General features: G+C 68.4%; 40 protein-coding genes (1 of these 40 running past the window's edge). 33 read left to right on the top strand and 7 right to left on the bottom strand.

The genetic code is table 11. The features are described from left to right. From QCD68_RS00910 to QCD68_RS00850, 13 genes are all read left to right on the top strand, one after another. Positions 1 to 191 (top strand): hypothetical protein (locus QCD68_RS00910; protein ID WP_441005160.1); only part of this gene is annotated, 191 nt, incomplete at its 5' end. Further along, entirely contained in the window at positions 191 to 1,630 is a 1,440-nt protein-coding gene (locus tag QCD68_RS00905; RefSeq protein ID WP_301221681.1) for a hypothetical protein, read from the top strand. The genes QCD68_RS00910 and QCD68_RS00905, both read left to right, overlap by 1 nt. Positions 1,631 to 1,947: 317 nt before the next feature. Continuing rightward, the gene (locus tag QCD68_RS00900; protein WP_111075297.1) at positions 1,948 to 2,241 is read left to right on the top strand and encodes a WXG100 family type VII secretion target; all 294 of its coding nucleotides are present in this window, start codon (positions 1,948 to 1,950) and stop codon (positions 2,239 to 2,241) included. A 77-nt stretch (positions 2,242 to 2,318) separates the two neighbouring features. Then, a complete protein-coding gene (locus QCD68_RS00895) occupies positions 2,319 to 2,627 on the top strand; it encodes a hypothetical protein (protein WP_204606491.1) in 309 nt (102 codons plus the stop codon). After that, on the top strand, positions 2,627 to 4,276 hold the full coding sequence (locus QCD68_RS00890) for a hypothetical protein (RefSeq protein ID WP_301221680.1): 1,650 nt from the start codon (positions 2,627 to 2,629) through the stop codon (positions 4,274 to 4,276). Before QCD68_RS00895 ends, QCD68_RS00890 begins: the two co-directional genes overlap by 1 nt. A gap of 10 nt (positions 4,277 to 4,286) precedes the next feature. Then, positions 4,287 to 4,892, top strand: a complete 606-nt coding sequence (locus tag QCD68_RS00885; RefSeq protein WP_290157098.1) for a hypothetical protein — start codon at positions 4,287 to 4,289, stop codon at positions 4,890 to 4,892. Beyond that, on the top strand, positions 4,889 to 5,632 hold the full coding sequence (locus tag QCD68_RS00880) for a hypothetical protein (protein ID WP_301221679.1): 744 nt from the start codon (positions 4,889 to 4,891) through the stop codon (positions 5,630 to 5,632). Before QCD68_RS00885 ends, QCD68_RS00880 begins: the two co-directional genes overlap by 4 nt. Further along, complete coding sequence (locus tag QCD68_RS00875) at positions 5,629 to 6,567, top strand: hypothetical protein (RefSeq protein WP_301221678.1); 939 nt, start codon at positions 5,629 to 5,631, stop codon at positions 6,565 to 6,567. The genes QCD68_RS00880 and QCD68_RS00875 overlap by 4 nt, the downstream gene beginning before the upstream one ends. After that, on the top strand, positions 6,567 to 11,348 hold the full coding sequence (locus QCD68_RS00870; protein ID WP_301221677.1) for an FtsK/SpoIIIE domain-containing protein: 4,782 nt from the start codon (positions 6,567 to 6,569) through the stop codon (positions 11,346 to 11,348). Before QCD68_RS00875 ends, QCD68_RS00870 begins: the two co-directional genes overlap by 1 nt. A gap of 442 nt (positions 11,349 to 11,790) precedes the next feature. Next, entirely contained in the window at positions 11,791 to 13,155 is a 1,365-nt protein-coding gene (gene dnaB, locus QCD68_RS00865) for a replicative DNA helicase (protein ID WP_111075290.1), read from the top strand. Positions 13,156 to 13,822: 667 nt separating this feature from the next. After that, a complete protein-coding gene (locus QCD68_RS00860) occupies positions 13,823 to 14,185 on the top strand; it encodes a hypothetical protein (protein WP_301221676.1) in 363 nt (120 codons plus the stop codon). A gap of 124 nt (positions 14,186 to 14,309) precedes the next feature. Then, positions 14,310 to 14,894 (top strand): hypothetical protein, encoded by a 585-nt coding sequence (locus tag QCD68_RS00855; protein ID WP_301221675.1) that lies wholly within the window; start codon positions 14,310 to 14,312, stop codon positions 14,892 to 14,894. Positions 14,895 to 15,535: 641 nt separating this feature from the next. After that, on the top strand, positions 15,536 to 16,630 hold the full coding sequence (locus QCD68_RS00850) for a hypothetical protein (protein ID WP_301221674.1): 1,095 nt from the start codon (positions 15,536 to 15,538) through the stop codon (positions 16,628 to 16,630). A 1,124-nt stretch (positions 16,631 to 17,754) separates the two neighbouring features. Here the strand turns inward: QCD68_RS00850 and QCD68_RS00845 are convergent. Together QCD68_RS00845 and QCD68_RS00840 are read right to left on the bottom strand one after the other, a co-directional pair. Then, the gene (locus QCD68_RS00845) at positions 17,755 to 18,048 is read right to left on the bottom strand and encodes a hypothetical protein (protein ID WP_301221673.1); all 294 of its coding nucleotides are present in this window, start codon (positions 18,046 to 18,048) and stop codon (positions 17,755 to 17,757) included. A gap of 68 nt (positions 18,049 to 18,116) precedes the next feature. After that, complete coding sequence (locus QCD68_RS00840) at positions 18,117 to 18,668, bottom strand: hypothetical protein (RefSeq protein WP_301221672.1); 552 nt, start codon at positions 18,666 to 18,668, stop codon at positions 18,117 to 18,119. A gap of 441 nt (positions 18,669 to 19,109) precedes the next feature. On the opposite strand from QCD68_RS00840, the gene QCD68_RS00835 reads away from it, so the two are divergent. The 5 genes from QCD68_RS00835 to QCD68_RS00815 all read left to right on the top strand — a co-directional run bounded on the left by QCD68_RS00835 (position 19,110) and on the right by QCD68_RS00815 (position 22,614). After that, complete coding sequence (locus QCD68_RS00835) at positions 19,110 to 19,712, top strand: helix-turn-helix domain-containing protein (protein WP_301221671.1); 603 nt, start codon at positions 19,110 to 19,112, stop codon at positions 19,710 to 19,712. Continuing rightward, positions 19,709 to 21,103: an MFS transporter gene (locus tag QCD68_RS00830; RefSeq protein ID WP_301221670.1), complete on the top strand. Its 1,395-nt coding sequence runs from the start codon at positions 19,709 to 19,711 to the stop codon at positions 21,101 to 21,103. Before QCD68_RS00835 ends, QCD68_RS00830 begins: the two co-directional genes overlap by 4 nt. A 41-nt stretch (positions 21,104 to 21,144) precedes the next feature. Next, on the top strand, positions 21,145 to 21,516 hold the full coding sequence (locus QCD68_RS00825; RefSeq protein WP_301221669.1) for a hypothetical protein: 372 nt from the start codon (positions 21,145 to 21,147) through the stop codon (positions 21,514 to 21,516). A gap of 376 nt (positions 21,517 to 21,892) precedes the next feature. Next, positions 21,893 to 22,198, top strand: coding sequence for a hypothetical protein (locus QCD68_RS00820; RefSeq protein ID WP_301221668.1), 306 nt, complete (start codon positions 21,893 to 21,895; stop codon positions 22,196 to 22,198). Between the two features lie 107 nt (positions 22,199 to 22,305). Beyond that, a complete protein-coding gene (locus QCD68_RS00815; protein WP_301221667.1) occupies positions 22,306 to 22,614 on the top strand; it encodes a hypothetical protein in 309 nt (102 codons plus the stop codon). Positions 22,615 to 22,716: 102 nt separating this feature from the next. Here QCD68_RS00815 and QCD68_RS00810 read toward each other — a convergent pair whose 3' ends face one another. After that, the gene (locus QCD68_RS00810; protein WP_301221666.1) at positions 22,717 to 23,124 is read right to left on the bottom strand and encodes a hypothetical protein; all 408 of its coding nucleotides are present in this window, start codon (positions 23,122 to 23,124) and stop codon (positions 22,717 to 22,719) included. Between the two features lie 229 nt (positions 23,125 to 23,353). Here QCD68_RS00810 and QCD68_RS00805 point away from each other — a divergent pair, with 229 nt between their 5' ends. Continuing rightward, a complete protein-coding gene (locus QCD68_RS00805) occupies positions 23,354 to 23,548 on the top strand; it encodes a hypothetical protein (protein WP_301221665.1) in 195 nt (64 codons plus the stop codon). 103 nt (positions 23,549 to 23,651) lie between these two features. Here QCD68_RS00805 and QCD68_RS00800 read toward each other — a convergent pair whose 3' ends face one another. Continuing rightward, on the bottom strand, positions 23,652 to 24,638 hold the full coding sequence (locus tag QCD68_RS00800; protein ID WP_301221664.1) for a CobW family GTP-binding protein: 987 nt from the start codon (positions 24,636 to 24,638) through the stop codon (positions 23,652 to 23,654). A 48-nt stretch (positions 24,639 to 24,686) separates the two neighbouring features. Between QCD68_RS00800 and QCD68_RS00795 the strand changes: the two genes are divergently transcribed. Both QCD68_RS00795 and QCD68_RS00790 read left to right on the top strand, forming a co-directional pair. Beyond that, the gene (locus QCD68_RS00795; RefSeq protein ID WP_301221663.1) at positions 24,687 to 25,622 is read left to right on the top strand and encodes an ATP-binding protein; all 936 of its coding nucleotides are present in this window, start codon (positions 24,687 to 24,689) and stop codon (positions 25,620 to 25,622) included. Next, positions 25,619 to 27,406: a VWA domain-containing protein gene (locus QCD68_RS00790; RefSeq protein ID WP_301221662.1), complete on the top strand. Its 1,788-nt coding sequence runs from the start codon at positions 25,619 to 25,621 to the stop codon at positions 27,404 to 27,406. Before QCD68_RS00795 ends, QCD68_RS00790 begins: the two co-directional genes overlap by 4 nt. Before the next feature lie 45 nt (positions 27,407 to 27,451). Here QCD68_RS00790 and QCD68_RS00785 read toward each other — a convergent pair whose 3' ends face one another. Both QCD68_RS00785 and QCD68_RS00780 read right to left on the bottom strand, forming a co-directional pair. Next, positions 27,452 to 28,924 (bottom strand): glycoside hydrolase family 32 protein, encoded by a 1,473-nt coding sequence (locus QCD68_RS00785; protein ID WP_301221661.1) that lies wholly within the window; start codon positions 28,922 to 28,924, stop codon positions 27,452 to 27,454. Beyond that, positions 28,925 to 29,968 (bottom strand): LacI family DNA-binding transcriptional regulator, encoded by a 1,044-nt coding sequence (locus QCD68_RS00780; RefSeq protein ID WP_221849324.1) that lies wholly within the window; start codon positions 29,966 to 29,968, stop codon positions 28,925 to 28,927. A gap of 133 nt (positions 29,969 to 30,101) precedes the next feature. Here QCD68_RS00780 and QCD68_RS00775 point away from each other — a divergent pair, with 133 nt between their 5' ends. The 12 genes from QCD68_RS00775 (at position 30,102) to QCD68_RS00720 (ending at position 40,885) form a co-directional block, all read left to right on the top strand. Beyond that, entirely contained in the window at positions 30,102 to 31,511 is a 1,410-nt protein-coding gene (locus QCD68_RS00775; protein ID WP_290158270.1) for an ABC transporter substrate-binding protein, read from the top strand. Next, the gene (locus QCD68_RS00770) at positions 31,508 to 32,455 is read left to right on the top strand and encodes a carbohydrate ABC transporter permease (protein WP_221849322.1); all 948 of its coding nucleotides are present in this window, start codon (positions 31,508 to 31,510) and stop codon (positions 32,453 to 32,455) included. Before QCD68_RS00775 ends, QCD68_RS00770 begins: the two co-directional genes overlap by 4 nt. Then, positions 32,452 to 33,360 carry a carbohydrate ABC transporter permease gene (locus QCD68_RS00765; RefSeq protein ID WP_111076285.1) on the top strand — a complete coding sequence of 303 codons (909 nt, stop codon included), beginning with the start codon at positions 32,452 to 32,454 and terminating at the stop codon, positions 33,358 to 33,360. Before QCD68_RS00770 ends, QCD68_RS00765 begins: the two co-directional genes overlap by 4 nt. Continuing rightward, on the top strand, positions 33,357 to 34,748 hold the full coding sequence (locus QCD68_RS00760; protein WP_301221660.1) for a glycoside hydrolase family 32 protein: 1,392 nt from the start codon (positions 33,357 to 33,359) through the stop codon (positions 34,746 to 34,748). Before QCD68_RS00765 ends, QCD68_RS00760 begins: the two co-directional genes overlap by 4 nt. Continuing rightward, the gene (locus tag QCD68_RS00755) at positions 34,745 to 35,650 is read left to right on the top strand and encodes a carbohydrate kinase family protein (protein WP_301221659.1); all 906 of its coding nucleotides are present in this window, start codon (positions 34,745 to 34,747) and stop codon (positions 35,648 to 35,650) included. The genes QCD68_RS00760 and QCD68_RS00755 overlap by 4 nt, the downstream gene beginning before the upstream one ends. A 53-nt stretch (positions 35,651 to 35,703) precedes the next feature. Continuing rightward, positions 35,704 to 36,456, top strand: coding sequence for a twin-arginine translocase subunit TatC (gene tatC, locus QCD68_RS00750; protein WP_253465772.1), 753 nt, complete (start codon positions 35,704 to 35,706; stop codon positions 36,454 to 36,456). A 44-nt stretch (positions 36,457 to 36,500) separates the two neighbouring features. Continuing rightward, entirely contained in the window at positions 36,501 to 36,710 is a 210-nt protein-coding gene (locus QCD68_RS00745) for a twin-arginine translocase TatA/TatE family subunit (RefSeq protein WP_301221658.1), read from the top strand. Between the two features lie 32 nt (positions 36,711 to 36,742). Continuing rightward, positions 36,743 to 37,087 (top strand): hypothetical protein, encoded by a 345-nt coding sequence (locus tag QCD68_RS00740; RefSeq protein ID WP_301221657.1) that lies wholly within the window; start codon positions 36,743 to 36,745, stop codon positions 37,085 to 37,087. Then, positions 37,077 to 38,675, top strand: coding sequence for a glycoside hydrolase family 32 protein (locus tag QCD68_RS00735; protein ID WP_301221656.1), 1,599 nt, complete (start codon positions 37,077 to 37,079; stop codon positions 38,673 to 38,675). Before QCD68_RS00740 ends, QCD68_RS00735 begins: the two co-directional genes overlap by 11 nt. A 304-nt stretch (positions 38,676 to 38,979) precedes the next feature. Next, positions 38,980 to 39,627 (top strand): hypothetical protein, encoded by a 648-nt coding sequence (locus QCD68_RS00730; RefSeq protein ID WP_301221655.1) that lies wholly within the window; start codon positions 38,980 to 38,982, stop codon positions 39,625 to 39,627. A 223-nt stretch (positions 39,628 to 39,850) separates the two neighbouring features. Then, complete coding sequence (locus tag QCD68_RS00725) at positions 39,851 to 40,501, top strand: hypothetical protein (RefSeq protein ID WP_301221654.1); 651 nt, start codon at positions 39,851 to 39,853, stop codon at positions 40,499 to 40,501. Positions 40,502 to 40,528: 27 nt separating this feature from the next. Further along, positions 40,529 to 40,885: a hypothetical protein gene (locus QCD68_RS00720; RefSeq protein ID WP_301221653.1), complete on the top strand. Its 357-nt coding sequence runs from the start codon at positions 40,529 to 40,531 to the stop codon at positions 40,883 to 40,885. Between the two features lie 148 nt (positions 40,886 to 41,033). Here QCD68_RS00720 and QCD68_RS00715 read toward each other — a convergent pair whose 3' ends face one another. Then, positions 41,034 to 41,128, bottom strand: partial view of a hypothetical protein gene (locus QCD68_RS00715; protein ID WP_301221652.1) — the 3' portion only. The gene runs 394 nt beyond the window's last position; the window shows 95 of its 489 coding nt (coding positions 395–489); the start codon falls outside the window, past its right edge; it ends in the stop codon at positions 41,034 to 41,036.

Below are 41,128 nucleotides of genomic sequence, written 5' to 3'. Positions count from 1 at the left end.
AGCACGACGTGCAGAAGGCGATGCACGACTTCTCCGGCGACTGGAAGATCCACCGGAACAAGATGAAGGGCGCCGTGAAGGACCTGCACGAGAAGATGCAGAAGGCGACCGAGAACTTCACCGACCTCGAGCACGACCTGACCGAGAAGCTGACGACCGAGTCTCAGCCGACCGACGGCGGGGCCGCCTGATGCCCGCCCGTGGTGGCAACTGGGCCCTCGTCGGCGAAGCGTCGGACCCGATGGTGGCCGACGTCTCCGTCGTGCAGGAGCTCGTGACCTACTACTCGACCATGGCGCAGGAGATCACGTCCGAGGCCGCGGTCCTCAAGAGCATCGGCGACGGCGACGACAGCCAGTTCGAGGGCGCGACGGCCGACGCGGTCCGCAAGAAGAGCGGCGAGGTGGCCGGTTCCCTCACGAAGCTCTCCGGACGCTACGACGCGATCCGGGACGCGCTGAAGGGGTACCTGCCGGAACTCGAGCGGGGGCTCGCCGAGTCCGCGGCCGCGCTGCAGGACGCCGAGAACGCCCAGGCGTCCGGCAGCCGGGCTGGCTCGATGCCCGACCCGTCGCAGAACCGGGCCTCGGACGCACCGGCGATCACGAGCGACGAGCAGGGCCAGATCGACGCGAAGCACCGGGCGGTGGAGGGTGCGAAGGCCGACGCCGACGCCGCGACCGCTCGCCTGCGTCGCTCGGTCGACGCGCTGAACGGTGCCGGCAAGGCCGCTGCGACGACGATCCGCGCGGCCTGGGACGACGGGCTGCACGACACCCTCGGCGACAAGATCAAGGCGTTCTTCTCGAAGCTGCTGAAGATCCTGGTCAAGATCTTCACCTACATCGGCATCGCGCTGGCTGCCCTGGCGATCCTCATCCCGGGCGTCGGGATGTTCACGTTCATGGCGGCGGTGGCAGCGTCCGTGGTCCTGGTGGCGAACATCACCCTGGCCGGCATGGGTGAGGGCTCGTGGCTGGACGTCATCACCTCGGCCGTCGGACTCGTGCTCGTCGGTGCCGGTGGTGCGCTGACGAAGGCCGTGTCGACGATGAAGACCGCGGGCATCGCGAAGAGCTCGGTGGGCTTCCAGAAGAACGCGACCGCCTCGCTCGAGAAGCTCGGCACGGCTCGGTCGGCGGCGCTCGAGCGGGCGTTCAACCCGCGGTACGGCGCGAAGGGCTTCCCCGAGCGGCTGGCGTCACTGCGTGCGGTGCAGAAGGAGATCGCGGAGACCCAGAAGGCGCTGGGCAACGCGAAGAGCCTGACCAGCATCGGCAAGTTCCGCGAGAAGCCGAACTGGTGGCACCCGAACAAGACGCTCTGGGCCGAGGACAAGGTGAAGATCGCCGACGTGTTCAAGCGCGGCGACTGGCGTGCCGAGCGGCTGTTCAGCGTCGACCGTCACCACGAGATGACGGCCATGCAGAAGGAGATGTGGTCGAAGTACGGCGTCGAGATCGCGACGACGCCGGCCTGGCACAAGTGGGCCTCCGGCGGCCGGGTGGTCGCGAGCTGGGGCAACACGATCGTGTACGGCCAGGGCCTGAAGCCGACCGGCTTCGGCACCGACCAGCAGCGTCTGCCCGGGTACAACGAGGCGGCGAAGACCCTCACGCACGGGTTCTGAGCCGGGCGCGGGTCCTCCGTTGGGAGGACCCGTGCGCTTTTCGTACCGGGGCGACACGCCGAGGACGAGAAGATTGTTTGTCGGGTGACATGACAATTCTGCGCGACGGGCGTTGCGGACGCGCCCCCGATCCTCCAGGCCGGCCGGACCGGCATGCTGGAATGTGCACATCGGTGTGTAGCAGCCGATCGCACGGTGGTGCGGAAACGTACCCCGCCGGGTCGTACCGACCCGGAATAACCTCTCGGCAGTCCCTCATCCGGGGGGCGCACCCGACCGAGCGACACCGGGTGCGATGCGACTGACAGGAGCACGCAATGCCCAACTTGAACGTCACCTACGGCGAGATGCAGGATGCCGCGACCCGTCTGGTCAACGGCGAGCAGGACATCACCTCGAAGCTCCGTGAGCTGAAGTCCCTCGTGGACTCGCTCATCTCCGGCGGCTACGTGACCGACCAGTCCTCGGTCGCGTTCGGCAACTCGTACCAGGAGTTCAACGACGGTGCCACGAAGACCATCGAGGGTCTCGAGGGCATGTCCACGTACCTGAACAAGGCCGCCGAGGCCCTGCAGCAGACGGACTCCGAGCTGGCGAACGCGATCAAGTAGTCCGCTTCCGGACCGGGGCCCCGCCGTTCGGTGGGGCCCCGACCCGTTCACCTCCGGCACGACTGATCGGGAGCACCATGGCAGACCTCATCATCACCTCGGCCGTCCTCGAGGACTCGGCCACCAAGCTGCAGCACATCTCCGACGAACTCGAACACCAGAAGTCCGACGACCGGGCGCTCAGCGACGTCTACGGCCAGCACGACGTGCAGAAGGCGATGCACGACTTCTCCGGCGACTGGAAGATCCACCGCAACAAGATGAAGGGCGCCGTGAAGGACCTGCACGAGAAGATGCAGAAGGCGACCGAGCACTTCACCGACCTCGAACACGACCTCTCCGAGAAGCTCACCACGGAGTCCCACCCGACCGACGGTGGTGCCTGATGCCGGCCCGCGGCGGGAACTGGGCCCTGCTCGACCAGTCGTCCGACCCGGTCGTCGCCGACGTCCCCGTGGTGCAGGAACTGGTCACGTACTACAAGACCATCGCCGACGAGATCACCTCGGAAGCCGACGTGCTCCGGCGCATCGGTGACGGCGACGACGCGCAGTTCAAGGGCGCGACGGCCGACGCCGTGCGGAAGAAGAGCAAGGAGGTCGCCGCCTCGCTGACGAAGATGTCCGGCCGCTACGACGCCATCCGGGACGCCCTGACGGCGTACCTGCCCGAACTGCAGCACGCCCTCGACGAGAGTGCCGCTGCACTGCAGGACGCCGAGGAGGCCGACGCCGCCGGCACCCGCGCCGCGTCGATGTCCGACCCGTCGAAGGACCGCGCGCAGGACGCCCCGCCGATGACGACCGAGGAGCAGGACGCCGTCAGCGCCAAGGGCCGGGCATCGTCCGCCGCCCAGGGTGACGCCGACGCGGCGAAGGCCCGACTGCACCGGGCGCTCGACGGCATCACGGCCGCGGGCAAGGCGGCCGCCGCGACGATCCGGGCGTCGTGGCACGACGGACTGCACGACACGCTCGGCGACAAGATCAAGGCGTTCTTCTCGAAGCTGCTCAAGCTGATCGTCAAGATCTTCACCTACATCGGCATCGCCCTGGCGGCGCTGGCGATCCTGATCCCGGGCGTCGGCGTCCTGGCGATCATGGGTGCGGTCGCCGCCGGCGTGGGGCTGGTCGCCCAGCTCGGGCTCGTCGCATTGGGCGAGGGTAACGTCTTCGACCTGGTGATGGCCGTCGTCGGCGTCGCCACGCTGGGGATCGGGTCGGGCATCACGAAGGCCACGTCCGTCGCCGTGAAGAGCGGGCTCAAGGCCGGCAAGACCTCGATGACCGCCAAGCTCGGCGAGCGTCTGGCGCCCCTCAAGGAGTTCCGATCCGACGCGATCCAGCGGATCAACAGCCTGAAGACCCAGATCGGCGGCAAGACCGGAGCGGTGCAGCACGTCGACGGTGCGATGTCCGGCTTCACCCAGAACGCGCTCCGGGACGTCGGGACGAAGGGCCTCGGCGCGGCGAAGACCATCTCCGACCAGCTCCGGCGGAACCTCGAGCCCCTGGTCGAGCAGAAGGGTGCGCTGCAGGGCGGCATCAAGTCCGCCGAGACGCAGATCGCGAAGGAAGCGGGGCTCGTCCGCGGCGCCGATGACCTGATCGCCGCGAACATGAAGGACGTCGACCGGGCCATCGGGGCCTTCACGAGCAAGTTCCCGGACAACCCGAACTGGTGGAACCTGCGCCAGGTCGGCACCACCGCGAAGAACGACTGGAGCACCATCTCGAAACAGTTCGGTTCCGATCTGTTCACGAAGAGGGGCTTCGATGGGTGGGCGGAACGTCTGGCCGGCATCGACGGGCAGCTGAACCGCGCGGACATCGACAAGTGGCTGGGTGCGCGCGGCTTCGCCGGCGTCGGGTCATCGGCGCCGAAGTGGCACACCTGGGTCAACGGCGGCATGAGTGCGCAGGGCAAGGCGTGGTCGATCACCGGCCTCGTCATCAACCCCACCATGATCGGCAACGACCAGCAGCGCCCGTGGACCGAGTCCTACGGCGAGTTCAAGCACCCGATCACGATCTGAGAGCCAATCCATGAGCGCTGTACCCGTCCTGACCTCGACGATCGACGTCGACGCCCCGGAGTGGCTGGTGGTCCCCGGCGCCGACGAGCTGACGCCCGCCTGGCGGGCCGACGTGCTGGCGCTGTTCGACGCGGTCGCGGACATCGACCGGGAGGCGCAGGGTCCCGACCGGCTGTTCGCCGACGGTCCGTCGGTGGACCCGGAACACGCCGTCGACACCCTGCTGGAGTTCCGCGCCTCGCTCGACGGCGACGAGCGTCTGGTCGCGGCCCTGACCGTGCCGAACCGGTGGCCGCTGCCGGTGATCGTCTCGGTCGGGGTGGCGGACGAGTCCGGCCCGGACCTGCTCGAGCTGGCCGGCGCGACCGGTGGCGCTCCGTCGGATCCCCCGGCGGTCGACGAGCTGCCCGAGGACGTCGGCGGCGAGGGCCCGGTCGTGACGCGCTTCGACGTGGACGACGAGGGTGTGATCTGGGCCACGGTGTGCGCCGTCCGACGGCAGGACGGTGTGGACACCCGGGTGCTGTGGCGGACGCGGGAGCTCGACGTCGTGCCGGTCTTCGCTCCCGAGGTCGTCGCCCTGGTCGGCCGCGTCCGGAACGAGGTGTCCGCATGACCGCCCCGATCTCGTCGTTCCTGATGGTCGTCCCGCCGGGATGGGCCCGCCTGCCCGCACGTGAGGAGGACCGGCCGGTCCTCGCCGCCACGGTCCGCGAGGTCATCGCCCGCGCACTTCCGGACTCGCTGCCGCGCGACCGTGCCGAACCGCTCCGCCAGGAGATGCAGAAGCGCCTGATGTCGACCGTCGTCGAGGCGGGCGACAACGGCGCGACCGCGGTCTACCTGCCGGTGCAGCCCGTCGACGGGTTCACCCCGCCGGTGTCGATCATCGAGAGCGAGGTCGACGACGAGTCCGACCAGGCGCCGGAGGAGGTCATCGCCGAGCTGCTCGCCGACGCCCTGCCGGACCGGCACGACCAGCAGGACCCGGGCCTCCGCCAGGTCGACGGCGGCATCGCGGCCCGCACCGAGACGCAGCTCCGCCGGGCCGTGCCGGACGAGGTGGCGGGCGAGCTGCCCGCGGTCGACGACCGTCAGGTGGTCTACACGATCCCGGTGCCGCACCGTCCGGGCCGCTGGGTGGTGATGTCGTTCTCGGCGATCAGCGCCCCGGCGGACCAGGACGCGACCGGGCCCGGTGCCGAAACCCGGGACATCGGTACCGACGAGCGGATCACCGACGCCCTGGTGATGCTGTTCGACGCGATGATGACCACGTTCCGCTGGACCGACGTCCCCGACGCCGAGCCGACCCCGCTCGAGCTCCGTCTGGCCGAGATCGGTGGCACGGCATGACCTGGGACTTCCTGCACCCGGCGTCCCACCTGGTGCTCACCTGCGCGGCCCTGCTGTTCGTCGCGACCCTGGCCTTCGTGGTGCCGGTGATCGTCGCGCTCCGCCGCCGGACCGCGACGGACGCCATCGCCTGGGCCGACCGGGTCCGCCGTGACGACGCCACCGCGTGGGCGCTCGACCGCGTGCTCCGGAGCGTCGAGGCCTCGTGCCGGACGGCCGGCGTCGTGTTCCCCGGCTTCGTCCGGGCGTCGATCGGCCCGACCGTGCGGCTCGACCTGACCGCCCCCACCGTCGCCCCGCCGGAGCCGTGGGCCGCGACCCCGGACGGGCACTCGTGGTCGGCACCGATGCAGGCGCTCCAGGCCGTCGCGCTGACCGAGGACGCCTCGGTCCGGTTCGCGACGGTCGTCGGCCTCGGCACCGACCAGGACGGCAGCGTCCTGGTCGACCTGGCCGCGGTCGGCGGGGTCGTCGCCCTGGGCGGGGACCGTGCTGCCCGCACCGCGATCGCCCGCCGGGTCGTCGACCAGGTCCGCACCGACCCGTGGTCGCGCACGACCCCGGTGCTGACGGTCGGCGTCCGTGGCGACGAGTTCGGGACCGTGGCCTCCGTGTCGGTGGCCGAGGCGGTGGCGACCGTCGCGGCGGACGCGACCCCGGGCCTCCTGGTCGTCCAGAGTTTGCCGGGCGGTACGGACGGTCGTGAACTGGTGCGGCTGCTCGAGCGGCCGAGCGGCCGCTGGGCCGTCATCGCGCTGCAGCCGAGCCCGCTCGCCCGCTGGACCCTGGAGTGCCGTCGTGACGGTACCTCGACCTCGGCGGAACTCGGGTCGGTCCGGTGGATGGACCTGGGGCTGTCCGAGCCGGTCGTCGACGAGGCCGCCCCGACCGCAGCGCCGATCGAGACCGCTCCGGCACAGACGGCCGGCGCCTGATGCAGGTCGTCGTCACCGTCGTCGATGACGTCACGGGCGTGCGCTCGGACGTCCTCATCGACGCACCCGGATCCGCCACCATGCGCTCCGTCGTCGACGCGTTGTCGCGTCGGACCGGCGGGACACCCCTGCCCGCCGAGGCCGGTGACGCCGACGTACGCTTCGCCGACAGCGGCCTGGTAGACGGCGCTGTCCTGCACATCGGCGCCGATGCCGACACCGGTGCCGGACGGGGCCTGGTCGACCTGCTCGTCGCCGGTGGCGTCGGCGCGGGCCGGTGCGTCCGGGTCGGCGTCGGGACCGTGCGCCTGGCGTTCACCCCGGACAGCGAGACGCTCACCGGTTCCGAGACGGCGGGGCTGTCCGGCCTGGAGGCACGGATCGCCTTCGACGGGACCGTCACCGTCCGCCTCGCCCCGGCCTTCGTGGCCGAGTCGTCGCCGGACCCGGCGGTCGTCGGGGACACTCCGGAGGGTGCCGGCACGTCCGGGGACTCCGCTGTGGTGCCGCCCGGTGCGGTGCAGCCGGGTGCGGTGCCGCCCGCTGCCGTGCCGCCCGCTGGCCTGGCCCCGGCCGCCCTCGGGTCCCTGCCGCCGGGTGCGCTGCTGCCCGGGGCGCTCGACCCCGCCGCCGGCCACCCCGACACCGACCCGTCCGCGCTGCCCGAGGTCACCGTCGACGGCGAACACGTCGGCGACGAGTGGACCGCGTGGGAGCCGGGCGCGGTCCTCCGGGTCGCCGAGACGGCGCTGACCGTCCGCCCGGTGGCCGTGGTCGACCGGATGCTGCTGCGTCCGCCGGACTCCGGCCAGCTCGACTTCAACCGGCCGCCCCGCCTGCTGCCGCCACTGCGTCCGACGTCGTTCCGGATCCCGAAGCCGCCCGTGCCGCCGCAGCGGTCCGCACTGCCGTGGATCATGGTGTTCGTGCCGGCGATGTTCGGCATCGTGATGGCGACCGTCTTCCACTCGCCGTTCTACCTGCTGTTCGCGTTCATGACGCCGATCATGGTGATCGGGCAGACGATCACCGCACGGAAGACCGGCAAGAAGAGCCACCGCAAGGCCCTCGCCGACCACGCCGACCGAGTGCGGGCGATCGAGGACGCGGTGGCCGGAGCCGTCCTGGCCGAACGCGACCAGCGTCGGGAGGACTCGCTCGACGCGGCCGCACTGCGGATCACCGCGACGACCCCGACCCGCCGCCTGTGGGAGCGCCGACCGACGGACGCCGACCACCTGCACGTGCGGGTCGGCATCGGGGACCTGCCTTCCACCGTCACCGTCGAGGACGACCGCGACCAGGACCGCCTGGACCAGGAACCCCGCTGGACCCGGGGCGTGCCCGTCACGGTGCCGCTCGCCGAGGTCGGCGTCGTCGGCATCGCCGGACCCGGCACCTGGCCCCGCTCGATCGGCCGCTGGCTGCTCGGCCAGCTCGCCGTCACGCAGTCCCCGCGCGAGGTGCAGTTCGTCGTGCTGACCGCGCAGTCGGCCGTGCCGGACTGGGCGTGGACCGTGTGGCTCCCCCACGTGCGACCGACGGACGGGCAGGAGGCGTTGGCCCTGGTCGGGTCGGACGCCGAGACCATCGGCCGCCGCCTGGCCGAACTGACGCAGATCCTGGCCGAGCGTCGGGCCGAACGACAGAAGAACGTCAACAGCCGGCGTCGGTTCTCGCCCGAGATCGTCGTCGTGCTCGACGGTGCACGCCGACTCCGTGCGATGCCCGGCGTCGTCGGACTGCTCCGTGACGGACCGGCCCTGGGCATCCGGCTCATCTGCATCGACGAAGAAGAGTGGCAGCTCCCCGAGGAGTGCGTCGCCACCGTGCTGCACCGCTCGCCGACGCAGCTGGTCCTCCGCCGCCAGATGTCCGCGCCGGTCGACCTCGTGCTGGCCGACCGCATCGAGGACGACTGGTTCGACGAGGTCGCCCGCGCGCTCTCGCCGCTGCGCGACACCTCCGGCTCGGACGGCGACGGCCTGGTGCCGGACAGCGCCCGGCTGCTCGACGTGCTCGACCTGCCGCAGCCGAGCGGGTCCGTGATGGCCTCGCGCTGGCGGTCCGGCTCCCCCACCACCTCGGCCATCGTCGGGGTCGGCATCGACGGGCCGTTCGCGCTCGACCTGGTGCGGGACGGTCCCCACGGGCTCGTCGCCGGCACCACCGGGTCGGGCAAGTCCGAGTTCCTGCAGACCCTGGTGGCCTCGCTGGCGGCGGCGAACCGTCCGGACCGGATGACCTTCGTGCTCGTCGACTACAAGGGCGGTGCGGCCTTCAGTGTCGCGTCGGACCTGCCGCACACCGTCGGCCTGGTCACGGACCTGGACCAGCACCTGGTCGAGCGGGCCCTGCGGTCGCTCCGCGCCGAACTGACCCGGCGCGAGCACATCCTGGCGGCGTCCGGGGCGAAGGACATCGAGGACCACGAGGCACACCTGGCCCGCGGTGGCTCCGGCGAGCAGATGCCCCGACTGGTCCTGGTGATCGACGAGTTCGCGGCCATGGTCACCGAGCTGCCCGACTTCGTCGCCGGGCTGATCGGCATCGCCCAGCGCGGTCGGTCCCTCGGCGTGCACCTGATCCTGGCCACCCAGCGTCCCGGTGGCGTGGTCGGTCCGGACATCCGCGCGAACACGAACCTGCGCGTCGCCCTCCGCATGACGGACGGCGGCGAGAGCACCGACGTCATCGACGTGGCTGATGCGGCACGTATCCCGAAGAGCGTGCCCGGACGGGCATACGCCCGCCTGGGTCACTCGTCGGTCGTGCCGTTCCAGTCCGCCCGCGTCGGTGGTCGGTGGGCCGGTGAAGCGGACGCGAGTGCCGTCCTGCCGTTCGTCCGGGTCCTGGAGTGGCGGGACTTCGCGATGTCGCCGCCCGAGCGCCCGTCGAAGTCCGGTCCGGGTTCGGCAGCGACCGACCTGTCCGTCCTGGTCAGGGCGATGCGGGACGCCCGCGAGCAGATGGGCATCGGACCGCTGCACTCGCCGTGGCTGCCGCCGCTGCCCGAGCTGCTCCCCCTGTCCGCCGTGGCTTCCGCGAGCGTCGGCGGAGCCGCTACCGGCGTCGATGCCTCTGCTGACGTGACGGTGACCCCCGACGGGGGTTCGGGACTCAGCTTCGCCTGGGGTCTGGAGGACCTGCCCGACACCCAGCAGCAGCGTGCCGCGACCGTCGACCTCGAGCGCTTCGGCCACCTCTACGTCGTTGGCGCGCCGGGGTCCGGAAGGTCCCAGGCGCTCCGCACGCTCGCCGCCTCCGCGGCCGGGTCCATCGCCTCCAGCGACCTGCACCTCTACGTCGTCGACTGTGGCAACGGCGCCCTGGCGTCGTTGCAGTCCCTGCCCCACTGCGGGGCCGTCGCCCAGCGCACCCAGGTGGAGCGTGCCTCCAGGCTGATCGAACGCTTGACCCGTGAGATGGCGCGACGACACGACGTGATCGCCGCGGCCGGGGCCGCGAACATCACCGAGCAGCGGATGCTGGCCGCCGAGGCGGACCGCCTTCCGCACGTGCTGGTCCTGGTCGACCGGTGGGAGAACTTCACCACCACGCTCGGCGAGGTCGACGGCGGGTCCCTCACCGAGGCGATCCAGTCGTTGCTGCGCGACGGCACCGGTGCGGGCATCCACGTCGTCATCTCCGGCGACCGCACGCTGCTGACGTCGCGGATGTCGACACTGACCGACGACAAGATCGTGATGCGCCTGACCGACCGACTGGACTACTCGCTCGGCGGGATCAACCACCGACAGCTGCCGGCGACCATCCCACCGGGGCGCGGCTTCCGTGCCGACAGCGGGACCGAGCTGCAGTTCGCGACCCTGGGTGAGGACGTGTCGGGCCAGGGGCAGACGGCCGCCGTCCAGGCGCTCGCACGGCGGGTCCGGGCCGACGAGGAGACGCTCGGACTCCCCCGGATCCGGCCGTTCCGCGTCGATGCGCTGCCGAAGGACCTGGACCTCGACGGCGCGCTTGAGCTCGACGGAGCGCCCGCACCGGCGTCGATGGTCGCCGTCACCGGCATCGGTGGCGACGACATGTCGCTGCAGACCGTGGACCTGCGCGAGGGCGGCGGCACCTTCATCGTCGCCGGTCCCTCGCGGGCCGGGCGTTCGACGATGGTCGCCGCGATGGCGCGCTCGCTGCTGGCCGGCGGGACGCCGATCGTGGTGTTCGCACCCCGGCCGGGAGCCGTGCGCGACCTGGCCGGTCTGCCCGGCGTCCTGGCGACCGTCACGGGCGACGACGTCTCGGCGTCGGACGTCGAGGACCTGCTCGGCCGGCCCGGGGTCGTCCTGGTCGTCGACGACGGCGAGCTGCTCATCGACTGCTCCGCGAAGGCCGAGCTCCGCACCTTCGTGCGCGGGTTGGCCGACAACGGGCAGGGGCTGGTGCTCGGCGGGAACACGACCGGGCTGGCCGCCGGGTTCGGTGGGTGGCAGGTGGACGCGAAGAAGAACCGTCGTGGGGCGCTGCTGTCGCCGCAGGACACGCTCGCCGGTGACCTGGTGGGTGTGCGGATCTCGCGGTCGTCGATCTCGTCGCGGGTGCAGCCCGGCACGGCGCTCGTGCACCTGGGGACGGGCATCGCCTCGACCGTGCAGGTGCCGATGGTCACGGCGGCGACCCGGACCGGGTCGGTCGCCGTGCCGTCTGCCGCCGGACCGTCCGTCGCGGAGCCGTCCGTCACCGTGTCTTCTGCTGCCGTGCCTTCTGCGGATGACGGCGTGTCGGCGGGTGTCGGTGACGTCCTGGAGGCGCGTGCCGGCTGAGCAGGTCCGGCACCCGAAACACGGTTGGCTGGTTACGTCCGGCCCCGCTCTGCCCACCTGGGAGCCAGCCGAGTGGAACGGGACGCTGAGGGCGTTTGTCAAGTCGGTTCTGCACAGTGGAGGCTTCGAACGGGAACCTTCGACTCCCACTTGAAGCCGAGTTCTCCACACATGGTGTGGAACACGAAAGCCCTGGTCAACAGTCGAAAGTGTGTTCCCCAGGGGAGTTGTCCACAGCTGAGTGCACAACCCTCCACACAAGACCCCGGCGTGTTCCACGGTCTCTCCACAGAGTTGTCCACAGGGCCGTTTGCTGGGGATAACTCCGTACCCGTAGCTTGAGCCAGCGACTCGGGGATGTCGGTCGCCCGGGGTAGAACTGCTCGGTGGGGAGCGGTTCTCTGAGCCGTCCGCCAGCACCGCCAAACACTGAGGAGCACGTGTGTCGATCGCGCATCTGGACCCGGCCCCCCGGGAGTACGCCGAGCGGAACAACGACCGCACTCCCCCGCACGACATGCTGGCGGAGCAGTCGACCATCGGCGGCATGATGCTGTCGAAGGACGCCGTCGCCGACGTCATCGAGACCGCCCGCGGCGTCGACTTCTACATCCCCAAGCACGAGGTCATCTTCGACGCGATCCTGTCGCTGTACTCCCACGGTGAGCCGACCGACGTCATCGCCGTCACCGACGAGCTGACCAAGACGGGCCTGCTGTCCCGTGGTGGCGGTGCCGAGTACCTGCACAGCCTGACCAGCATGGTGCCCACCGCGGCGAACGCCGGCTACTACGCCGCCATCGTCGCCGAGAAGGCCGTCCTGCGCCGCCTGGTCGAAGCCGGCACCCGCATCGTCCAGATGGGCTACGCCAGCGAAGGCGAGGTCACCGACCTGGTCAACAGCGCACAGGCCGAGGTCTACAACGTCGCCGGCGGCGTGCAGACCGAGGACTACGTCCCCCTCACCGAAGCCATCGGCACCGCCATCGACGAGATCGAAGCCGCCAAGGGCCGGGACGGCCAGATGACCGGCGTCCCCACCGGCTTCGCCCAGATGGACGCCCTGACCAACGGCTTCCACCCCGGACAGCTGATCATCGTCGCCGCACGACCCGCACTGGGCAAGTCGACCCTGGCGCTCGACCTGTGCCGCTCGGCTGCGCTCAAGCACAACCAGACCGCCGCGTTCTTCTCGCTCGAGATGGGGCGCGCCGAGATCGCCATGCGTCTGCTGTCCGCCGAGTCCAGCGTCCCCCTGCAGAACATGCGCAAGGGCACCGTCGACGCCCGTGACTGGACCACCATCGCGCAGACCCGCGGGCGCATCAACGACGCCCCGTTCTTCATCGACGACTCCCCCAACATGACCCTGGTCGAGATCCGCGCCAAGTGCCGTCGACTCAAGCAGCAGCACAACCTGAAGCTCGTCGTCATCGACTACCTGCAGCTGATGACCTCGGGCAAGAAGGTCGAGAGCCGCCAGCAAGAGGTCTCGGAGTTCTCGCGTGCGCTCAAGCTCATGGCGAAGGAGCTGCAGGTGCCCGTCATCGCGCTGTCGCAGCTGAACCGTGGACCCGAGCAGCGTGCAGACAAGAAGCCGATGATCTCCGACCTGCGTGAGTCCGGGTCGATCGAGCAGGACGCGGACATGGTCATCCTGCTGCACCGTGAGTCGGCGTACGAGAAGGACAACCCGCGTCAGGGGGAGGCGGACCTGATCGTGGCGAAGCACCGCAACGGGCCGACGGACACGATCACCGTGGCGTTCCACGGGATGTTCTCGCGGTTCGTGGACATGCCGCAGTAGGGGAGTTGATGTCGTCCGCCAGCTGACTTGTCCGACTGCCACGCAACGTGTCTGAAATACGGAGATGGACACGTTGCTTGGCAGTTCGGTCGGGGTGCCTGTCGGGTCCCGCAGAATCTGACCGTCTACTTGCCGCGTACTCCGCCGTCGCCTACATGGCCGGTCTTCGTGCCGAATGCGAACGGCTCGGCAGCGAGGCGCTCACCTCGAAGACGATCGCGGAGCACATCCCCTGGGCGGTCAGCGAGAACGTCCACGAAGATGTGACAGACCCAGAAGCACCAGAGGCGAGAACTGCATCTCTGCACGAGTCACTGAGACGAGTCGGAGCGCTTTTCCCCGACTTCCCGTAGCCGCCCCGACGAGTCAAGCGTCTCGTCACCGCACGGAACGGATCAGCGCACCTCGGAGCTACTTCCGATGTGCGCTACGTGCTCCTTGATTGTGTCGCCGTCCGGGACTTCCTGCTCGACCAGCTACACGAGGATCGCGACGCCTTCTATGGCGCTGATCACGAGACTGTCGAAGCCCTCGCGATCCAGCACCAGGAATCGGTGGAAGCCGACATGCGGATGCGGATGGCGCGCGCCCGAACCAGTCTCGAACGCCGACGGGAGCAGGACGGGAGGAGTACTACACACTATTAGACGACCGCGAGGCCGCACGCTTGAACCTCGATACGGACGACGACACAGCCCTCGAGACCAGCACTGACGAGGAGTGCCCGACCTGCGCACGGACGGGACGACTGTTCGGCCTTGCTGACGCCGAGGCTGAGGTCGAGTGGGGTGTAGAACCTCTCGGAGGCGGACAGTATGAACACATCCCGCAGCGGTACTGGCAAGCGGTGTTCACACCGGCTGCGTTCCGTTGCACTGTCTGTGATCCGGAACTCAAAGGCCCCGAGGAGCTACGCCTTGCCGAGCTGCCGTACCAGCGGTTCGAATTGAGCTCCGACGCTCTCGATGAGCCAGGCTTTGACCTCCAGGCTTTGACCGACGCGAAGTCTGACTACGAGCCGCCCTGGTAGCGACGTCGGTTGGCAAACCTGTGTGCGCCCCGTGGGAGCTGCCTCCTCACCTCTGGTGGAGGCTGTGGCACCGCAGCATTTATGCTCTACGCATTCCGTACAGCACTGCGCGCTTCGCTGGCCCGTGAGGGGATTGACCGGGCGCGCTTCGCTGGCCCGTGAGGGGATTGACCGGGCGCGCTTCTCAGACCTCGGCGTAGCGGCGAGTTTCCTGGAGGAGCCAGACGGCGTCCATATCTCGTTCCTCATCTTCCCAACCGACTCGCTTGCCGACGTCGCGCGACTGTCCGGCGATGATAAACGAAGCGATCCACGGCGGTTTTTGATCCACGGCGGCGGTTTCGGCGGCGGAGCAGACGAGTTCCTGCAGCTTTGGGACGTCGCGACGGCACTTGGTTCCTACGCGCTAACCGCATCGGGCGTTGCTGGGCTGATGCTGCAGGCACTCGTCGCTGCACGTCCCATCCGCTTCCGAAAGTCCCGAGCCCTCGTCGTTGACTGGGGGCGCAGCGGTGAGATCCCGCAATTGCTGCTCGAGCGGGTGCGAGAGCATTCGTTTTGGACGGACGAGGAAGTTGCAGATGAGTTCAACGTCGATGCCCTGCGGTCGGGTGAGCTAATGCGCGCTGCGGGCTTCACGTGGCGTGTCTCTCCGCTGAGCGCCTTTGGGTATTGGGAGCGTGACGACGTTCCGCCACCTAATGCCTAGTCGAATTGGCTTAGGGTAACTCCCGTCATGGCGGGCCTTCCTGGTTTTCGGATCTGGTGTTCCACCGGGCGGTGACGTCGAGCTCGGTGCCGTATCTAATCAAGCTGATGCAGCGGTGCCGCTCGGAGGCGTCGATGCTCTTCGCTTCGTGCTCGAGGTCAAAGAGCTGTCGGATGGCTCCTCTCTCTTCCCAATACTCGTCCGCGGCGTACTGAAGGCGGCCGAGTTCGTCGATGGCGGTGTTGCACCACTCGGTCTGGAGACCCCAGTGCGGACCTGAATGCCGAAGAAGCGGGCACCTACGCGCGAGCAGCTGCTTTAGCCGTCTGGCGACCGATCGACCATCGGACGACGGCCGTCACACCTCCCGTCCCCTAGTTTCCACGGTGATGGAGCCACAGCACGGGCCCCGCGACAAGGCGGTAAGACCGACGATTGGGGCACGGCAGCGGTTGGCTCCTGTCCAGCCGCTGGCCTCCGTGGCGGTCGCTCATTTCAACCTTTCGTCGGAAGCTCCAGCACGCGATCGGATAACTACTTGCGGTGTTGGTATTGCTCCGTAACGAGCGGTTGACCGGGGAACACCAGAAAGTGCAACTGACTCAGGTGCAAAAACATGCGCGCCACGGAACGATGGATTCATGATCGCGGTTCCGGAAATTTTTTCGACGGCTTTGAGAGACGGTGGCTATGCTGTGAGAGTGACTGGACAGAACGACACCCCGGTATGGTCCGCGCGCTTCGCCAAGGTGGTGAATGAGAGCTTTGCATTCTTAACCGCTGAGGCTCAGCGCTCCAGAGAACGGGTCGCCGTACGAGCAGTGCCGGCGCGCGACGGCGATCACCGGGTCGTCTACCGCTGCGGCGTGAGAGGTGAACTTGTCCCACTCGATGTTGTAGAGGACTTGCGGGATATTCTCGCGCGCGGACGGTCGGTCCTCGATATCGCGATGTTCAGCGCAGCCACGGCGCAAGCGGCGCCTCCGCTTAGTGAGAAAGAGAAAAAGAATACCTACTTCCCGATTGCCGCCACCGAGCAGGCGTGGCGATCGATCGAGGGGCAGCCGCATATGCAGGCTCTCACCCAAAACCAGCGCGACAGCCTACGCAGGATACAACCTTTCGAAACGGGTGATTTCGCAATCAGCGAATTTGCCCGGATACACAACGAGGACAAGCACCAATTACCGCTGCAGCTAGTTGTCATTCCGGATCCTCAGTTCGTGATGATGTTCGAGAACATCGTCCCGCTGCCGATGCTGGCCGAAGAATATTGGCTAGAATGGGTTGAGCCCCTCCCTGCTGTAGCTAACCGGGTTGTCGTCTTCGAGTATCGAAGTTCGGATGCTATTCAAGATGCGGGTATTGAGGAACTGCCAGTAGCGCTCGCTGTCGAGGTAGGGGGCATGCGTCGCGACGTTGAGCACTTCCTCTGGGAGGTGATTAGTTTTATCTCGAGAGCAACGGCCATCCTGCATGACGGCGACACGAAACTTGCCGACTCATTTCGCGACTACTTCACCTCCCGTCGAGCTGAACTCGAGTATTTCCGCAAAATGTTGGTCGATGGTGATGCTGAAGCGGAAGTGGCCTGGTTGGCTATGCGAGGCCAGGAGCAGACGGGCAGAAGCGTCGAGGATGGGAAGTTGCATCCATTTGCAGCCCTTCCTGGCACTCCCTTGCACAGGAGGCGGGAACTGCCGCCGATTGAGGTTGCCCAATCAGGGTCACATTGAAGGGCAGCCCACGACACACACGTTCGGATGCATCGCAGACAGAGGGCTAGTCATAATGCGAAATATGTAAGTTGACTTGTGGCATCGATACGACTGGTTCTACGCGTCCGCTAGCTGCACGGTCTCTTCGACGAGACCGCACGAGTCTGAACGACGCCTCTAAAGAACGCGTTGGCGATGGGGGCGCTGATGGCAGCCGCGTTCGCACTCATGTTCTCCCCGTTGGAAAAGGTCCGACACCTCATCCGTCGGCTCACGTTCGCCGGCCATCTGAGCAGGGGCAGAGCGAACGCGGCCCCGGTAGCGCCACGTCCCTCCTCGGTTATTCGCCGTGCGTCGGTCCGCGCTTTCGAGGCCGCGTCCTCCGAGCCATCGATCAGGACCTCCCCGCGATGCAACGCCTCGTGACCGGGAGCGCGGTGCGAGCACAATTCGACGACCCAGCCGTCGCCGCCTACGTCGACTTCCTCATGCCACGCGACTCCCTACGCAATCCAGAGTGGACCGCGGACCACCTCGCACCACTGCTTTGGACGAGCTGGGCGGTACCGCTGAGCGTGGCCGACGGAGCCGACCCCGAAAGCCTCCAACGATCACTCGCCTGAGGACTTACCGCTGCTCTCGGCGGCACCGACCGAGACGCACCCGAACCGGAGGTCATCGGCGGCATCAGAAGAAGACTCCGACCAACCAAGCTCGGCGCACCCGCGCAGACCACCGCGATCCTGCGCCAACTCGGCGAGCTCGCCCGCTACCTCGCAGCGTCCGCGACGCACATCAACTACTCGACCCGCCGCCAACACGTGCCGTGGTGGCAACTCCTCGATCAGACGCACTGGAACATGATCTGTGCCAGCGTCAGCACCTTGACCGGCGGACCCCGACGGCTCCTCAACGCACGCCGATACCTCTACCTCCGAGCCACAGCACAGACCATCAGCGCCCTCCCCGCAACTTGAGCGGTCGTAGCGAACGGAGGAGATGCCGCGGAATATACCGACTTTCAGATCCGCATGACCGCACAACCGGTGGAAGTGCAGCGCCGCGCTCCGCGACGTGAAGAGCAAGGAACGCGTGTTCAGCCCGGAACGTTTCACCCGGGCAGGACTTCGAAGACTGCCCGCTCAGAACCACAGCTCGATCCGGATCGCGTACCGGTCGCCGAGCTGCTGCTCGAGCGCGTCACGGAGCGCGAACGCTTCGAGGTCGAACCAGCGCCGTTTCTCCTCGGACCCGAACAGCCCCGACTCGTCGTCCGCGTGCTCACGGAAGAAGCTCGCCCAGGCCTCAAGACGGGCTACGAGTTCTGGTTGCAGCAGTGTCGGCCAGTCCGGCCGATCGTCCCAGAAGATGTCGGAAAGTGGCCAGGACTGGCCGTAGTCGACCGACAGGATCAGCTCGGACTTCTTGGTGTCCATGCTTGCTCGCATTCGTGATCACCGCGAGGGGCGAGGAGCAACGCTACCTCACCCCCTGCGCTCGATGGTCAGTCGTCGTCACAGTTCGGAGCGGCCTTCGTGGGGAAGGACGTGATGACTAGTTTGCGGTTCTCCGAGACGATGACCGTGGGGTGGTAGGTGGACACCGTCTTCGTCTCCGGGTCGTGGATCACGATCGGAGCGGTGTAGCAGAGCTTGCCGCTGCCCTCTGACTTCGGGTAGCCGGCCGAGGGGTCGGAGACGATTTCACTGGTCGAAGCGACCATGAAGTCATCCCAGAGTGCCCCTCCACCGTGGGTCTTGTCGATCACGGCCTGCCAGTCCTTCTCATGCCGAGTGCGGATGTGGACGTACCCGGACCTGCTGTCCCCGCAGAAAAGGTCGATCTTGCCGACCTTGGCGGCGTCCATCCGCTGTACGCTGACGTCCCCGAGACCCGAGTTGCACGAGCCGATTGTGACGGGGTTGAGCAGCACTCGTGCTCCGCCGGACGAAGGCAGAGCGGCGGATTCTGACGTCGGCGCCGCGGACGCGACCTGCGGTGTCAGGATCATCGCGGTGATGACGGCCAGACCGATTCCCCAAAACTTCTTGCGCATGTTGGCTTCCCCTTGTCTCATGTCGACGTCCCTCGTCAACACGACCGTTGTACGTCCACGTCGCCGGTGCCCACATCACCCTTGCGATTGATGCCACGTGGCCGAGTGACTGGCAGTCCACCGCAGCTCGACCCTGAAGCTGGACTGCCGACGTTGTCGACCTGCCGACGGGGCAATGGCCGATGTGGAGTCGAGCGCAAGATCTGGCACAGCTGATCGTTGGCGAGACTGCTCTTTGACGGCTGGTCAACGATTGCGTCCGGTAGCCGATCGCTTTCCGGGCGCCCCCTGGCCGTCGGCCAGTCGTCTACTCGCGCTCGTCACAGAGGTGGTCCGGTTGCCATCTCCTGCGAAGGCGCCCCTTCTGGCGTGAGCCAGTAGTGAACCAGCGGTCCGACAATGGTCATTGCGCAATGACCATTGTGTAGGTACGTTCGGTCCATGGCACCCCACGACTCGTCCCGTTCGACCCTCACTGAAGCTGCTTCGATGCGGGTGTTGGCACACCCGACCCGCTTGCGCCTCCTCGGATTGCTCCGCGAGCGAGGTCCTCAGACTGCAGCGCAGCTCGGAGAGGTCGTCGACGAGGCTCCGGGCACTGTCAGCTACCACCTGTCCAAGCTGGCCGCGAGTGACCTCATCCAGGCGGCCGAGCCGCAGAGCGTCGACCGGCGAGAGCGCTGGTGGCAGGCAACGGCACCCCTCACCTCGTGGGAGCCGGCCGACGTGCTCGACGACCCCGCTCGCCTCAGTGCATCGACCGCCCTCGAGAAGTCGATCGTCCAGGCGAACGCGGCGCGCTACCTCCACTACGTCGATGCGAGGCCGGCCCTGCCGAGGGAGTGGGTAGCGGCGGAGGCTGGTGGTGACCGTGCGATCCGCCTCACCGTGACGGAGCTCGCCGCCCTGCGTGCCGAACTCGAGTCCGTCGTGGACCGCTGGGTGGAAATCGGCGCCGCGCACAGCGCGGACTCCGGCGATGGGGCTGCGACAGTCGTACTCGCTTACCACGCCTACCGGCACCCAGGAGGCGCGGGAGCGTGACCGAGGACTTTTCGGTCCCCGAGACGGTCGCTCCCGACGGTCGCGATCCCGACGGGCGCACTGACCGCGATGACATCGCGCAGAGCGATTCGCCCGCCGAGGGTGGTGACGGCGGCGCCGGTACGTCGACTCGCGCGGCTCGCACAGCTCTCTCCGCCCTCGTCGCCGCTCACGCGGTCTCGCAGACGGGCAATGTGGTCACGGCCTTCGCGGTCCCCTTCTACGTCCTCGCGCTCGGCGGTTCCGGCGTCGAGATCGGCGTCGCCGCCGCCTTCGCAACGGCACCTGTGATCATCGGTGGTCCGCTCGGCGGGGTCGTTGTCGACCGGGTCGGCCACCGTCGGGCCGCGATCGTGGCGGACGTCGTGAGCGGCGCCTCCGTCCTCGCGATGCCGGCGTTGGCGCTGACGGTCGGTCTGCCGTTCTGGGCGTTGCTGACCCTTGTGTTCGTGGGGGGCCTCCTCGACACCCCAGGCCAGACCGCCCGCCGCGTGATGCTGCCGGGCCTGACCGAGCGGGCGGGGGTGCGCATCGAGCGCAGTGTCGGTCTCCTCGACGGGTCGGAGCGCTTCGCGAAGCTCGTCGGCGCCTCCCTGGCGGGCCTCCTCGTGGCGGCCGTCGGCCCGATCGGGTCACTGTTCGTCAATGCTGCGACCTTCGCGGTGTCTGCGGTACTGACATGGGTGTTCGTCCCTCGCGACGCCAAGGCAGCAGAAGCAGAAGCGGGTGTCGAGGGTGCGCCGCGCGGGTCATTCTGGGCGGACCTCATCGAAGGAGCTCGCTTCGTCGTGCAGGATCCGCTGATGCGGCTGTTGGTCGGGTTGGTCCTGGTCACGAACCTGCTCGACGCCGCTCGTGGGTCGACCCTGCTGCCCCTCTACGCCAACGACCGCCTCGGAGGCGCGGCAGCGCTCGGGCTGCTCGTTGCGACCATGGGCGGCTGCGCCCTCCTCGGCAACGTCGCCTTCGGTTTCGTCGCCCACCGGGTGCCGCGGCGGGTGACGTTCGCGGTGTGCTTCACACTCGCCGGAGGTCCGTCCAGTCTGGCGTTCGCACTCGGGGCACCGCTGCCAGTGCTCGTCGCAGCGACCGCGCTGGCAGGGCTGGCGGCGGGATCGCTCAACCCGATCCTCGCGACAGTCGAACTCGAGCGGGTGCCCGAACACATGCGCGGCCGCGTCTTCGGCCTCATCAACGCAGGAGCCTGGGCTGGCGTCCCCTTCGGCGCCCTGCTCGGCGGACTCGCCGCCGACACGATCGGGCTCACTGTCGCCTTCGGCATCGTCGCGGCGGCTTACGTCGCGACGACCCTCACACCACTGACGGGCGGGTCGTGGCGATTGATGGAGCGGGGAGACTCAGTGGACCAAGTCAGAAATGATCGTTCCTGAATTGTCCGGTGACCGATCGGCGAACGATGCAAGCTGGTGCGGTGACTTCCAGTGCGACGATCCTGGCTCCAATCGCCGTGCGAGCTCTGGTCTCTGGCCTCATTGCGGTTGTGGCTTTTACTCGGGCAGTGCGGGCGGCGTACGTGCTGACTCCCGACACGCTCATCCTTCGAGACGTGTTGTCGACGCGCACGATCCCGAAGAGCGACATCGTCGGATTCCCCGCAGCCGCGATCGTTGGACGGCGAGACTCCTGGGGAAGCATGCCGCGCGAGGTCTTCCTGCTGTTCCGTGAGGACCGAGCACTCGGGGCAGACGAGCGGGCACTTGCCCTGGCAAGCCTCCGGCACTGGTTGCGGCCCGAACCAGAAGCCACGGCCAGCTTCCTGGTCGCCGATCGACTAACGGACTAGGACGATGTGTCTGTCCCAGACGGAGGCGACACCGGTCGAACGGCAACACGTCGGGAAGACCGCCGAACGGCCACGAGCCCAACGGTCGAACCCATCGCCAGAACAGCTGGCGTCAGGAACCAGGCGGCGACGATGAAGCTGATCCGACTTGCGGGCGCTTCAACCCCGAGAAGGAGCACCAACGCGAACGTGGCGGACGCGAGCGCGACGAGCCACAGAACGACAGTCGACACGGTGAGGGCCAGAACGGTTCCCCGACGGCCGCGCTGCGCATCAGGCGTTGTCATTCACCCATCGAACCAGTTGGCATCGGTGACGTCCCGACAGCCGATCCTCTTCCGGGCCACCGTGCTGGCGCCTGTGTGATCCTGTGGTCATGCGGTACCGGCTCATGAACGACTACAGCGCGGATTGGCCGATCTGGCGGGATGACGGTGGAGCGCCGGATGGGGAGCCTCAGGTACCGGCGTGGCTGGAGGCTGACATCCGCAAGTGGGCTGCGACATTCGAGTCGCTGTACTCCTACGAGACTGGCTGGCCGGATGCACGGACCGGCCAGGAGCAGCGGCTCAAGGGTGAGCGCCTGGCCGCGGCCATCGCTCAGGAGCTGAGTCTGGGCGATTCGATTGTGTTCGCGCGCTGGGAGACGAAGGTTGCAGGGCGGGAACCCAGCGAAGTTTGAGCAGCCGGCCGAGGCTCATCCAGGGTTTCTGCGGACGCCGGCAGTTGTCTCGGGAGGCCATCGACTACCGAGACGCGCCGCGACCAACGCGCCCGTAGTCTGAGGTAGTGCGAGACGCCCTGTTCCCGGTCACGAGTGTGGCGGTCCTCGTGCTCACCGCTGCAGGTATCGTCTGGCGAGCACGGAACAAGCGGTGGGTCCAAGACCTGCAGCTCGCACTCAACGCTCAACCTCGTCTCAGCGTGATCATGCCCGTCTTTCTCGTGCTCTGCGCTGTAGTCACTGTGAGCCTCGGAGTTTGGCCGCTCGAAGCCGGCTTCGCACCCGGATGGGGCTTCTTCCCCCTCGCGCTCGAGGCGCTCCTTCTCGTCGGTTTCACTGTGTGGATCGCACGTCGTCCATTCCCCACGGACTGACACGGCGCTCGTCTTGCTCCACCGCCGTCCGGTAGCCGCCGGCGTCCGTTCGCCGATCCTCTACCGGAACATCGAGCGATCGTTTCCTGAGGGGCGGGGCCCTTAGCGGCGGACCTTGAGCTCTCCTCTGCTGGTGATCTGGATCGTTCCGGTCGGGTAGGTGACGTCACCGCAAGCTGTCTTGTCCTGAGAAGCGAACAGCCGCGTCGACTTCCTCCCGATTTCCGCCTTGGTCGTGGTGTCCGCGGCGGTCAACATGAACTTGTGTCCGTTCGGCTCGGAAGACCGCGCGGTGACCGTGTTCTTCGTTGCCGCATCGGCACAAACGTCGTCGAGACAGACCGTGAGGACGTGTCCGGGGTGCGCATCGACCCACGCAGTGGCGTCGATCGCCACGCTGGCGGTCGATTGGCGGCTTCCGCTGCATCCTGTGACGGAGCATGCCGTCACGCTCCCCGCTAGGAACACGGCCAGTATGCCGCCCGCCATTGCACGCTTGCCCCACTCCATAGGTCGACCGTACGTCAAGAACTACTATTCGGAGCCCACCACGTGATACCTGTGCATTGTCGCATTTTCATCCCCTTGCGCACGGTGGTTTCGTCGAGTTGAGACTCATTCGAGGGGAGAGGCATCAGGTCCTCGTTACGTCACCTTCAGCGCGACTCAGAACGCGTTGTACTGGGGAATCTGCTCGCAGTCAGAGGAGAAATGGAAATGCATGTCAGGTGTGGAGGACATGACCGGGAAGGTCTCGACCATGGCGCAGCAAGGTGAATGGATCCTCGAGCGTCACGGTCACAACGGCGGAACCAGCATGCTGGAGCCTTTCGGCAAGATCCCGACGCTCGGAATCAATTTGGACTCGGTGTCAGCGCTCGGGTCCACTGGAAACTTCTCGTTCACGTTCAACGACACCGGGACGACTTGCTGAACACGTTCGCGATCAACCCGGTCATCGCCTCGATCGTGTACGGCGCCGTGAACTCCGACTTCGCGCAGCGGTCCGGTCAGAAGTAGGTGTTCGAGAACAGCTCTCACCGACTGAGCCGCAACAGCCTCCGAAGCCGCCGCACGCCCGCTGGCGTTGACGGCTCGTCCACGGCGACCGACTCGAAACGCGCCCGGACGACCTCGGCGTCGAACCCGTACCCGATGGCGACGAGTGCCCGGGCCGCGGTCCCGGTCCCGAGCGGTTCGACGTGCACCGTGCCGGTGACGACGTGCACCACGTACGGCCGGCTGGCGCTGCCGATCCGCACGTCGACGATGCCCTTGATCCGTGCGACGCCCGGGACGGGTGTGTCGAGCAGGTCGACGAGCGCGTCCGCGGACACCGGGGTGTGGAGTTCGCAGGTGACGGCCTCGGCGTGGTGGTGCACGTGCTCCGGTTCCGTCAGGCCCGAGAAGTCGAGCTCGTCCGACGCTGCCCGCTCCGCGACGTCGAACAGCACGGTGGCGTCGATCGCGCCCCGCACGGCCGGGACGACGACGGCCCGCGGGGCGACGGCCCCGAGCGCGCGGAGGACTCGGTCGGCGTCCGGCGTGCGGTCGGTCTTGTTCGCCACCACGAGCGATGCCGTCCGGTAGCGGGCGTCACCGAGGCGTTCCGCTTCGGTCGTCCGCGCGAACCAGGCGGCGTCGACGACCTCCACGAGTCCGCCCCACCGGGCGCGGGGCGCCGAGCTGAACCGGATGAGCCGCGAGAGCACCGCGGGATCGGCTGCACCGCTCGCTTCGACCAGGACGACGTCGAGGGCGAGTCGTGCGTCGGTCAGGCGTTCGAGGGCGTCGTCGAGTCCGCTGGTGTCGTCGAGGCAGCAGATGCACCCGCCGGAGATCGAGGCCGCCTCGTCGATCTGCCCGACCACCAGTCCGGCGTCGATGTTCACGGCGCCGAAGTCGTTCACCACGACGCCGATGCGGGCGCCCGGCGCGCGGAGCAGTGCATTGACCAGGCTCGTCTTGCCGACGCCGAGCGGTCCGGTGATCGCGACGACGGGCACGGTGGAGCGTGCGTTCACGGCTGACCTCCGTTCCGCCTCGTTGATGAGAACAGTTATCATCAAAGCATGTCGGATGTGGTCTTCCCGTTCAGCGCGGTCCTCGGTCAGGACGAGCTGAAGCGCTGCCTCGCGCTCTGCGCGGTCGATCCGGGCATCGCCGGTGTCCTGGCGATCGGTGACCGCGGCACCGCGAAGACGACGACCGTGCGGGGCCTCGGGGCGCTGCTCCGCACGGCGGGGGTACCGATGCCGATCGCGGAACTGCCGCTGGGCGCCAGCGAGGACCGGGTGCTCGGGTCGCTCGACGTCGACCGCGCCCTCCGCGGCGAGGTCGCCTTCGCGCCGGGCGTCCTCGGTGAGGCACACGGCGGCTTCCTCTACATCGACGAGGTGAACCTGCTCGACGACCTGCTGGTCGACGTGCTGCTCGACGTCGCCGCGTCCGGCCTGAACCGGGTGGAGCGCGACGGCATCAGCCACGTCCACCCGGCCCGGTTCGTGCTCGTCGGCAGCGGGAACCCCGAGGAGGGCGAGTTGCGCCCGCAGCTCGAGGACCGCTTCGGCCTGGCGACCGCGGTCACGACCATCACCGACGTCGACGTCCGCCTGGAGATCGTCCGCCGACGCCTGCGGTTCGACCGCGACCCGGCCGCGTTCGTCGCCGCCGCACGCGACGCGGAGCTCCGCCTGGGTGAACGCATCGTCCAGGCGCGGGAACTGCTCGACGAGGTCGAGGTGTCCGAGCGGATCCTGCGGCAGATCGTCGACGTCTGCGTGGAGTCCGGCGCGATCGGCCACCGAGCCGACCTCGTGATGACACGGACCGCGCTCGCCGGCGCGGCCTTCGCCGGCCGGACGGAGGTCACCGGCGCCGACGTCGCCATGGCAGCCGTGCCGGCGCTCCGACACCGGACCCCGCGCCAGCCGGCGGAACGTGCCGCAGCCCCTGCGGCGCGCGTCCGACTGGCGACGGCCCGGGTGCTCGGCCTGCGGGCCGCGTGACCGACGACCAGCACCGGGCGTTGCTCGACCGCTGGCTCGCCGGGGACCGGTTCGGGATCCTCTGCACGGGCGACGCTGAGATCGCCGAGCGGGCCTTCCGCGAGCTCGCCGATGCTGCTGATGCCCGCTTCGCGCACGCCGAGTCGGTCGACGCGGAACGGCTCGCAGCGGTCCGGGGCGAGCGTGTGCTCGCCCTGGCGTGGGACGCCCGCGACGTCGCGCCGCCGCTGCTCCGCCGCTGCACGGCGGTCCTCCGGTTCGCACATCCCCGCACCGTCACCTCTCCGAAACCACGCAGGGCACCGGCCTGGAGGCTCGACGAACTGCCCGGCGCGGTCGTCCGGCTCCTCGATGCGGCCGGTCTCCGAGACCACGGGCTCGACGTGGCGGCATCGCGTCTCGCCCTGGGGCTGGCAGACGGCGGACACCCGGACCCGCTCGCCGTCGTCGCGGAGGTCGTCGCGGGGCCTCGGCGCTCCGGGTCAGCCGTGCCGGAGGACCCGACCGGGGGAGCGGACGGCGAGGGTGGGGACGACGCGGCTGGCCCGTCGGTCGAGGACGAGACGGACGGCATCGGGAGCGCACCGACGACCGATGATCCAGCAGCGACCGCCGACGACGAGGACGGCGACGGAACGGCAGCAGGCGACCCGGACACCGGAGCCGGCGACGAGGACGGTACGGGCAGTGGGCGCTCTGACCGCGCGGACGCGACCGGCGAACCGGATGCGCGCGACTCCGACTCGACGGACGAGGGGCCCGGCGACGAGGCGGACGGGACCGACGAGGGCGACGCCAGCGCCGATGACCGGGCGACCAGCAGCGCGGACGTGACCCGCGGTGCGGAGGCGAGCACCGCCTCCAGGCCGGACCCGGACGTAACCTCCGGCGACGACCCGACCGGTACTGACGACGCGACCGGCGCGACGGCGACGGCGCAGGAGTGCCCGCTCGACGGTGACCCCACCGGCCTGGCGGTCACCATCGGGGCGACCGGCGTCACGACGGACCAGTCGATGCGCGTCCGCCCGGCGACGCGGAGCGACCGGCACCTGCGTGGGCGAGACGGGCCGTCGAGCCGATCGGACGACCGCGGGCGGATCGTGCGTGACGTGGCGCTCGACCGCGGTCGGGGTGGGATCGCCGTGGTGCCGAGCCTGCGACGCGCGGCGGTCCGGGTGGCGCTCCAGACCGCGATGGGCAGCCCCGATCCGGTCCCGCTCGTCCGCGACGACCTGCGTTCAGCGGTCCGGGCGAGACGAGGGGGGACCCACACGGTGGTGCTCGTCGACGGCTCGTCCTCGTTGGGGCGGGCGGGACTCGACCGGGCGGGTTCCGCCGCTGACCGCCTGGCCGCCGAGGTCTGCGCGCGACGCGGCACCGTGAGTGTCGTCGTGGCGGCCGGTGACCGTGCGGAGATCGTCGTCACCCGCGCGACGAGTCTGCACCGCACCCGGTGGGGGATCGGCCGGGCACGGACGGGTGGCGGGACGCCGCTCGCGCACGGGCTCCTGGTCGCCGCGGAGCTGCTCGACGCCGACGAGCCCGGTCGCCGCCGGCTGGTGGTCGTCTCCGACGGCAGGCCGACGGTCGGACTCGACGGAACGGCACTCGGCGAGGCCGCGGCGGTCGGCGAACTCCGGGCGGTGCTGCTCGACGTCACCGCCCGCGTGCCGGACGTCGCCCTGCTCCCCGTGGGCGTGCCTCCCGGGATCCGGTTCGAGCGGGACACGGGGCCGTTCCGCGCTGCTGGCGTCCGGGTGCTCGGGGACGGACGCGGCTGAAGGGCGTCTGCCCTCCCGGCTCGCGGTCCTGCCCGCGATCCGGGGTCAGCGGGTGCGGATCGCCAGGCGCTGGAGCGTCATCGCGCCGTCTTGGGTGAAGAGTCCCAGCCGGCCGGCCCTGCGGTCGTAGAGCCGCGTGCTCAACGCCACGGAGCCGTCGATGACCGCGACACAGATGTCGCCGTCGAGGTGCACTTCGATCCGGTGCGCTCCAGGAGCGAGCTCCACCGGGCGTTCCAGTTCCACGGCGTGCGGCACGTCACCGAGGATCTGCCACTGCTCGGTCCCGGTGCTGCCGCGCGGCCACCGGTCGAACACGACCCGGTTCCGATCGGGTTCGAGGCGGAGCGCGTACCCCTCCTCGCCGTCGTCGCTCGTGCGCAGGAGCAGCCCGAGCGAGGCGGTGCCGGGCTCGATGACGACGTCGGCGACGACCAGTGCTTCGTCGGGGAGTTCCGGTCCGACCCACGACGCGTACCGGGTGGTCGCACCGTTCCCGACCGTCCCGTCGGCGCCGTTCACCGGTTCGAGCTGCGCCGTGACGTCCGACTCGTGCCGGTACGCGGCCTGCACCGCGTCCGGCAGGTCGAACCGGAGCGAACCGTCCGGGCGCTGGTGTGCCTGCAGTGTCGCCATGGTGCCGGCCCACTGCCAGGCTCCCTCGTCGCGGTGGCCGTCCTTCGTCGCGATCCAGCCGACGAAGTACCGGTCGTCGCCGAGCGCGACCGTCTTCGCTGCGTAGAAGGCGCGTCCGTCGACGGTGTCGTCCGTCGGGGCGAGCCACGGCCCGTCCGGGGACGTCGCGATGCGGTACCGGGTGCAGAACGCGTCGGAGAACTCCGAGTACACGAGGTACCACCACTCGCCCCACTGGAACACGTCGGGGCACTCCTGGGTGATGAAGCGGTGTGGTTCCCAGAGCGGCTCGGCGTCGCGCCACGTGACCAGGTCGTCCGACTCGAGTCGAGCGACGAGCCCGGACCGTCGGTAGGGGTCATCCCGCCGCCGTGTCGCGAGCAGCATCTGCCAGGGCCGGTCGGCGGCCGGCCGGAACACGAAGGGGTCTCGCCAGTCTTCGGGGGAGTAGCCGGCGAGTGCGGGGAAGTCCCAGTCGGGGTGCTTCGTCCAGTCGGTGAGGTCACCGTCGGAGGTCGCGTGACACACCACCTGCGCGTCCTTCGGTCCGCCGTCCGCCTCGATCGTGATGCGCGGGTTGTGGCCCGTGTAGAAGAGGTGCAGCGCTCCGGTCTCGTCCTGGACGACGCTCCCCGTGTAGCAGTCGAAGTCGCTGGCCTCCGGTCCGCCGGACGGGAGCACCACGCCGCGGTCCTCGAAGTCGACGAAGTCGGTCGTGGTCACGGCGCCCCACGGCATCCCCGTGCTCCGCTCGAGCGGGGGAGCGTCGGGTCGCTCGTCGAGCAGGTAGAACAGCCATGCCGTGCCCTCGTGCTCGAAGGGGATCACGTCCCCGACGAATCCGTTCGGCGGCTGGAAGTGGGTGCTGCGGTGGACGGTCACCTAGGTTCCTTCGGGTCGTGGGGATGCGAGCGAGCTGCGGGGCACGTAGTCGCAGGGGACGAGGTGTCGGCCGGGCTGCTCCGTTGCTGCGAGGAGCAGCGTTCCGGCGTCGTAGCCCATCTGCTGGTGCGGGAGTGCGACGGTGGTCAACGGCGGGTGCATCTGGTCGGCGAGGTCCGGCTGGTCGTCGAAGCCGACGATGCTGATGTCCTCGGGGCACCGCATGCCGAGTGACTGCGCGGCCATCAGGGCACCGACGGCCATGCGGTCGTTGCCGCAGATGATCGCCGTCGGACGGATGGTCGTCAGGACCTCCATCGCCAGGTCGTAACCGGAGCCCACCTGGAACGTGCCGAACGCGACGCGGATGCTGTCGGCCGAGACGTCCGCGTCGGCCGCGGCCCGGTCGAGTCCGCGCTTGCGCTCCCGGCAGGCGTAGTCGTCCTCGGGGCCCCCGAGGAAGGCGATGTCCGTGTGTCCTGCCGCGAAGACGGCGGCGGCCACGTCGTACCCGCCCTGGAACTCGTCGGCCAGCACGGTGACGGCGGGTGCGTCGCCGGACGGGAAGCAGTTGACGTAAACGGTCCGGACGCGCTCGAGGCCGTCCACCGGTGTGACGTACTCCGGACCGGGTGCCGCGTAGATGAGCCCGGCGACGCCCTGCTGGACGAGGTTCTCGACCGCTGCCTTGCCGCCGTCCGTGGTCTGCGCGGTCTCGACCACGAAGCAGACGTAGCCGGCCTCCTGGACCGCCTGCTGCACACCGAGCACGATGTGGCCGGCGTACGGCTGGGCGACGAGTCGGTCGGCGATGACCCCGACCGTGTACGACCTGTTCGAACGCAGCGACTGCGCCGCGCGGTTCGGCTGGAAGTTCAGCTCCTTCGCCGCCTCGAGCACCCGGGCTCGGGTGTCCGCAGCGATGGACACGTCCCTGCGGTCGTTCAGCACGAACGACACGGTCGGTTGTGACACGCCTGCGTGACGTGCGACGTCCTTCATCGTGACGCGGTGCGGCTGCGTCGTGCGTTGGCGGCTCGCCATCGACCCTCCTTCATCACCCTCATCATGCCAGAGCAAATACGTATTGCGTCGACCGTTGCCGGTGTGTACGCTCGCCACAAATACGTATTGGCACCCGGTCATCGGGGCCATCATCGCTCAGAGAGGAGCGACCGTGACGAACGGATTCAGTACACCGATCGACCGGCGCACGCTGTTCAAGTTCGGCGGAGCCGGGCTCGCGCTGGCCGGCATCGGCTCGCTGGCTGCCTGCTCGACCAGCGGCGGAGGGGGCGGCGGATCGGGGACCGTGAAGATGCTCTACTTCGGGGAGCAGAGCGCTGCCAGTGCACTGCAGAAGGCGATCGAGCCGAAGATCAAGCGGCTGGACAAGAAGGCCAGCCTCGAGGTGACCGCGATCAACGGCACCGACTGGAACGACTTCCTCGCCAAGGTGCTCACCCAGATCGCCTCGGGCGATGTCCCGGACATCGTCAGTGTCGCCACCGAGGGGCAACAGCTCCTGGCGTCGAAGAACCTGCTCACGCCGCTCGACGAGTACGTCACGAAGAACCTGTCGGACCTGCACGAGTACTTCACCGGCGCACACCCGGTGCTGCTCGAGTCGACGATGTACCAGGGGCACCTCTACACGCTGCCGGACAGCTTCAACGCCGGCAGCATGTTCTACTCGACCGACCTGTTCGACAAGGCCGGTCTCGCGCGCCCTGCGGCCGATTGGACCATGGACGACTTCCACTCCTCGGCCGATCGCCTCGCGAAGGTCGGTGGCGGCACCTACGCCTTCGACTGGGTGGTGCGGCTCTGGGGGAGTTGGACCTCCTTCCTCTACGCCAACGACGGGAACCTGCTCGAGGAGGGCAAGTACTCCGGCGGCGACTGGCTCTGGAAGAGCAAGGCGTTCTCCGACAACCCGATCGGTGTCGCCGGCCGCAAGGGCGGATGGAAGTGGGGCGACCCGACCGCCAACTCGGACGCAGCCATCGAGGCGCTGCAGTACGTCATCGACCTGCAGAAGTCCGGCGCATCGCCCTCGCCCGATGTCGGCGGTGGTGCCACCCTGCAGGGGCTGATGGCCTCCGGTCGGATCGGCATGACCATCGGCGGCGGCTTCTGGGCCGGTGGGCTCCACAACGCGGGCATGAAGGACGGCAGCTTCGACGTCGTGCAGTTCCCCACGTGGAAGAGCAACAAGTCCCTCTTCGGCGCCGGTGGGTACGGCATCTTCAACTCGTCGAAGCAGAAGGACCTGGCCTTCGAGGTCATCAAGCTGATGGTGCAGCCGGAGAGCTTCGATTCGCTGTGGCCGGGCAACGTGACCACCCCGGCGCAGAAGTCGCTGATGACCGCGGAACGCTACTCCACGACGGGGCCGGAGCACTGGTCGGTGTTCTACGACCAGCTCGACAACTCGGCACCCATCTCGGCACCGCCGTACTACAACGCCCTCGCGACGGCGCTCAACCAGCGCACCACGCAGGCGATCTCCTCCGGCAACGCGAAGAAGGCTCTCGACGGCCTGCAGGCTGACATCGAGAAGGCTGCTGCGCAGGCGTCGTCGTGACCGCAGCGACCGGAACACGCACCGGGCGGGCCGCCGCGACGGCCGCCCGTCGGCCAGCGGCCAGACGTGCCCGTCGGCGGGAATCCACCTTCGGGTTCCTCATGATCGGGCTGGCGGTGGTCTTCGTCGCCGTGTTCACCCTCATCCCGATCCTGGCCTCGCTCGGACTGTCCTTCACCTCCTGGGACGTCATCAGCAGCCCGAAGTGGGTCGGGTTCGACAACTACGTCCGACTGTTCACGGACGGGCCGGTCCTGGCGTCCTTCGGCGTCACCATCGGACTCGCCCTCGCCATCGTCGTCCTGCAGATCTCGCTCGGGCTCCTGCTGGCCGTGCTGGCGAACAACCGGAAGCGCAACGCCACCCGCGTGTTCTTCCGCACGTCGTTCTACCTGCCACTCCTGGCATCGACCGCCGCCGTGTCGATCTTCATGGGCTACATCTTCGACACGAAGTTCGGCCTCATCAACTACTACCTCAACGAGATCGGCCTCCCGGGGGCGCACTGGTTGAACGACCCCTTCTGGGCGAAGGTCACGATCGTGATGGTCGTGGTCTGGCAACAGGTCGGGTTCACCTTCGTGCTCTTCGTCGCCGCACTGCTGGCGGTGCCGGTGGACGTCCAGGAAGCGGCCTCCATCGACGGCGCCGGCCCCTGGCGATCGCTGTTCCAGATCAAGGTCCCGTTGATCAGCCCCACGATCCTGTTCGCGACCGTCATCGCGATGATCAACGCGATGCAGCTGTTCGATCAGCCGTTCATCATGACCAAGGGCGGGCCCGGTACCGCGACGACGACGGCCACGATCTCGATGTACCAGGCCGGGTTCCAGAACCTGCAGTTCGGGTTCGCCTCGGCCATCGCGATCCTCCTGCTGGTCATCATCGGCATCATCACCGCCGTCCAGTTCATCGCCGCACGAAAGCTGGTGTTCTACCAATGACGACCACCGACACCCTCAACCCGCTGCACAGCCCGGAGACGGTGGCACAGCCGAGCATCGACCACATCGTCCGGCGCCGGCGTCCTGCCGCCACCGTCGGGAGCGTCATCGGGATGGTCATCCTGATCGTCGCCGCGGTGTTCGCCCTCGGGCCGCTGCTCTGGACCCTGACCACGTCCCTCCGGACACCAGCGGAGTCGTTCAACAACCCGCCGCAGTGGCTCCCGCTGTCCTGGGACTTCAGCAACTACGCCGCGGTGTTCAACCAGATCCCGATCGGACAGTTCTTCGTCAACAGCGTCGTCGTCACACTGCTCATCGTCGTCGGCCAGACCATCACCTGCACCCTGTCGGGCTACGCGTTCGCGATGATCAGCTTCCCCGGCAAGAACACGATCTTCGGGATCTTCCTCGCCACGATGATGGTGCCGATCCAGACGATCATCATCCCCGTCTTCGTCATCCTCAAGGACGTCGGCCTGACCGGGTCGATCGCGTCCCTGATCGTTCCCGCCCTCGGCAGCGCGTTCGGCACCTTCCTGATGCGGCAGTACTTCATGCAGATGCCGAAGGAGCTCGGCGAAGCGGCACGGATCGACGGGGCGAGTCAGTTCGGCGTGTTCTGGCACGTCTACTCGCGGATGGCGAGTCCGGCGATCGCGACGCTCGCGATCCTGAACTTCTCCGGTTTCTGGGCCGAGTACTACCGGCCGTTGATCTTCCTCAACCAGCAGGACTCCTTCACCCTGCCGCTGGGGTTGGTCGGTCTGCAGGGCAACCTCGGGACCGGGTCGATCTCCGTCGTCCTGGCCGGCGTCGTGCTGACGATGATCCCGAGTGTCCTGCTCTTCGTCTTCGCGCAGCGCTACTTCATCGAGGGCGTCACGGCTGGATCCTCCCGATGACCGACACCGTCACCGGCCACCCGGAACTCCGCGATGCCGACACCACCGCTGCCGATCACCACCTCCCGCAGTTCCACGTCAGGCTCCCCCGCGGGTACGTCAACGACCCCAACGGGCCCATCGACATCGACGGACAGGCGCACCTGTACTTCCAGTCCCGACCCCGCGTCGACCTCGACGTCCCGGTGGAGTGGGGACACGCCACCAGCGACGACCTCGTGCACTGGACGCTGCACCGACCCGCCATCGTCCCCGTCCCGGGCGGGAGCGACTCGGGAGGCGCGTGGTCCGGCAACACCGTGCTCCACGAGGGCACCGTGCGCGCCTACTACTCGGGCAAGGTCGACGACAGTCCGTTCCAGTCGGTGCTCCTCGCCGAATCCACCGATGGCGGCAACACCTTCGGCCCGCCGGTCCAGGTCGTCGCCGATCCGTCGGCCGACGAGGGGATCACGATGTTCCGTGATCCGTTCGTCTGGCAGGACGAGAACGGCTGGTCGATGGCGGTCGGAGCGGCATCGGCGGACCAGACCGCCTCCGTTCGTCAGTACCGGTCTGCCGACGGCATCACCTGGACGTCCGTCGGCGATCTGCTGGCGATGCCCCGCACCACCGTCGACGGCATCGACACCGGCGAAGGGTGGGAGTGTCCGCAGATCCTCCCGGTCGACGGCACCGAGGTCGCCATCGTGGCGTCCTGGTCACACGCGGCGGGACCGGGCGACGTCATCGCGATGCCGCTGGCAGGTCCGCGGCACCTCGACCGGGTCGACGAGGGGCAGCACTTCTACGCAGCATCGGTGATGCGGACCGGATCCTGGGGGGCCGTGCTCTTCGGGTGGATCACCGAGGGGCGGACCGACGAGTGGACCGAGCAGGTCGGCTGGTCCGGCGCCATCTCCGTTCCCCGGAGGACATGGCTCGTGGACGGCCGGCTCCGCAGCGAGCCCCATCCCGCGCTCGAGTCCCTCCGAGCCGGCGGACCACAGCCGGGACACGGAGCGACGATCGGGGCACAGGTGGAGATCGTGCTCCCGGTACCGGTCACCGGGAGCGTCCTGGTGCGGTTCTCGGATACCGAGTACCTGGCCATCCGCGTCGACCTGGACACCGACACCCTCACCGTCGATCGCGCGCAGGCCAGCCGTGACGACCGTGCCGATCCGACTCCGGCGGTGGTCCGAGCACCGTTCGATCGCTCGGCGGAGCGGCCCGCGGTCCGGGTGCTCTTGGACGGATCCGTCGTCGAGGTGTTCACCAGCGCCGGCCACGCCGTCACCACGCGCGTCTACCCCGAGCAAGCACCGCCGTGGACGGTGGAAGCACCGGCCGGGGCACTCGTCTGGGAGCTGGCGAGCGCCGCCGTCACCGTGGTCGGTACGAGATGACCGGGTACCCGATCACCGTCGCGGGCGAGTCGCTGGTCGACGTCGTGCACGACGAGCGGACCCGGGAAGTGCCTGGCGGGAGCCCCGCGAACGTCGCACTCGGACTGGCGCGGCTCGGCACGCCGGTCGAGTTCGCGACGTGGCTCGGGGACGACGCGCGCGGACACCGCATCGCCGATCACCTCCGAGCGTCCGGCGTCCAGGTCGTCGACGACGCGTTCGGTGCGACGCGGACGTCGTCCGCGATCGTCCGGCTGGCTCCGGACGGCCAACCGACCTACGAGTTCGACATCGAGTGGGACCTGCCGGACCTGCCGCGGACCCCGCGGTGGTTGCACGTCGGATCGATCAGCGCCTTCCTCGAGCCGGGGGCCGGCAAGGTGTCCGAACTCGCCCGGCGCACGGCGGCCGACGGCGGAACCGTCTCCTTCGACCCGAACATCCGTCCTGCGCTCCTCGGCAGACCGGCCGACGGACGTCGCACGTTCGAACGACTCGCAGCGGTCGCCGACGTCGTGAAGCTCTCCGATGAAGACGCCGGCTGGCTCTACCCGGGGCTGGGTGCGGACGCCGTGCTCGATCGTCTCCTCGAGATCGGCGTCGAGTTCGCCGCCCTCACCACGGGTGCCGCGGGGTCGATCGTGACGACCGCGACCGAGCGGGTGGCCGTCCCCGGCGAACGCGTCGACGTCGTCGACACCGTCGGGGCCGGGGACAGCTACATGGCGACGCTCATCTGGCAGCTCCAGACGCGCGGCACCACTGTCGGCTCGATCAGCCGAGACAGCCTCCGCGAGCTCGGCCGCGTCAGTACCCGTGCCGCGGCGATCACCGTCGCGCGGCGCGGTGCTGACCTGCCGACCAGGGACGACCTGTTCTCCGCTGCCCTCGAGATCCGCTGATGACCGCTCCGTCGCTGACAGACCGGGAGGAGGCGCGAGGGACGTCCGGCGCCATGTCGCTCGGACAACACCTCGACGAGCTCCGGAAGCGGCTGTTCCGCGCGGTGCTCGCCGTCGCGGCCTGCGCCGTGGCCGGCTGGTTCCTCACGCCGGTCGTCCTCGACCGGCTCCGCTCCCCGGTCGCCGAGCTCGCTGCTGCTGGCGGCGGCCACACCGCCGAACTGAACTTCCCGGTCATCAGCGGCGCCTTCGACCTCCGACTCCAGATCACGCTCACGATCGCGATCGTCATCGCCAGTCCCGTCTGGCTCCACCAAACGTGGGCGTTCGTCGTCCCTGCCCTGGTCCGCCGCGAGAAGCTCTACGTCATCGGGTTCCTCGGCTCCGCGATCCCGCTCTTCCTCGGCGGCTGCTGGTTCGGCTGGTACGTCTTGCCGCACATCGTGCAGGTCCTCGGCAGTTTCGTCGCCCACCAGGACACGTCCATCGTCGACGCGAAGGCGTACTACGACTTCGCCGTGAAGCTCGTCCTCGCCGTCGGTGTCGCCTTCGTCCTGCCGGTGTTCCTCGTGCTCCTGGACTTCGTCGGCGTGCTCACCGCGAGCTCGATCCTCGGCGCCTGGCGCGTCGCCGTGCTCTGCATCCTCGTCTTCACCGCCTTCGTCACCCCGTCAGCGGACATCGCCTCGATGTTCCTCCTCGCCATCCCGATGGCCGTTCTCTACCTCCTGGCCTGCGCCGTCGCCTGGTTGCACGACCGTCGTGTCGATCGCCGTCTCGCGGCGGCCGCACCGACGGCCTCGTGACCCGGCCTCGACTGCACCGCTCCCATCTCGCAAAGGACAACCTCATGCTCGGCAACCTCACCGGAATCCACCTGCTCGTCATCCTCGGCATCGTCGTCCTCCTCTTCGGCGCGACGAAGCTGCCAGCGCTCGCCAAGGGGATCGGCCAGTCGCTGAACATCTTCCGCAACGAGATCCACGCTGAGGGCAGCGGGAAGCCCGTGGTCGACGGCACCGCCCCCGCTGCCCCGACGTCGACGAGCCCGACCGAATGACCTCCTCCCGCCTTGCGTGACGGGACCTGATCGTGGACGTCGACAAGTTGCTCGTCATCGCCGTCATCGCGGCGTTCTGCCTCGGACCGCACCGTCTCGCCTCCCACACCCGGCGGTTGACGGGCTTCCTCCGTCAGCTGCGCGCCTGGGCAGACAGCACGAAGGCGCAGATCGAAGAAGAGACCGGCGTCGACATCGACTGGTCCGAGCTCGATCCCCGTCGCTACGACCCGCGCCGGATCATCCGCGACGCACTCACGCAGTCCCCTGTACCTCCTCCGGCCGACCGCCCCGAGCCGCCGACCGCCCCAGACCGACCGATGCAAGCCCGACCGATGCAAGCCCGACCTCGAACCGGAGTTGACCATGACATCTGAATTCCAACGACGCACGCTCTTCCAGGGGGCGGGCATCGGTGCGTTGGCACTGTTCGCAACCGCCGGCCCAGCGGGGGCAGCGCGAGCATCCGCCGCGGCCCTTCCCGCGTCGACGGCGGCAGCATCGGCGGCTGCCGTCTCGTTCCGGGCGAAGTACCACATGACCCCACCGGCGGGATGGTTGTCCGATCCGCAGCGCCCCGTGTTCACCCGCGGTGCCTACCAGCTGTACTACCTGCACTCCGACGTCGACAACGGCGACGGCGGCTGGGACCACGTCTCCACGACCGACGGCGTCGACTTCACCTTCGAAGGCACCGTCATCCCGCTCGAGACCGACCTCCCCACCTGGACCGGTTGCACCCTGATCGACACCGACGACACCGCCGGGTACGGCGCCGGCGCGGTCATCGCCCTCGCCACCCGACCGACAGGAGGCGTCCGCAAGTACCAGGAGCAGTACCTCTTCTGGTCCACTGACGGCGGCTTCACCTTCACTGCCCGACCGGAGCCGGTCATCGTCAACAACGACGGACGCGCAGCGACCACCGATGCGGAGATCTCGAACGCCGAGTGGTTCCGCGACCCCAAGGTCGCCTGGGACGACGCCCGCAACGAGTGGGTCTGCGTGATCGGCAGGCAGCGGTACGCGGCGTTCTACACGTCGAAGAACCTCATCGACTGGACCCTGCAGCGCAACTTCGACTACCCCGACCACGACCTCGGCGGCATCGAGTGCCCCGACCTGTTCCAGATCGCTGCTGACGACGGCACCACCCACTGGGTCTTCAGCGGCAGCATGGACGCGTACAACGAGGGACTGCCGTGCACCTACGCATACTGGACCGGCTCCTGGGACGGGACGTTCTTCACCGCTGACGACCTCACGCCGCAGTGGCTCGACTGGGGCTGGGACTGGTACGCCGCGGTGACGTGGCCGGCGAACGAGGCACCGACGACGAAGCGGTACGGCATCGGCTGGATGAACAACTGGAAGTACGCCAACCGACAGGTCCCGACCGACACTTCCGACGGGTACAACGGTCAGAACTCGATCGTCCGTGAGATCACGCTGCAGAAGCAGTCGGACGGTCGGTACAGCCTCCTCAGCGCGCCCATCGCCGCGCTCCGGAACGCAGCGACCGGCACCGTCCCGATCGGGAGCCGGTCCGTCGACGGTTCCGCTGTCCTGGCGTACAACGCACGGGCCTACGAGATCGAGCTCGACGTCGCATGGACCGACGCCACCGACGTCGGCGTCTCCGTCGGTCGTTCGGTCGACGGGACCCGACACACGGACATCGGCAAGACCGGCAGCGATCTCTACGTCGACCGGGCGGCCTCCGATCGCGCCGGTTTCGCACTCGCCCCGTACACCCGTGCAGTCGCTCCCGTCCCTGCTGCGACCCAGGCGGTCCACCTCCGCATCCTCGTCGACACGCAGAGCGTCGAAGTGTTCGTCGATGCCGGCTCCGTCGTGTTGTCGAACCAGGTGGACTTCGACTCCGGGGACACCGGCATCTCGCTGTACTCCGTCGGCGGAGCGGCCACCTTCTCCGACATCGTCATCCGCGAGTACGGCGACTGACGCGGACGGCCGGTGGGCACCTGACCGGTGCCCACCGGCCGGAGGCGCTGCTGGTCACGGACCGTCAGCAGCCAGTCGTGACCGCAGGACGACCGACCCCTGCGCGCGAGGACGAGGCTGTACTCCTCGCCCCGCGCCGGGCGGTAGCGTGGAACCACCCCGGTTCCATGACCGACCTGCGAAGGCGACCGGGGTGCACGGTGGGGCGTGCGGTCAAGAGTGGTCTCGGCTGCCTTCACCAGAAGCCGGGGCGACCGCTGGGGGAGCGGAGCTGTTCCCTCGGCGCAGTACCTGAGGGGACACCATGTCGATCAAGCACGTCTTCACCACCGTCGTCGGGATCACGGTCGTGACCGCCGCACTCGCCGGCTGCTCGTCGCAGTCGGGGGACTCCGCGCCGAGCAAGGCCGCGGCGAAGCCGTCGCAGAGCCAGGCCGCGGAACAGCAGACGCCGACCCCGACGCCGACCAGCGAGGCCGCAGCGTCCGGTGTGGTCGACGTCACGTCGGACAAGATCACCGACGACCAGATGGGCCACACCGTGCAGGCCGACAAGGTCGTCCGGAACTTCCCGTGGACCTCGGCGCAGTCGGGGCTCGCGGACCGGGACGACAACGAGCAGGTCCTGGTCCACGTCGCCGTGACCGCGGGGGACAAGTACTACTCGACGATGGACTGCCTGGCGATCCGTGTGCAGGCCCACGGCAGCACGGAGTCGTACACGTCACAGGGCACGACCTCGGTCGTCGAGGACGCGATGAAGGCCGCGGGCTACCCGGCGCTGACGAAGGTCGAGCAGGGGCAGTCCGGCGAGGGCTGGTGCGCCTACTCGGTGACCGACCCGTCCGACGTCCTCGACCTGGAGTACCAGCGCAACGCGGCTGCGTCGAACGACGGCACGCAGATCACGGCGAAGGACTTCTACGCGCCGATGACCCCCGTCACGTCCTGACCACGAGAACGTCATGCGCAGGTCGGTGCGCGAGAGTCGGACGAGACCATCGTTTTGATGGCTCCTCTCTACTGCGCCAGGCGTAGTCGCTGCTGGGTTGTTGAGTGGTGGCTCAGAGGTACTCAGGGCATTTTTACCCAGTGCTGGCGGGATCGAATTACCGTCGCATCGGGGTGAACGACGGGGGAGAGGGACTCCCTTGGAGTCCCTCGGGGAGGAAGTCATGGTTCTCGAAAAGAAGCATCACGCCCGCGTCTTGAGTGGTGTCAGTGCGGCGCTGATCGTCATGGCAGGCGTGGGGATTCCGGCTGCATCGGCCGCCGCGGCAACGCCAGGAAGTACCATCCTCGACTCTTGGGAGGACGCCAAGGGGCGGCAGGTCTTCGTGCGTGAAGGAGCTTACAACGCGACTTCAGGCAAGGGGTTCGGTATGAAGAAGATCCGCGAGCGGCACAACATCCACAAGATCACCTCTTTGAAGTTCGCCACGGGGAACCCGAACGGCGGCACAGCTGAGGGCTTGCACCGTCGGTATGACGCGTACGCGAACCGCATTGAATGCGTCAACGGGAAGTGCGAGTACACCGACAGCATCCCGATCCGCGTCATCATGAACAACGAGGAACGCGACGAGTACTACGGTGTGAACCTGCGTGATCAGAAGATCGGTGTCATGACGGCCTACTGCATCAGTGACACGAAAGCGACAGACTGCCCGTCTTGGGTGGACAAGGCACTTGCGAATCCAACGGACTTCCGCGCAAGTAGGCTCGACGCGTCCGCTTCTCCGGCTGATGGCGAGAGCTACACTGCGAGTTACGAGCCACTCGCAGGAACCGCAATCGAGCCGAACGTCTCGAGTCCGGCGAAATGATCCAATCCGTCGAAGGGATGGCATACAGTGACCGCTCCCGAATTGATCAACCGCCAGTTCGCAGAGCAGTTCGTCGATGCTGTCCATGACCGTTTCAGGAACAGCGCGTTCCTGAACGAGGACATGAGCTGGATCGGCGGTGGGGTCCGTGATCCGCACGATGCGGTGATCCTCTATCGAGATCGCCCGGACGGGCCCGTCCTCGGCCGCTTGTACGAACTTCGCTCGTACTCGGCGCTCTTCGGCGGCGAGACCGCGCAGTGGCTCGCGAATGAAGCGTGGTTGAGCGACATCACCGACCCGTCGGGCGACGGCGAGCCGAAGGACGTCGACTGGGCGGTCGGTCTGATCGACGACCCGAGTGTGGTCAGCTGGCTCGACTGATCGGCGGTGACGCAGAGATGCCCTCGCTCGGGATGAGCGAGGGCATCTTGCGTAGGTCAACGGGAATGTACTCGCGGCGGCACGATCGTTGTCCTAGCCGTGCCAGTGGGGGCGTACAGCCAGGCTCAACCGCATCGACGGCCGGATGTCAATCCCCGTTGCCCTGCATCTCCAGGGCATCCCCGTCGGCGCACTCGGACACCGCGGTGATCGTGTAGCGCTGGCCGGCCGCGAGGAAGCTGA

Source organism: Curtobacterium sp. PsM8 (genome assembly GCF_030433875.1).
Taxonomy (GTDB): domain Bacteria; phylum Actinomycetota; class Actinomycetes; order Actinomycetales; family Microbacteriaceae; genus Curtobacterium.
The sequence above is the reverse complement of the archived record's forward strand: the minus strand, read 5'-3'. Positions and strand labels throughout refer to the sequence as shown.

Coding starts and splice junctions, on each gene's coding strand:
- QCD68_RS00870 (WP_301221677.1), top strand. CDS start 6,567: ATGCAGGTCGTCGTCACCGTCGTCGATGACGTCACGGGCGTGCGCTCG.
- QCD68_RS00795 (WP_301221663.1), top strand. CDS start 24,687: ATGTCGGATGTGGTCTTCCCGTTCAGCGCGGTCCTCGGTCAGGACGAG.
- QCD68_RS00905 (WP_301221681.1), top strand. CDS start 191: ATGCCCGCCCGTGGTGGCAACTGGGCCCTCGTCGGCGAAGCGTCGGAC.
- QCD68_RS00805 (WP_301221665.1), top strand. CDS start 23,354: ATGACCGGGAAGGTCTCGACCATGGCGCAGCAAGGTGAATGGATCCTC.
- QCD68_RS00845 (WP_301221673.1), bottom strand. CDS start 18,048: ATGGACACCAAGAAGTCCGAGCTGATCCTGTCGGTCGACTACGGCCAG.
- QCD68_RS00885 (WP_290157098.1), top strand. CDS start 4,287: ATGAGCGCTGTACCCGTCCTGACCTCGACGATCGACGTCGACGCCCCG.
- QCD68_RS00730 (WP_301221655.1), top strand. CDS start 38,980: ATGTCGATCAAGCACGTCTTCACCACCGTCGTCGGGATCACGGTCGTG.
- tatC (WP_253465772.1), top strand. CDS start 35,704: ATGTCGCTCGGACAACACCTCGACGAGCTCCGGAAGCGGCTGTTCCGC.
- QCD68_RS00890 (WP_301221680.1), top strand. CDS start 2,627: ATGCCGGCCCGCGGCGGGAACTGGGCCCTGCTCGACCAGTCGTCCGAC.
- QCD68_RS00895 (WP_204606491.1), top strand. CDS start 2,319: ATGGCAGACCTCATCATCACCTCGGCCGTCCTCGAGGACTCGGCCACC.
- QCD68_RS00780 (WP_221849324.1), bottom strand. CDS start 29,968: ATGGCGAGCCGCCAACGCACGACGCAGCCGCACCGCGTCACGATGAAG.
- QCD68_RS00875 (WP_301221678.1), top strand. CDS start 5,629: ATGACCTGGGACTTCCTGCACCCGGCGTCCCACCTGGTGCTCACCTGC.
- QCD68_RS00820 (WP_301221668.1), top strand. CDS start 21,893: ATGCGGTACCGGCTCATGAACGACTACAGCGCGGATTGGCCGATCTGG.
- QCD68_RS00765 (WP_111076285.1), top strand. CDS start 32,452: ATGACGACCACCGACACCCTCAACCCGCTGCACAGCCCGGAGACGGTG.
- QCD68_RS00880 (WP_301221679.1), top strand. CDS start 4,889: ATGACCGCCCCGATCTCGTCGTTCCTGATGGTCGTCCCGCCGGGATGG.
- QCD68_RS00725 (WP_301221654.1), top strand. CDS start 39,851: ATGGTTCTCGAAAAGAAGCATCACGCCCGCGTCTTGAGTGGTGTCAGT.
- QCD68_RS00835 (WP_301221671.1), top strand. CDS start 19,110: ATGGCACCCCACGACTCGTCCCGTTCGACCCTCACTGAAGCTGCTTCG.
- QCD68_RS00810 (WP_301221666.1), bottom strand. CDS start 23,124: ATGGAGTGGGGCAAGCGTGCAATGGCGGGCGGCATACTGGCCGTGTTC.
- QCD68_RS00850 (WP_301221674.1), top strand. CDS start 15,536: ATGATCGCGGTTCCGGAAATTTTTTCGACGGCTTTGAGAGACGGTGGC.
- QCD68_RS00735 (WP_301221656.1), top strand. CDS start 37,077: ATGACATCTGAATTCCAACGACGCACGCTCTTCCAGGGGGCGGGCATC.
- QCD68_RS00760 (WP_301221660.1), top strand. CDS start 33,357: ATGACCGACACCGTCACCGGCCACCCGGAACTCCGCGATGCCGACACC.
- QCD68_RS00745 (WP_301221658.1), top strand. CDS start 36,501: ATGCTCGGCAACCTCACCGGAATCCACCTGCTCGTCATCCTCGGCATC.
- QCD68_RS00840 (WP_301221672.1), bottom strand. CDS start 18,668: ATGCGCAAGAAGTTTTGGGGAATCGGTCTGGCCGTCATCACCGCGATG.
- QCD68_RS00900 (WP_111075297.1), top strand. CDS start 1,948: ATGCCCAACTTGAACGTCACCTACGGCGAGATGCAGGATGCCGCGACC.
- QCD68_RS00755 (WP_301221659.1), top strand. CDS start 34,745: ATGACCGGGTACCCGATCACCGTCGCGGGCGAGTCGCTGGTCGACGTC.